This is a genomic window from Bacillus sp. DHT2, assembly GCF_026241455.1.
In the GTDB taxonomy this organism is placed as follows: Bacteria; Bacillota; Bacilli; order Bacillales; family Bacillaceae_G; genus Bacillus_A; species Bacillus_A pseudomycoides.
The window spans coordinates 57,672-115,342 of sequence record NZ_JAPHWH010000012.1 but is presented as its reverse complement, the minus strand read 5'-3'; the positions used below and the strand labels follow the sequence as shown (position 1 = coordinate 115,342).

53 protein-coding genes, 2 pseudogenes and 2 other annotated features (1 of these 57 only partly in view) are annotated in these 57,671 nt (G+C 37.3%); of the genes and pseudogenes, 33 read left to right on the top strand and 22 right to left on the bottom strand.

Going from position 1 to position 57,671, the window contains the following annotated elements:
• Positions 1-72: 72 nt before the first annotated feature.
• From ORL93_RS23610 to ORL93_RS23600, 3 genes are all read right to left on the bottom strand, one after another.
• Positions 73-1,038, bottom strand: a complete 966-nt coding sequence (locus ORL93_RS23610) for a CgeB family protein (protein ID WP_003206191.1) — start codon at positions 1,036-1,038, stop codon at positions 73-75.
• 28 nt (positions 1,039-1,066) lie between these two features.
• Positions 1,067-1,306 (bottom strand): CGEA protein, encoded by a 240-nt coding sequence (locus ORL93_RS23605; RefSeq protein WP_265959603.1) that lies wholly within the window; start codon positions 1,304-1,306, stop codon positions 1,067-1,069.
• A gap of 522 nt (positions 1,307-1,828) precedes the next feature.
• Positions 1,829-1,972 (bottom strand): hypothetical protein, encoded by a 144-nt coding sequence (locus ORL93_RS23600; protein ID WP_265959602.1) that lies wholly within the window; start codon positions 1,970-1,972, stop codon positions 1,829-1,831.
• A gap of 610 nt (positions 1,973-2,582) precedes the next feature.
• Between ORL93_RS23600 and ORL93_RS23595 the strand changes: the two genes are divergently transcribed.
• Complete coding sequence (locus tag ORL93_RS23595; RefSeq protein ID WP_265959601.1) at positions 2,583-2,804, top strand: hypothetical protein; 222 nt, start codon at positions 2,583-2,585, stop codon at positions 2,802-2,804.
• Positions 2,800-3,070 (top strand): annotated as a pseudogene (locus ORL93_RS23590) (SDR family oxidoreductase); the annotation flags it as partial. The gene ORL93_RS23595 and the pseudogene ORL93_RS23590, both read left to right, overlap by 5 nt.
• Before the next feature lie 76 nt (positions 3,071-3,146).
• Here the strand turns inward: ORL93_RS23590 and ORL93_RS23585 are convergent.
• On the bottom strand, positions 3,147-4,352 hold the full coding sequence (locus tag ORL93_RS23585; protein WP_265959622.1) for a glycosyltransferase family 2 protein: 1,206 nt from the start codon (positions 4,350-4,352) through the stop codon (positions 3,147-3,149).
• A 548-nt stretch (positions 4,353-4,900) separates the two neighbouring features.
• Here ORL93_RS23585 and ORL93_RS23580 point away from each other — a divergent pair.
• The 8 genes and pseudogenes from ORL93_RS23580 to rfbD all read left to right on the top strand — a co-directional run bounded on the left by ORL93_RS23580 (position 4,901) and on the right by rfbD (position 11,915).
• The gene (locus ORL93_RS23580) at positions 4,901-5,827 is read left to right on the top strand and encodes an NAD-dependent epimerase/dehydratase family protein (RefSeq protein ID WP_265959600.1); all 927 of its coding nucleotides are present in this window, start codon (positions 4,901-4,903) and stop codon (positions 5,825-5,827) included.
• Between the two features lie 109 nt (positions 5,828-5,936).
• A pseudogene (locus ORL93_RS23575) lies at positions 5,937-6,575 on the top strand (glycosyltransferase family protein); the annotation flags it as partial.
• A 21-nt stretch (positions 6,576-6,596) separates the two neighbouring features.
• Complete coding sequence (locus ORL93_RS23570; RefSeq protein ID WP_050774450.1) at positions 6,597-7,268, top strand: class I SAM-dependent methyltransferase; 672 nt, start codon at positions 6,597-6,599, stop codon at positions 7,266-7,268.
• A gap of 582 nt (positions 7,269-7,850) precedes the next feature.
• Complete coding sequence (locus ORL93_RS23565) at positions 7,851-8,525, top strand: glycosyltransferase family protein (RefSeq protein ID WP_097794810.1); 675 nt, start codon at positions 7,851-7,853, stop codon at positions 8,523-8,525.
• Between the two features lie 260 nt (positions 8,526-8,785).
• Complete coding sequence (locus tag ORL93_RS23560) at positions 8,786-9,535, top strand: sugar phosphate nucleotidyltransferase (RefSeq protein WP_097794809.1); 750 nt, start codon at positions 8,786-8,788, stop codon at positions 9,533-9,535.
• Positions 9,532-10,098 carry a dTDP-4-dehydrorhamnose 3,5-epimerase gene (gene rfbC, locus ORL93_RS23555; protein ID WP_097794808.1) on the top strand — a complete coding sequence of 189 codons (567 nt, stop codon included), beginning with the start codon at positions 9,532-9,534 and terminating at the stop codon, positions 10,096-10,098. The genes ORL93_RS23560 and rfbC overlap by 4 nt, the downstream gene beginning before the upstream one ends.
• Complete coding sequence (rfbB, locus tag ORL93_RS23550) at positions 10,095-11,066, top strand: dTDP-glucose 4,6-dehydratase (RefSeq protein ID WP_265959599.1); 972 nt, start codon at positions 10,095-10,097, stop codon at positions 11,064-11,066. Before rfbC ends, rfbB begins: the two co-directional genes overlap by 4 nt.
• Before the next feature lie 6 nt (positions 11,067-11,072).
• Positions 11,073-11,915 carry a dTDP-4-dehydrorhamnose reductase gene (gene rfbD / locus ORL93_RS23545; RefSeq protein ID WP_265959598.1) on the top strand — a complete coding sequence of 281 codons (843 nt, stop codon included), beginning with the start codon at positions 11,073-11,075 and terminating at the stop codon, positions 11,913-11,915.
• A gap of 104 nt (positions 11,916-12,019) precedes the next feature.
• On the opposite strand, the gene ORL93_RS23540 is transcribed toward rfbD, so the two are convergent.
• From ORL93_RS23540 to ORL93_RS23530, 3 genes are all read right to left on the bottom strand, one after another.
• The gene (locus ORL93_RS23540) at positions 12,020-13,057 is read right to left on the bottom strand and encodes a hypothetical protein (RefSeq protein ID WP_265959597.1); all 1,038 of its coding nucleotides are present in this window, start codon (positions 13,055-13,057) and stop codon (positions 12,020-12,022) included.
• 626 nt (positions 13,058-13,683) lie between these two features.
• Positions 13,684-14,505, bottom strand: coding sequence for a carbohydrate binding domain-containing protein (locus ORL93_RS23535; protein ID WP_265959596.1), 822 nt, complete (start codon positions 14,503-14,505; stop codon positions 13,684-13,686).
• Positions 14,506-14,962: 457 nt separating this feature from the next.
• Positions 14,963-15,832: an exosporium glycoprotein BclB-related protein gene (locus ORL93_RS23530; protein ID WP_265959595.1), complete on the bottom strand. Its 870-nt coding sequence runs from the start codon at positions 15,830-15,832 to the stop codon at positions 14,963-14,965.
• A 246-nt stretch (positions 15,833-16,078) separates the two neighbouring features.
• Here ORL93_RS23530 and ORL93_RS23525 point away from each other — a divergent pair, with 246 nt between their 5' ends.
• On the top strand, positions 16,079-16,747 hold the full coding sequence (locus ORL93_RS23525; protein WP_265959594.1) for a CotO family spore coat protein: 669 nt from the start codon (positions 16,079-16,081) through the stop codon (positions 16,745-16,747).
• A gap of 66 nt (positions 16,748-16,813) precedes the next feature.
• Here ORL93_RS23525 and ORL93_RS23520 read toward each other — a convergent pair whose 3' ends face one another.
• Complete coding sequence (locus ORL93_RS23520) at positions 16,814-17,308, bottom strand: CotY/CotZ family spore coat protein (protein ID WP_003195957.1); 495 nt, start codon at positions 17,306-17,308, stop codon at positions 16,814-16,816.
• Between the two features lie 201 nt (positions 17,309-17,509).
• On the opposite strand from ORL93_RS23520, the gene ORL93_RS23515 reads away from it, so the two are divergent.
• Together ORL93_RS23515 and ORL93_RS23510 are read left to right on the top strand one after the other, a co-directional pair.
• Positions 17,510-17,869: a DUF1360 domain-containing protein gene (locus tag ORL93_RS23515; RefSeq protein WP_033795971.1), complete on the top strand. Its 360-nt coding sequence runs from the start codon at positions 17,510-17,512 to the stop codon at positions 17,867-17,869.
• Between the two features lie 113 nt (positions 17,870-17,982).
• Positions 17,983-18,180 carry a hypothetical protein gene (locus ORL93_RS23510; RefSeq protein ID WP_003195959.1) on the top strand — a complete coding sequence of 66 codons (198 nt, stop codon included), beginning with the start codon at positions 17,983-17,985 and terminating at the stop codon, positions 18,178-18,180.
• Between the two features lie 232 nt (positions 18,181-18,412).
• Here ORL93_RS23510 and ORL93_RS23505 read toward each other — a convergent pair whose 3' ends face one another.
• The 5 genes from ORL93_RS23505 to ORL93_RS23485 all read right to left on the bottom strand — a co-directional run bounded on the left by ORL93_RS23505 (position 18,413) and on the right by ORL93_RS23485 (position 22,974).
• Positions 18,413-18,880: a CotY/CotZ family spore coat protein gene (locus ORL93_RS23505; protein WP_265959593.1), complete on the bottom strand. Its 468-nt coding sequence runs from the start codon at positions 18,878-18,880 to the stop codon at positions 18,413-18,415.
• A 162-nt stretch (positions 18,881-19,042) separates the two neighbouring features.
• A complete protein-coding gene (locus ORL93_RS23500; RefSeq protein ID WP_265959592.1) occupies positions 19,043-21,106 on the bottom strand; it encodes an ATP-dependent helicase in 2,064 nt (687 codons plus the stop codon).
• A gap of 101 nt (positions 21,107-21,207) precedes the next feature.
• A complete protein-coding gene (locus ORL93_RS23495) occupies positions 21,208-21,630 on the bottom strand; it encodes a GNAT family N-acetyltransferase (protein WP_098114590.1) in 423 nt (140 codons plus the stop codon).
• A 1-nt stretch (position 21,631) separates the two neighbouring features.
• Complete coding sequence (locus ORL93_RS23490; protein ID WP_003206263.1) at positions 21,632-22,150, bottom strand: YjcG family protein; 519 nt, start codon at positions 22,148-22,150, stop codon at positions 21,632-21,634.
• A gap of 92 nt (positions 22,151-22,242) precedes the next feature.
• Positions 22,243-22,974: an alpha/beta hydrolase gene (locus ORL93_RS23485; protein ID WP_006093975.1), complete on the bottom strand. Its 732-nt coding sequence runs from the start codon at positions 22,972-22,974 to the stop codon at positions 22,243-22,245.
• 375 nt (positions 22,975-23,349) lie between these two features.
• On the opposite strand from ORL93_RS23485, the gene ORL93_RS23480 reads away from it, so the two are divergent.
• From ORL93_RS23480 to ORL93_RS23465, 4 genes are all read left to right on the top strand, one after another.
• Positions 23,350-24,261, top strand: coding sequence for a DMT family transporter (locus ORL93_RS23480; protein WP_098018272.1), 912 nt, complete (start codon positions 23,350-23,352; stop codon positions 24,259-24,261).
• Between the two features lie 389 nt (positions 24,262-24,650).
• Complete coding sequence (locus ORL93_RS23475) at positions 24,651-25,067, top strand: VOC family protein (RefSeq protein WP_097794799.1); 417 nt, start codon at positions 24,651-24,653, stop codon at positions 25,065-25,067.
• 351 nt (positions 25,068-25,418) lie between these two features.
• A complete protein-coding gene (locus ORL93_RS23470; protein ID WP_265959591.1) occupies positions 25,419-25,835 on the top strand; it encodes a PH domain-containing protein in 417 nt (138 codons plus the stop codon).
• A 288-nt stretch (positions 25,836-26,123) separates the two neighbouring features.
• Positions 26,124-27,242: a CgeB family protein gene (locus ORL93_RS23465; protein ID WP_040119316.1), complete on the top strand. Its 1,119-nt coding sequence runs from the start codon at positions 26,124-26,126 to the stop codon at positions 27,240-27,242.
• Between the two features lie 41 nt (positions 27,243-27,283).
• Here ORL93_RS23465 and ORL93_RS23460 read toward each other — a convergent pair whose 3' ends face one another.
• Positions 27,284-27,673: an Ig-like domain-containing protein gene (locus ORL93_RS23460; RefSeq protein WP_265959621.1), complete on the bottom strand. Its 390-nt coding sequence runs from the start codon at positions 27,671-27,673 to the stop codon at positions 27,284-27,286.
• A gap of 177 nt (positions 27,674-27,850) precedes the next feature.
• On the bottom strand, positions 27,851-29,317 hold the full coding sequence (gene putP, locus ORL93_RS23455) for a sodium/proline symporter PutP (protein ID WP_265959590.1): 1,467 nt from the start codon (positions 29,315-29,317) through the stop codon (positions 27,851-27,853).
• A gap of 305 nt (positions 29,318-29,622) precedes the next feature.
• Positions 29,623-29,861 (top strand) — a binding site (T-box leader).
• 199 nt (positions 29,862-30,060) lie between these two features.
• Positions 30,061-30,304, top strand: a binding site (T-box leader).
• A 52-nt stretch (positions 30,305-30,356) separates the two neighbouring features.
• On the opposite strand from putP, the gene trpE reads away from it, so the two are divergent.
• The 9 genes from trpE (at position 30,357) to scfB (ending at position 38,704) form a co-directional block, all read left to right on the top strand.
• The gene (gene trpE, locus ORL93_RS23450; RefSeq protein WP_265959589.1) at positions 30,357-31,772 is read left to right on the top strand and encodes an anthranilate synthase component I; all 1,416 of its coding nucleotides are present in this window, start codon (positions 30,357-30,359) and stop codon (positions 31,770-31,772) included.
• Complete coding sequence (locus ORL93_RS23445) at positions 31,769-32,356, top strand: aminodeoxychorismate/anthranilate synthase component II (protein WP_265959588.1); 588 nt, start codon at positions 31,769-31,771, stop codon at positions 32,354-32,356. Before trpE ends, ORL93_RS23445 begins: the two co-directional genes overlap by 4 nt.
• Positions 32,353-33,378 carry an anthranilate phosphoribosyltransferase gene (trpD, locus tag ORL93_RS23440; protein WP_018781118.1) on the top strand — a complete coding sequence of 342 codons (1,026 nt, stop codon included), beginning with the start codon at positions 32,353-32,355 and terminating at the stop codon, positions 33,376-33,378. Before ORL93_RS23445 ends, trpD begins: the two co-directional genes overlap by 4 nt.
• On the top strand, positions 33,379-34,140 hold the full coding sequence (trpC, locus tag ORL93_RS23435; protein WP_265959586.1) for an indole-3-glycerol phosphate synthase TrpC: 762 nt from the start codon (positions 33,379-33,381) through the stop codon (positions 34,138-34,140).
• Positions 34,137-34,745 carry a phosphoribosylanthranilate isomerase gene (locus tag ORL93_RS23430; RefSeq protein ID WP_265959585.1) on the top strand — a complete coding sequence of 203 codons (609 nt, stop codon included), beginning with the start codon at positions 34,137-34,139 and terminating at the stop codon, positions 34,743-34,745. Before trpC ends, ORL93_RS23430 begins: the two co-directional genes overlap by 4 nt.
• Positions 34,746-34,747: 2 nt before the next feature.
• Positions 34,748-35,941, top strand: a complete 1,194-nt coding sequence (gene trpB, locus ORL93_RS23425) for a tryptophan synthase subunit beta (protein ID WP_098160774.1) — start codon at positions 34,748-34,750, stop codon at positions 35,939-35,941.
• 3 nt (positions 35,942-35,944) lie between these two features.
• Positions 35,945-36,706 carry a tryptophan synthase subunit alpha gene (trpA, locus tag ORL93_RS23420; RefSeq protein WP_098160773.1) on the top strand — a complete coding sequence of 254 codons (762 nt, stop codon included), beginning with the start codon at positions 35,945-35,947 and terminating at the stop codon, positions 36,704-36,706.
• Positions 36,707-37,017: 311 nt separating this feature from the next.
• On the top strand, positions 37,018-37,167 hold the full coding sequence (gene scfA / locus ORL93_RS23415) for a six-cysteine ranthipeptide SCIFF (RefSeq protein ID WP_098160772.1): 150 nt from the start codon (positions 37,018-37,020) through the stop codon (positions 37,165-37,167).
• A 127-nt stretch (positions 37,168-37,294) separates the two neighbouring features.
• The gene (gene scfB, locus ORL93_RS23410) at positions 37,295-38,704 is read left to right on the top strand and encodes a thioether cross-link-forming SCIFF peptide maturase (protein ID WP_097794789.1); all 1,410 of its coding nucleotides are present in this window, start codon (positions 37,295-37,297) and stop codon (positions 38,702-38,704) included.
• Between the two features lie 172 nt (positions 38,705-38,876).
• Here scfB and ORL93_RS23405 read toward each other — a convergent pair whose 3' ends face one another.
• Complete coding sequence (locus ORL93_RS23405) at positions 38,877-39,440, bottom strand: DUF4240 domain-containing protein (RefSeq protein ID WP_097794788.1); 564 nt, start codon at positions 39,438-39,440, stop codon at positions 38,877-38,879.
• Positions 39,441-39,601: 161 nt separating this feature from the next.
• On the opposite strand from ORL93_RS23405, the gene ORL93_RS23400 reads away from it, so the two are divergent.
• The 3 genes from ORL93_RS23400 to ORL93_RS23390 all read left to right on the top strand — a co-directional run bounded on the left by ORL93_RS23400 (position 39,602) and on the right by ORL93_RS23390 (position 44,257).
• Positions 39,602-41,098, top strand: a complete 1,497-nt coding sequence (locus ORL93_RS23400; protein WP_265959584.1) for an L-lactate permease — start codon at positions 39,602-39,604, stop codon at positions 41,096-41,098.
• A 100-nt stretch (positions 41,099-41,198) separates the two neighbouring features.
• Positions 41,199-41,882: a YukJ family protein gene (locus tag ORL93_RS23395; RefSeq protein WP_265959583.1), complete on the top strand. Its 684-nt coding sequence runs from the start codon at positions 41,199-41,201 to the stop codon at positions 41,880-41,882.
• 506 nt (positions 41,883-42,388) lie between these two features.
• A complete protein-coding gene (locus ORL93_RS23390; RefSeq protein ID WP_176524616.1) occupies positions 42,389-44,257 on the top strand; it encodes a GMC family oxidoreductase in 1,869 nt (622 codons plus the stop codon).
• A 174-nt stretch (positions 44,258-44,431) separates the two neighbouring features.
• Here the strand turns inward: ORL93_RS23390 and ORL93_RS23385 are convergent, their stop codons facing one another.
• On the bottom strand, positions 44,432-45,265 hold the full coding sequence (locus tag ORL93_RS23385; RefSeq protein ID WP_097794783.1) for a hypothetical protein: 834 nt from the start codon (positions 45,263-45,265) through the stop codon (positions 44,432-44,434).
• Positions 45,266-45,447: 182 nt separating this feature from the next.
• Here ORL93_RS23385 and ORL93_RS23380 point away from each other — a divergent pair, with 182 nt between their 5' ends.
• Positions 45,448-46,248, top strand: a complete 801-nt coding sequence (locus ORL93_RS23380) for a zinc ribbon domain-containing protein (protein WP_098160766.1) — start codon at positions 45,448-45,450, stop codon at positions 46,246-46,248.
• 19 nt (positions 46,249-46,267) lie between these two features.
• Positions 46,268-47,527 carry a TcaA 3rd/4th domain-containing protein gene (locus ORL93_RS23375; RefSeq protein ID WP_098160765.1) on the top strand — a complete coding sequence of 420 codons (1,260 nt, stop codon included), beginning with the start codon at positions 46,268-46,270 and terminating at the stop codon, positions 47,525-47,527.
• A 327-nt stretch (positions 47,528-47,854) separates the two neighbouring features.
• Here ORL93_RS23375 and ORL93_RS23370 read toward each other — a convergent pair whose 3' ends face one another.
• A complete protein-coding gene (locus ORL93_RS23370) occupies positions 47,855-48,286 on the bottom strand; it encodes a hypothetical protein (protein WP_097786997.1) in 432 nt (143 codons plus the stop codon).
• A gap of 452 nt (positions 48,287-48,738) precedes the next feature.
• Between ORL93_RS23370 and ORL93_RS23365 the strand changes: the two genes are divergently transcribed.
• Both ORL93_RS23365 and ORL93_RS23360 read left to right on the top strand, forming a co-directional pair.
• Positions 48,739-50,073: an FAD-dependent oxidoreductase gene (locus tag ORL93_RS23365; RefSeq protein ID WP_265959581.1), complete on the top strand. Its 1,335-nt coding sequence runs from the start codon at positions 48,739-48,741 to the stop codon at positions 50,071-50,073.
• A 186-nt stretch (positions 50,074-50,259) separates the two neighbouring features.
• On the top strand, positions 50,260-50,670 hold the full coding sequence (locus ORL93_RS23360; protein WP_003203224.1) for a DUF3908 family protein: 411 nt from the start codon (positions 50,260-50,262) through the stop codon (positions 50,668-50,670).
• Between the two features lie 268 nt (positions 50,671-50,938).
• On the opposite strand, the gene ORL93_RS23355 is transcribed toward ORL93_RS23360, so the two are convergent.
• The 4 genes from ORL93_RS23355 to odhB all read right to left on the bottom strand — a co-directional run.
• Positions 50,939-52,504 carry a SagB family peptide dehydrogenase gene (locus tag ORL93_RS23355; protein ID WP_098160764.1) on the bottom strand — a complete coding sequence of 522 codons (1,566 nt, stop codon included), beginning with the start codon at positions 52,502-52,504 and terminating at the stop codon, positions 50,939-50,941.
• 22 nt (positions 52,505-52,526) lie between these two features.
• Positions 52,527-54,476 (bottom strand): TOMM precursor leader peptide-binding protein, encoded by a 1,950-nt coding sequence (locus tag ORL93_RS23350; protein WP_098160763.1) that lies wholly within the window; start codon positions 54,474-54,476, stop codon positions 52,527-52,529.
• Entirely contained in the window at positions 54,476-56,395 is a 1,920-nt protein-coding gene (locus ORL93_RS23345) for a putative thiazole-containing bacteriocin maturation protein (protein ID WP_097794776.1), read from the bottom strand. Before ORL93_RS23345 ends, ORL93_RS23350 begins: the two co-directional genes overlap by 1 nt.
• A gap of 358 nt (positions 56,396-56,753) precedes the next feature.
• A protein-coding gene (gene odhB / locus ORL93_RS23340; protein ID WP_006094002.1) for a 2-oxoglutarate dehydrogenase complex dihydrolipoyllysine-residue succinyltransferase crosses the window boundary here: on the bottom strand, positions 56,754-57,671 show its 3' portion. The gene runs 327 nt beyond the window's last position; the window shows 918 of its 1,245 coding nt (coding positions 328-1,245); the start codon falls outside the window, past its right edge; its stop codon occupies positions 56,754-56,756.

Here is a 57,671-nt window from a genome sequence, read left to right as displayed (position 1 = left end):
GTTTAGAGTGTAATGAATGGATATTAGATATTATTTTTTTTGATAAGTTATATTTGTTGTAGAACATGATTTTTATGATTGAATAGTCTTCACCATTTCTTTTATTCTTTGGCAAAATGTATGCTGTCCTATAACTATTTTTTGAGCTTTTTGAGCAATAATCTCCTTCTTTTTTTTATCATTCATATAGGTAATCACTTTACATAGGCAATCTTCATAATCCTGATAAGATATCATTTCTTCTTCAGTAAAGAAAGAACGAAGATTAGGCTTTTCCTCTATTAATTGAAAAGCTCCACATGCTGCAATATCAAACGTTCGATTATTAATGCTTTCATTCATAACCTTGGACGTATTCTGATTATATAAGAAATTGTTACTTCGATGAGGGTTTAATACAATGCTAGCTCCGTTATAAAAATAAGAAACCTTTTCTGGATTCATCCATGTATCTTCAATCATAACCCTTGCGTTGTTTCTCCAGACCTTTTGTAGTCTATTACGCCATCCTTTTCCAATTAGTGTTAGGGCATAATTTGTATTCTTTAGAAGGAAATGAATAAGGTTTACTCTTGTCTGATATGGATATCCTACAAGAAGCAAGTCACTTTTATATACATGCTCTACTGAGCGCGGTTTAAAAATGGAATGATTCGTACCTAACGGTAAATAGTGGGCATTCTGATGAACGAGTTGGTACTGTTTTAAAGCTCCAGTATCGATGGTAAAGATATAGTCGAACCTATCAATGATTTGATAAGTCTTATCAAAATAATAAGGGTCTTCAGTCATCCAACAAGCCAATTGAATACCATTCTCTTTAAAATACTGGATAGCTTGTATAGAGAGATTGTCTCCTAATATTGTTAGGACTACTTGTGGCTGAAACGTGGTAACAATTGACCTTATATTTTCTATTGGCTCTGATGGATGAAAGCAGGTCCATTTATATCCGTTATCACTAAGCGCAGTTTTCATACTTTGATCTAAATAATCATAAATACCAAGATAACCAGAAGAAATATACAATAACTTCATTACATATCACCAATTGTATTCATCATTTTTAATCTTTTGCTGTTATGATGCTTTCAACACACTTACACTTAATTTGTATAACATTTGTAACGTTTGGAGATGGTAGAGCCTCTTCTTCTAATGTAACGATACCAGTTTTTTTATTAAAGTTTGTTAATTTGGCTGGTCCATAAACAAAACCTGATTTACCTACAACTGTTATAATCGTTCCAAGTGGTATGTTGGAGAATTGACGGCAGATGCTACTTTTACATATCCATAGAAACATAAATAAATCTTCCTCCTTTGTTAATATTTGATAACATATATACTATTATATGCAAATAGATAGAGTTTCGTGAAAATAGTACTTTCATAAATTAAAACGTTTATTTTTAAGGATATATTCACTAGCATAGCGCATGAAAAGGTATGACTGGGAGCAGTATAATGTTCATTTGAGTATTATAGGAAATTCAGCGGTTATCAATAAAAGAGGGAACGGGATTTTAAAATAAAGTGAAGAAAATGCAAGAACTTGTCATAAAGTAACATGAAAAAGTAGGTAACACAGTGTTATTTCTATAAAATCCATATAAAGATTTATATAAAAAAATCCATTTTGATCAATTTTTTCAAAATGGATTCTTTTTATGCAATGTGAATAGGGGAAGGTATTTTTGGTTACATTTTATTGAAAAGCTATATTGGTGTAAGATTTATGAGTTCCGCAATCGGGCACGATTCTTAAATAAGAAGGCGTTTTATATGAAGGGCGTTATTTATATAAACAGCAAAAAGTGTTAAAAAGCTACTTGAACCTAACACGGTCTCCTAATATTGTAAGGGCTAGCTGTGGTTGAAACGTGGCAACAATAGATTGTAGCTTTTCTATCGGCTCCGATGGATGAAAGTAAGTCCATTCATAGCCATTATTGCTTAGCTCAGCTTTCATACTCTGATCTAAATAATTGTAAATACCGAGTTAATCGGAAGAGATATACAATAGCTTCACTATACATCAACAATTGTAGTGGTCATTTTCTAATCACCTGTTGTTATGATGCTCTCAATATCGTCACAGCTAATTAGAATAGTAGTCGTAAAACCTGGAGATGGTAAACCTTGCTCTTCCAATGTAACTATGCAATTTCCTATATTAAGGCTTATAAACTTGGCTGGTCCATAAACAAAACCGGACTTACCTACAACTGTTATAATAGTTCCTGGCAATATGCCGGAGAACAACAGCAGGTGGCAGATACTACTGTTACATGCCATGGGAAAATGTTCCCTCCTTCTTATTCATTAAGTTAATATTTAATAACACTTATACTATATGTTTATAGGTATATTTTTGTGCAGAGAACATCCTAGTGAATACACCCTCTTATACCAATTCAAATTTATGCCTGTAGTTTATATTACCTAATGCAGATAATTAAAAAGCGAGGGAGTATGTCTTTAACATGCCCTGCTAGTGGCTATATGTTTTCGGGAAAGCTTCATACACTACTAAAGAGTAAAAGTCCAATTGAGAGATTATATATATTGATGAATTCTATATGAATCAACTTACTATATACAGGATTGGTTTTGAATTCAAAGGTTGTAATCATTTTTACTTGTTAAACAAGTCTGTATTAGTAGGTAAAGCAATGGAAAGTGTACGTATTCAATCTTTAAATGAATGGGAACTTTGTATGATGGATGACAAGTCTAATAAAGAAACATTACATGTCATTAAACAATATTTGGGTGATTCAAGACTCGATAGACACAAGTAAAAGGTATTTAGCGAACGACTTAGGATAGCATACATAATATTCGTGTGTCCCCTGTGGCAGTAGGAGAAATTCGTACGTTATCAGTAAAAAGGATTGGTGATTTCAACAGCATCTTAAAACAAATCGAAGAGCGCGCACCATTTCGCCGTAACGTAACACAAGAGGAAGTTGGTAATCCAGCTTTATTCTTATTTAGTAACTTAGCAAGTCGTGTTACTGGTGAGAACATTCATGGGGATTTTGGATATCATATTTTAGGTAATTAAATATAAAATGATGAAAAAACACCTTCTACCCCCAATGAAATGGGGTATAAAAGGTGTTTTTTATTTCTTATATGAACTAATAAAATTTCGAGTTATTTTCAACAACCTCCGCTATATGCGGTGGTAATTGTTTGATTTTAGATTGAAGACGTTTCTGAGCAGTACGACCTAAGTGACGTTTGTTTTCGATATAGTACGCACATATAGAAATTTCATAGTCAAAAAGATAGTCGTAGACGTGGTAATCTACAAAAAGAATATCTTCTTTAGGGAAAGGAATTTCTTTTCCTTGTAATGCATACATCAAGCTTAAATTATTTTTAGCTTTCAGTCGATACATTCTTGCAAGGTGGGACAAAGGTTCCGCTCTACAGGGTCTGTACTCCCAAGCATTTTGAAGATAAGTAGTAGCAAGAGCAAAAAATTGTTCTTCCTGATGGATGAAGGTATCTATTGTAGATTGATCAATTTTTGATTTATTTTTTTCTGACTCTGTAATTAATTGTTCACGTTGGAAAGAAGCCGTATTTGCCAAACGTTCATAACAGAGACCAATTCGTAAGAGGGCATAAAATACTTCTTCCGCCCATCCGCCCGCTGCTACTCTTTTTTTATACCATTTGATTGCTTCATCTAGTTCATTAAGAACGGATAATGTTTGTGCTAAGTAAAACATGTATCTGATTTTTAAATCGGGTGGGGTGGCTTCATCGTGAATTCCTTCTAATAGCAACCGTTTATCTCGTTCAAATTTATCACTCTTACTCCCACCGTCTCCTTGGTCATTGATAATTAGACTATCGAGTTTTTCAACTGTATCAAAGTAAGTAACTTGTTCAGCCTTTAATTTAGAACGATCTAAATCCCAATACTCATGTGTAACTCCAACGGATCGCCATGGTAAAGATGTTTTAAGAAGACGAGAAAGCCAATATTTAATGTGACTATCATATTGCATAGTTAAATAATGGTCCTTATCTAAGCTACACTTATCAAAATGCGGTTTAACTTCTAAAACCATATCAGCATCGAGCAACAACAAATAATCTGCCTCTGGATAAGTTTTTTGCGCCAAAGATACAGCTAAGCTTCGATTATATCCAAAATTTTTAAAAGGTTCATGGTGCACAGTACCAGGTATGTTATTTTCTCTGCACCAGTTTTCAATAATTTCAGGTGTTCCATCAGTCGAACCCGTATCACAAATAGAAACAAAATCAATGATAGATTTAGTTGGATTTAAACATCTTTCTATAATTTTCGATTCATTTTTTACAATCATACAAAGACATATTTTCTTTTGTGATTTTATGTGTTTTGTTGTTTTTGATTTATTTTTAGCCACTATTTTCCCCCCTATTTTTGTTCAAAAGGTTTTATTCGTTCAACAACATCTGATTTTATATACTTTGAACAAATGCTAATAAAGAGTTATAAGTTCTCTAAAGTATTGCTAGTAACTCTCAGTTTTACAAATTCTCCTCATTTTAATCATTCGCCTTGCAATCTAATGGGGCGCTATTGGGTATGTGCAACTTCATATACGTAATTAATTACAATAGTAAAGCATGTAAGTATTTTGTTTTACTTTATGTGTGAAACCATATTAGGCATGCGCTAGATTTATCATATGCAGTCGGATTTAATTTTGTGAGTCTCTTTAATTCGGCATTGAATAGTTATAAGGCTTACTGTATCAAAAAATATATAGTCAACATAAATTGTAACAACATTGATTTTATAGAAATAATCATTCAATTAATTGAATGAAATGAATATTTTTAGTTGTCTTATATGTAAGGGAATATAACTTTTTGGGAGGGGAAATATTTGAAAGTTTTAGTCACAGGTGGAGCTGGCTTTATTGGTTCACATATTGTTGAATTCTTATTAGAAAACAATATAGATACAGTGGTTGTTGATAATTTAGTTACTGGGCATAAGTATAATATTCCATCAAAAGTTGCTTTCTATCATTTTGATATAAGGGATCCAAATATCGATAAAATTTTCATGGTTGAAAAACCTGATTTTGTAATACATCAAGCAGCACAAGTATCTGTACAGGAATCTGTAAAACAGCCATTTTACGATTGCAGTGAAAATGTCATGGCTACTGTTAATATTCTTCAAGCTTGTATAAAGTACAATGTAAAAAAAATTATTTATGCATCAACTGCTGCTGTATACGGTAATCCCCAATACTTACCTATTGATGAGAAGCATGATCTTAATCCTGTATCATTTTACGGTTTATCAAAATTGACCAGTGAAGCATATATTCAATTATTTGCAAAGCTTTATGGTTTAAAATATACAATTCTCAGATACTCCAATGTTTATGGTGCAAGGCAGAATCCAGATGGAGAAGCTGGTGTCATTTCCATTTTTATGGATCGCTTATTTAAGAATGATAGTCCAATTATATATGGTGACGGAAATCAGACACGAGATTTTATCTTTGTTAAAGATGTAGCACATGCTAACTTCTTGGCATTTAGAAATGCTGACAATCAAATATGTAATATTAGTTCGAATCAACAAATTTCAGTTAATGAACTGCTAGATACAATTTGCAATTTAATGAAAATAGAAGATAAAAAAATATACAAAGAGGAAAGACCAGGGGATGTTATTCATAGTTATTTATCAAATGATAAAGCTAGAAAATATTTGAATTGGCACCCGAAATTTTCATTGCTTCAAGGATTGGAAGAGGTAATTTCCTTATTTTGTAAAAATAAAAGGATTGTATAAAATAAGTTAAAGTTCATTTTATATAGTATTAACTAATATGTTAATACAGGGGATTTTCATATCATGTATAAGGAATAAAATAAATTTTAACATACTAAGGGGTGATTAAATGAATGATAAGAAAATATGTTTCATATCTTGTGTTAACGATTCCATTGAATACAGTATAGCTTTAAAACATATCAAACAATTAGAAATACCTGAGGGTTATGAAATAGAAATTGTGACCATCGAAGGAGCTCAAAGTATGACGTCCGGCTATAATCAAGGAATGAAAAAAAGTGATGCTAAATATAAAGTATATTTACATCAAGACGTTTCAATTATTAATAAAAAATTTATATTTGATATAATTGAACTATTTAGGAAAAGTGCTAAATTAGGAATGATAGGAGTAATTGGTTCAAAAACAGTACCAAAAGGAGTATGGTGGGAAAGTAATCAACCTTATGGAGTGGTCTATCATACTCCAGCAGGAAAAGGACAATTGTCTTTAACCGGAAGGTATAATGTAGAAAATGAATATGAAAAGGTAAAAGCGATTGATGGATTAATTATGGCTACGCAATATGACCTTTCTTGGAGAGAAGATTTATTTCAAGGATGGCATTTCTATGACATATCTCAATGTTTTGAATTTATTAATCATGGTTATGATATAGGAGTCCCTAAGCAAGATGCACCGTGGTGCATACATGATTGCGGTATTATCAGTTATGAGGGATTTGAAAAAGAAAGACAAATATTTCTTGAAAATTATCCGGACTTAATACATCATGAATGGAAAAAAAATAATAATGTTTTAAGTGAAATAAATAATTATAATCCTACTGTGATAAGCATGTCAGCATGGGCCGGACATCTGAATTTTGGATATGATTTAGTAAGATTTATGAAGCCTAAAAAAATTGTTGAATTGGGTACACACTATGGAGCCTCGTTTTATAGTTTCTGTCAGGCTGTGAAAGACGGAGATTTATCAACTAAATGTTTTGCAGTTGATACTTGGAAAGGTGATCAACATTGTGGTTCTTATGGAGAAGATGTTTATCAAACAGTTAAAGGAGTAGTCAATAAATTCTATCCTAATATAGCGACCTTAGTTCAGAATACATTTGATGAGGCTTTAGAAATGTTTCAAGATGAAACAGTTGATATTCTTCATATTGATGGGTGTCATTCTTATGAAGCAGTTTCACATGATTTTCAAACATGGTTACCTAAAGTAGCGGATAAGGGTATTGTTTTATTTCATGATATTGCTGTGATGGATAGGGAATTTGGGGTTTATAAATTGTGGAATACTTTAAAAACCCAATATCCTTCTATTGAATTTAGACATTCATTTGGATTAGGAGTTCTATTTCCAAAGGGACATAGTGAAATTTTTAAAACTGTCTTAGAGAACAAAGAAATATTACAGCGAAATTATGAAATGTAAAGTAGAATATATTTAATTACTGGGGCTTTCTTATATCTGATGAGAAAGCCCTTTTCCTATGATAGGTATTCTAAAACTTAGTAAATAGTTATTTTTTACATAACATGATGATGAAAAAACTTTCTTTATTTTCCGCTTTCAACTAGATTGCTTGTACGAAAGACATATATATGTAGGTAGTAAATATAATGTGTAAGGAAAATAAAAGATAGGAGTTGTTTAAAGGCATTTGGAGATCCATATGGTTATTCTGACGTAGGATAAGTTAGAGCGTAAAAAGCAGTGTGTAGCAAGTATTTTTCTTTATATAAAAGATGAAATTAAATAATTGTTTATCAAATGAAGCTAAATGATGGCTAGAACAATAGTCAGATCTAATTTCACAGTAATCAAGGTGTTGAAGTGGTTGAGGAGAATAAAAAATACTGTTTCTAAATAATAATGTAGCTGTTACACTCTGTTTACTTTCAAAATTACATGCAACTTTAAACAGTGATGAAAAGTACTGAAGCTGTTGCTTCGGTGCAAATTATATTTTCGACTGGCTCTTAAACGGTAAATTTAAGGAGAGTGAATTGGATAATGAGTGAAAATACATTTTTATTTGTTACTTGTGTAAATGATGATCAACTATATGGAAAATGTAAGAGACATATACAATGTTTGTACGTTCCAGAAGCGTATACGATAGAATTCTTAGCGGTTCGTAATTCTAAGAGTATGACACAAGGATATAATCAAGCAATGCTACATGATGCCAAGTATAAAATTTATCTACATCAAGATACATTCATTATTTCCCCCTATTTTTTATTTAACGTATTATCTTTATTTCAAAATGACTCTTCATTAGGTATGTTTGGAATGATTGGATGTAAAAATATTCCTGATAGTGGGGTATGGTGGGAGGGAAAAGAGATGGTTGGGAAAGTTATTGAGGAGAGAAGAGGAGCTTTTCGCACTCTTACGTTTGATCAGTACGAGCATCGTATACCTTATGTGCCCGTGCAAGCGGTAGATGGTCTGTTAATGGTTACACAATATGATTTACCTTGGCGGGAAGACTTGTTTACGGGCTACCACTTTTATGATATTTCGCAGTGTTTAGAGTTTATTAAGAAAGGATATAAAGTAGGGGTAGCAAGTCAATTAGAACCATGGTGTATACATTATTGCGGGGATGACTTTGATGCGCTTTCATATGAAGCGTATAGAAAGGTATTTATACAAGAGTATGCCTTTTTTATAAAACCATAGATAGCAAGAGCTTAAGTGTAAGTGTGCCAATATTTCAGACGGTAAGCAGGAGAGTGTATAAGCTCTTGTTGTTTAGTAGTCCCTTAACAGAAAGTAATCAACTTTAAAGCAGGGAATTAGATAAAGAGGAATATAGAAAAGCATTATGCACATATATAGGGTATGCAGAGAGTTTACAAGGTTAAATTGATAATGTATGAAAATTGAAGGGTGTAGTGTATGAACCAAAAATACAAATGGTTTGAAGGGGGAGGGATAAAATGAAAGGGATTATCCTTGCCGGTGGAACTGGATCTCGATTGTACCCGATTACAAAGGTCACAAATAAGCATTTGCTTCCCGTCGGTCGCTATCCAATGATTTATCACTCTGTATATAAGCTTCGGGAATGCGGGATTACAGATATTATTGTCATTACCGGGAAAGAACATATGGGTGATGTAGTCAGTTTTCTTGGCAGTGGAGCTGATTTTGGGGTGTCCTTCACATATCGTGTACAAGAGAAAGCTGGAGGAATTGCTGAGGCGCTTGGATTATGCGAAACGTTTGTGGGAAATGGGAAGATGATTGTCGTTTTAGGTGATAATGTTTTTTCTGACAGCTTGAAACCGTATGTAGAAAATTACAGAAAGCAAGGGGCAGGAGCCAGAATTTTATTAAAAGAAGTAGATGACCCGCGTCGTTTTGGGGTTCCTCATATTCAAGATGGTAAGATTGTATGCATTGAAGAAAAACCGGCTTCTCCAAAGAGCAACTATGCTGTAATCGGAATTTATATGTACGATAACAGTGTGTTTTCGATGATCGGTCAGTTAAAACCCTCTGATCGAGGGGAATTGGAAGTAACAGATATTAATAATGAGTATTTGACAAGAGGAGTACTTACCTACGATACGCTGCAGGGATGGTGGACAGATGCTGGAACGCATCCTTCACTGTATAAAGCCAATACATTAGCGCAGCATGTAGATTTTGGTGATGAGTTTAATGGAGGGGGAGGGAAGAGTTGAAGACGATTCCTGCATCACTTTCTGATGTTAAGTTCATTGAGCCAAGTGTATTTCATGATACACGCGGGTATTTTAAGGAAAGTTATAATGAAAAGGTGCTGAGGTATCTCGGTATTCACCACAAATTTGTACAGGACAATACATCGTATTCAAAGGAAGCGGGTGTGATAAGAGGGCTGCATTTTCAGCTAGAACCAAGAGCTCAAACAAAGCTCGTACAGGTTATACAAGGTGCGATTTTCGATGTCATTGTAGATTTGAGGAAGGGATCTCCAACCTATAAGAAATGGCAATCATTTTTGTTGACAGGTGATAATCATCGACTGTTACTCGTACCGAAGGGATTTGCACATGGCTTTTGTACACTCGTTCCTCACACAATTGTACATTATAAAGTAGATGAATTTTACGACGCGTCATGTGATAGTGGAATCGCATGGGATGATGAAGAATTTGCTATTTCATGGCCCGTAAGTAACCCGATTTTATCAGAAAAAGATGGCATGTTGCCTAAATTCACAGAAACAACTCATTACTTTCAATTTAAGGAGATATTGACATGAATGTACTAGTCACAGGAGGAGCGGGATTTATCGGTAGTAACTTTGTCCGTTATTTTCTCAAGAAGTATCCTGATTCCCATGTTATTAATTATGATCTGTTAACATACGCTGGCAATTTATCTAGTATCAAGGATATAGAGCCTCATAGCAAGTATACCTTTATACAAGGGGATATAAGAGATGCTAAGAAAATTCAAGCTGTAATGCAAGATTACAAAATTGATAGTATTGTGCACTTTGCAGCGGAATCGCACGTAGACAGAAGTATACAGGGTCCTATGCAATTTTATACGACAAACATAGTAGGAACAGCTGTATTATTGGAAGCTGCTAAAACTTTCGGTATTCAGCGATTCCTTCACATTTCAACAGATGAAGTGTACGGATCTCTAGGAGAAAATGGTCATTTTACAGAAGAGACTCCTGTCTCACCGAATAGCCCTTATTCTGCTAGTAAAGCCGGTTCAGATTTAATCGCTCTTTCTTATTTTGAAACGTACAAACTTCCTGTAATTGTTACACGCTGCTCTAACAATTACGGTCCATATCAATATCCAGAGAAACTCATTCCGCTTATGATTACAAATGCAATGGAAGATAAGGAACTTCCTGTATATGGGACGGGACAAAACGTGCGGGATTGGCTTCATGTATTCGATCATTGCACGGCAATTGATTTAGTTCTGCATAATGGAAGGGACGGAGAGATATACAATGTTGGAGGTAATAATGAAAAGAGAAACATAGAGATTGTGGAAACGATTTTAGAAAAGCTAGGAAAATCAAAGAATATGATATCATTCGTTCCAGACCGTCTTGGTCATGATTGGCGGTACGCGATTGATTCGTCTAAGTTACAGAGAGAACTCGGATGGAAGCCAATATACTCATTTACAAAAGGCTTAGAGGATACAATGGAATGGTATAGGAACAATGAACAATGGTGGAAACCATTGAAGAGTAGGTGAGATAAGGTGAAAGTACTTGTTACAGGAGCAGGAGGTCAGCTTGGTAAAGAATTTGTTGCGTATTTTGCAGAAAAGGAATGCACAGTATATCGTTTCACAAGGAAAAAATTAGATATTACAGATGCAACATCGGTTCTCTCTACTATAAAAAATCTAAATCCCGATCTCGTACTTCACTGCGCTGCGTATACAAAAGTAGATGCTGCTGAAGAAAATTGGAAAGAAGCATATGCTGTAAATGCATTGGGGACAAGAAACATAGCGGTAGCTTCGGAAGCAATAGGAGCGAAACTTGTTTATTTTAGTACGGATTATGTATTTGATGGAATACAAACGCGTGATTATCACGAATTTGATCAAACAAATCCTCTTAATGTATATGGTGCTTCTAAGCTAGCGGGGGAAGAAGCAGTAAAAAACTTTCACAGTCGGTACTTTATTATTAGGACTTCTTGGTTGTATGGCAAATACGGCCCAAACTTTGTACGGACAATGCAGACGTTGGCTCAGACAAAAAAGGAGCTAAGTATTGTTTGTGATCAAATTGGGTGTCCTACTTATACAAAAGATCTAGTCTGTCAAACCGGCGAAGTGATACAAACGAATCAGTATGGAACCTACCATGTGTCAAATCAAGGGCGGTGTTCTTGGGCGGAGTTTGCTGCTCGTATTTTTCAGGAAATCGGAGCAGATGTTAAAGTGATCCCTGTGAAAACAAAAGAATATGGAGCGAAAGCAGAAAGGCCACGTTATTCGGTTTTACAGCACCTGTGCCTAGAACTGAATGGTTTTACTCCTATGAGGCAATGGAAGGAAGCGCTGAGGGAATATTTAATAGAAAGTTCATAATGACAGATGAAAAAGCATTCAAACACAAAACAGGCTGTGGAGAAGACTTTCTCCACAGCCTGTAAATCGTAGCTCCATTAAGGAGCTGCAATTTCGTCAATTAATTAGATAAAATTCTGCACACAACCATCACAACCGCCGCCGGTAGGTTGGAATACGACGTTGTCGATGGATGCGTCATTTACAGATGCTGGTGCTTCGAGGTTTTGGAAAGTAATGCACGCTGTTGTCGCGCCGGAAGGCACACATACAACGAGAGTGTAATGTTGGAAGAGAGATTGAGGTTGATTACCAGCTGGTACAATGTGTGGAATAGGACTATTACCAGGACTCAGTGAATTAGCAATTTCCTCAGGGGTAGACGGACATGACCCCAGTATTCCTGGAAACGTAACGGACGCTACAAGTATCGTATTAGCTCTTACACTAGCAGCAAAGGAAAGCGTATAGCAACAACCTTCATCGACAGGGACAGACTGGCTGATCTTTCCACCTGGTTGAAGATTCGCGGCTTGGAGACTACGTGTTGTAGCACTAGTCAAAATGCCACTGTGGGCGAAGTTGTCTGCATTTGGACCTGTTCCTCCTATTAATGTAGCTCCCGTCGGATTCCAACCTGTAGCAAATGCTCCAGTCGTACCATCAAATCCAGGATCGTCGAGCAGGTTGGTACATGGGCAACAACCTGGTCCCGTAGGTCCAGTTGGTCCAGTCGGTCCAGTCGGTCCAGTCGGTCCAGTCGGTCCAGTCGGTCCAGTAGGCCCAGTAGGCCCAGTCGGCCCGGTCGGTCCGGTAGGTCCAGTCGGCCCGGTAGGTCCGGTAGGTCCAGTCGGCCCAGTCGGTCCAGTTGGTCCGGTCGGTCCAGTCGGTCCAGTCGGTCCAGTCGGTCCAGTAGGCCCAGTCGGTCCAGTAGGCCCAGTAGGCCCAGTCGGTCCAGTAGGCCCAGTCGGCCCAGTCGGCCCAGTAGGCCCAGTCGGTCCAGTAGGCCCGGTGTTACCAGCGTTACCGGTCGGCCCAGTAGGCCCGGTGTTACCAGTGTTACCGGTAGGCCCAGTCGGTCCAGCAGGTCCAGTCGGTCCGGGTTGAGGTAAAGGAAATAAACAATTAAGCGGTATGCAGTTATGTTTATTAAACCTATCCAAGTTAGTTCCTCCTCATCTTTTGTATAAAATTTATTAATAAATGGTGACAACAATACAGTGTATGAATGGTAAAAAATAATGGCACCAGGTATTTACTCTAAAAGGTGTAAATGAGTACATTATTTTAAAGTGAGATTTCTAAATTATTTGAGAGTCTGTTCTATATTGTGTAATTGGAGTTAGTTTTGGGATTTTATTGTTATGCACAATATTTTCTGATAACGTGAAATAGTTTATGTAAATGAGCTTTCTCTTGTAAACAGAAAAAAGGTAAGGAATTCTCAGATTTGTAAACAAACTAAAAAGGAAGTATTCCACCTTTATGAATGATAGTATTCTGATATTTTTCAAGAAATAGGAACTAGTGTTACGATTCTTCCTGTGAAAACAGATAAATATGGAGCGAAAGCAGAGAAGTCATACTATTCGGTGTTACAGCTATTATGTTTGGAACTGAATGGTTTTGCTCCTATGAGGTAGTAGGAGGAAACGTTGAGAGAATATGTAATAGAAACTTCGTAATGACAGATGAAAAAGCACTCAGATACAAAATAGGCTGTGTAGAAGATTTTCTCCACAGCCTGGAAACCATAGCTCCACTAAGGAGCTACCATTTCGTCAATCAATTAGAAATTCTGCTCGCATGAATCTGGGTCACAACCTCCACCGGTAGGTTGGAATACGACGTTGTCAATAAAGGCCGCTCCCCCAACTCCTTGGCTAGGTAAAATGTTCTGGAAAGAAATGCACGCTTGTATCGCACCGGAAGGCACACATACAACGAGAGTGAAATGTTGGAAGCTAGATTGAGGTTGATTATTATTTGGTACAATATGTGGAATAATTCCTGAAGTAAGTTCCGAAATGGTTGGAGTACAAGACTGACCAAGCCCTGGAAAAGAAACTGCAGCTACGGGTATCGCATTAGCTCTTACATCAGCGGCAAAGGAAAGCGTATAGCAACAACCTGGATCAACACTAACAGGCTGATTAATACTATCCCCTGGATCAAGCCTCACAGCTTGGATTTTGGTTACTGCTTGGCCTGGGGCTGGACCTGTAACCAAAATGCCGCTGTGGGAGTTGTTGTCTGGGCCACTTATATCTACTACGGTAGCTCCTGAAGAGTTCCAACCTGTAACACCACCTGTAGTTCCATCATCAAATCCAGGATTGTTGAGCAAGTTGGTACATGGACAGCACCCTGGCCCCGTCGGCCCGGTAGGTCCGGTAGGTCCAGTCGGTCCAGTCGGCCCCGTCGGTCCAGTATTACCTGTTCCAGCTTGCCCAGTCGGCCCCGTAGGTCCAGTCGGCCCCGTAGGTCCAGTATTACCTGTTCCAGCAGGCCCGGTCGGTCCAGTCGGTCCAGCAGGCCCAGTCGGCCCAGGTTGAGGTAAAGGGAATAAACAATTTAGTGGTATGCAATTATGTTCATGAAACCTATCCAAATTAATTCCTCCTAATCTTTTGTATGAAATTTAATAAAAATATAAACATCCATACATTGTATGAATGATAGAAGATAATGGTACTGGGTACTTTCTACGAAATAGGGGCGCTTTAAAAAAAATCATGTCTTAATCCGAAATAGTTCTAAATTACTTTGTTTTCTTGTGAGATGACTAAATTTGATTGTTTCACAAGAATTACACATGTACTTTAGGGATATTGGGATCTTCGTAGCCTCTTGATTGTTTTAATCATAGCCACAGACAGCGATAAGAGAAAAGATAAAGAAAAAAGCAAGAATCCGATTGAATATCGAATTCTTGCTATCTAAAAAGACATCTCTTTTTTCATACCTACCCGCTAAGTCAATAGTTCAATCTTTACTGGATTAGCATCTCTCTCTTTTGTCGAAAAGGTGTAACGATGTCTTTTGATTTTGTTGGTGAGATGATTAAATTAAAGAATTGAAATGCCAGCACTTGCGTTGCCTGAAAGAAAAGAAGCAACAGAACCAGTACCGCCTAATAAAGAAAAGACCATTAGCAAACGATCTCCTGGATTCACCTGTAAGTTTATTCCAGTTGCGTTGCCATCAGCATTTAAGAAACCTACAATTCCTACGATGGCTGGGGTTAATGTCACCAAAGGTCCGAATGGAGTAAATACGTTGGTGTTATTGTTAACAGCGAGATTGATATATAATTGTGCTCGAACGGTTGCAGTATTAGGCCCAGTAGGCCCAGTAGGCACAGTAAATCCTGTCGCGGTGTAGTTGGCAAATATTGAGTCAAGAATTCCAACACGAGGTACGGTAAATGCTTCATTTAATAAGCGCGCCAAGTTTATATTAGCACCTGCACCTAATGCGACATCGCCAGGAGTAGCAGTTCCAAATCCAATGAAACTCGGAATACCAATTAACCCAGGGCCATCAACAGTCATGTTAGCTGGCGTCAGTCCAGATGAAAATGCAACTATAGCACCACCACCACCAGTCGGTCCAGTCGGCCCAGTCGGTCCAGTCGGCCCCGTCGGTCCAGTGTTACCTGTTCCAGTCAGCCCAGTAGGCCCAGTAGGCCCAGTAGGCCCAGTAGGCCCAGTAGGCCCAGTAGGCCCAGTAGGCCCAGTAGGCCCAGTAGGCCCAGTAGGCCCAGTAGGCCCAGTAGGCCCAGTAGGCCCAGTAGGCCCAGTCGGTCCAGCCGGCCCCGTCGGCCCCGTCGGCCCAGCGCCAGTCCCAGCCGGCCCCGTCGGCCCCGTCGGTCCGGGTTGAGGTAAAGGAAATAAACAATTAAGCGGTATGCAGTTATGTTTATTAAACCTATCCAAGTTAGTTCCTCCTCATCTTTTGTATGAAATTTAATAAAAATATAAACATCCATACATTGTATGAGTGATAGAAAATAAGGGTACTGCGTATTCTTGAAAATAGGATGCCTCTTTTTGTCACATTGTAGCTTAAAATATTTCTATAAAAAATGATGTCTATTCCTTATTATTGATAAATTTAAAAGCAAGTTCTTCACTTTTGAGAATATACTTTGAAGAGAAGTGTTGTTGACAGGAGGGAGAACCTTGACTAAAAAGCAAACTGAGGAGATAAAAAACCAGCCGCTTCTTTATACGGCGGAACCTAATTTGGAGAAAGGTAAGTTAAGTATACAACAAACGTTTATTATTAAATTGAATCACAGCGTTTCTGAACAAAAGGAGAACGTGCAAAATGTTGTGAAAGAAGACGAAGTAGAACAGTTGATTCAAGAAGAAACTGTTACATCGGATGAAGAGGTAGATCAACAAGTAAGCTCAGATATTGCAGAAAGTATTGAGTTAGCGGAAGTAGCAGAAGTGGAAGAAGTAGCAGAAGTGGAAGAAGTAGCAGAAGTGGAAGAAGTAACAGAAGTAACAAATGTGGCAGAGGGACTAGAAGAAGCTGAAAAATCAACAGAAGTGATAGATGAGGAAGCGGAAGAAAAAAAGGATGGGAAATCTCAAGTTTTTTTTAAGGATTTGACGAGAAAATCGTTTAAAGATATGAACAATGAAGAGAAAATATATTTTTTTATGCATAGACCGCATTACATTCCAAATGTAAAATGCCGTGTCATAGCAGAGAAGGATATATACGTAGGATTTATTACCAATTACGAAGATGGTTATGTATCTATTAATTCACCACAAACATTTGAAACATTTCATGTGAAGTTTGAAGAGATTGTATCGATTCAAATTATGGGGATATAGAAAAGGTGGTAGTAATACCTACCACCTCATAGTTTTTTAGTTTTACAAATTGTTCTAATCAAGCGATTATACGCCTGGAACATTTACATCACGTAAACATTGAATAGCACAGAAACAATTTAAATCAACTGTGATGGATAAATTTGTAGAGATTAATTGTGGTATTGTTTGTTTTAAAAACGCACAAACAATATCCTCAGGTGTTTGGGACGTTTCTCGTGTAAGTGTAGGTGGAACTAATATCCGTAATACGGCACAGCAATCATCTACACTCTCTACGCGGAAAATAGGAGAACGTGCACAGATATCATCATTTGGTGTTGTAGGATCATTTTCTAGGAAGAATACTGAAGAAAAAAGTTCGCCTTCTGTAGTATATAACAAAAAAGGGCGAGTGTTTGCGAATTTAGCACCTTGATTTGCTCCTAAAAATGGAGCGTCACAGCCTGTCGGGCAAGCGGAAGAAGCACAATCTTGTAATTCATCGATAAATTTTACCACGTCACATACGCAGTTTGAGCGGTGATGGTGATGATCATGTCTTTCATCTTTACAACTCATGAATTTCACTCCTTATATTTAGTTTTCATTTACACTATTAGAGTATTGAAATAGGAGCAAATCGGTTACGGTTCATAGGATGTTTTTTTTTCAAGGATAAGCCTTTATTTGTCCTCATTTAAAGGAGAGTAAAATCTTCCGTTTGTTGGATACTGCGATATGCTTTATGTTTCGGTAAATGGAAATAAGGAGATGAGAAGAATGTTCTTCAATAGTTGGCTTTTATTCTTTATTTTTTCGTTAGCTGTGTTTCGGTTTACGCGTCTCATTGTATATGATAAAATTACCAGCTTTATACGCTCTCCTTTTATTGAAGAAGTACAAATTCAAGAACACGATGGAACTATGTCTACATATATGAAAGTGAAGGGGACTGGACTCCAAAAATGGATTGGTGAATTGTTAAGTTGTTATTGGTGTACAGGTGTATGGATTAGTGCATTTTTACTTCTCTTTTATCATTGGATTCCTAAAGTTGCAGAACCTGTATTAGCGTTGTTGGCACTCGCAGGGGCAGCAGCTATTATTGAAACGATAATTGGGAGATTTGTTGAAGAATAGGGATTTTTAACTGATGATTAGTTGGAAAATCGGACTTTAATAACATAAAAATAGGTGAACAGAAAGGAAAGGCTGTTCATATAGTGAATAGATAGAATTGCACAGCAGAGGAGATGTTTGTTATGGAAGATAACCTGCAACCAAATCCATATGATATGCAACAGTGGCAGCAAATGCAACAACAGTTACAGGAAGAACAAGCGCAGCAACAACAGCAAGCACAGCAATTACAGCAACAAGGCTTCGTAAAGAAAAAGGGTTGTAATTGTGGTAAGAAAAAGAACATTTCTAATCAACAAAATCAAGGTTGAAAAAACACTCATGTTATCGTGAGTGTTTTTGTTTTGTATAAAAATATATGAAAAGGAATTTTTGTAATAAGACAATGAAGCTATATTGCATCGGAGAGTTATATACCTTTAAAGCAGGGCATATAGCGAAGGGTTAATTTTGCGGACATATTGAGATACTATGGTGAAGAATCGGGAAGTTAATGGACAAGAAAAATTATATGTTAAAAGGTTATACTATGCTGTTATATATTCAGCAGTTTGTAACAAATGCATCACGTAAACATTGAATACCACAAAAGTAATGCAAATCAACCGTGACACAAGAAGAGGTTGCACGTAATTTAGCATGCGGGATCGTTAAGTAAGTACAGACGGGATTTGGGCTCTTGTCAGGTTCTTTACCTATAATAACGATTAATGCCCGAAGTACAGCGCAGCAATTTTCATCTACACTTTCTACACGGAAAATAGGAGAGTGGCAATTTTTATTTGCAGAAGGAACATATGCTTCAAATGGGTCTCCTGATTTTGTGAATAAAATAAATGGACGTGTGTTTGCTGCTTTTGCTGTATATTGCGGACGGAGGAATGGAGCATCATATTGTGATAAATAAGCAGTGGATGCACATTCTTGTAATTTATATATGAATTTGACGATATTACATACACAACTTTCATCAAAGTATGTATCATGCTCGTCGCTAGAATTACAGGTCATATTGTTCACTTCCCTATCCTCAAGTTTTTACTATTAGAATATGAGTCGAGAAGAGTTGATATTACGGGAGACAAAGGTGAGGTCTAGGAGATTTTTATAAATTGTGTTGGACAATAAGCAGATATTACTTGAGAAAGATATGAAAAAATCCAGCACCACATGTTAAGGTGTTGGATTTTTTGGTAAGTCTTTCCGGGCAATATATAAAAATCTCGATACATCTAATTTTTTTCCTCTAAAAAATTGCGGGGAGGAAATATAAAGTTCTTCTTTTGCGCGCGTGATGGCGACGTACATGAGCCGTCTCTCTTCTTCTAACGCTTCAGATGTGTCAGTTACGCGGTCATTTGCATCTTTTAAAGAAGACGAATGAGGCAGTATGCCATCGCTTGCACCGAGTAAAAAGACACACGGGAATTCCAGTCCTTTTGCATTGTGAATGGACATAAGAGATACGGCATCTTTTTGTTGCATTGTTTTTAATGCTTCCATTTCTTTTTGGCTTTGAATAGCTGCACTAATAAATTCTAAGTAAGCAGGAATATCAGTAAAACGAGTTGCTGATTCCATAAGTTCTTCAAGCATTTCTTCTTGGATGTCTTTATGCATCGTAAAGGAAGAACGGTCATTACTTTGTAAGTACTCTAAGTATTTACCTTTACCTTTAATAATTTCTTTTAGTGCTTTCTTTGGTTCTAATTCTTTAATGAATTTAATGAAGTCAATTCGTTCGTTTATTTTTTTGACTTGGAATGGTTTTAAACTCGGGTTCAGCAATAGAAAATGCAGGAGGGAAGGGAATCTTCCTTCGCCGTATTTCCATTGTTCACGTTCAATAAATGAGATGCATTCATCACGGCCGATATACATCGTTGGCAATATGCTTGAGAGCGATTCGATTTGAAACGGTTCATATGCGAGACGTAGCTGATCGAGTACGGGCTTAATTAAAGAATGCTCATAGAACGATTGGCTTGCACCGTGTTTAATAAACGGAACTTTATGAATTGTAAGCTGGTCAAGTAAAGAACGGCTGACAGAATGTGTACGATACAGCAAACAGAAGTCTTTGTATTCTCGTTCGCCACTCGCTACTTTATCTTGAATGAGTTGCAGGATTTGATTTGCTTCATCAAGAGTAGTTGCAGGACGCGCATAAAATGGCTGTATACCTTCTTCATGAACGGAATATAATTCTTTTTTAAAGCGTTCTTGATTGAGTTTAATCACTTCGTTTCCAAGCCCCACGATAAAAGGATTAGAACGATAATTTGTATTTAACGCAATAATGGTTGTATCATCAAATTCTTTTGGAAAGGATAAGATAATTTGATGGCTTGCACCACGCCAGCCATATATCGCTTGATCGTCATCTCCCGCGATAAATAAATTATTTCGCGGCGAAGCTAATAGTTTTACAATCTCATATTGCGCATACGACGTATCTTGAAATTCATCGACTTCAATGTAATGGAATCTATTTTGTAATTGTGTTAATAAAGGTGCGTTATTTTCAAGCATATAGAATGTTTCTAGTAAGATATCGTCAAAGTCTATATATCCATATCTTTGTTTTACATCTTCATAACGTTCATACACTTCACGAAATTCTTGTTCAACGGGTGTTTTTGCTTGGACATCTTTTGGACGATTTAATTTGTTTTTTTCGAGTGAAATCATTGCGAGCATCGTTTCAGCGTCATAATCGTCTTTTAAGCGCAATTCTTTTAAGATTTTCTTTATCATAATTTGTTTATGCTTTTCATTTGCTAAGATCTGCTGGTTGTATCCTTGACTGCGAAGTAATTTTAAAAAGACGGAATGGAATGTACCTGCGACAACATAGCGGCTTGCAGCATGGTTCATACCAGGTAAGTTTGCTACACGGATTCGAATTTCTTCAGCAGCTTTTTGTGTAAACGTAAGCAGTAAAATGTTGCGTGGATGAACATTTTTTACATTAATTAAATAGCCAACGCGAGTTGTTAAAACAGATGTTTTCCCGCTCCCAGCTCCAGCTAATGTAAGAACGGGACCTTCTGTCGTTCTGACTGCTTCTAATTGTTTTTCATTTAAATACACGCCCTGCTGTTCCAAAGCACGGAAATAAGCAGCATCCGTATCCTTTTCCATAATTAAATGGGAAGAGGTTTTTGGAATATGATATGTTGCTTGCGGAACGTCAGCGTGTGTTAATGATTTTTGTGAAAACTTTTCTTGAGTCATATATTCACCTTCAAAACTATAGCATCAACTTTTAACTTTAGCGGAAGAAAAAGAAAATAGCAATGTAAAAAACAGGAGGGGGTTACCTCCTGTTTAGAAAATCATAATTCTTTTATCATAACAACATGTGGTATATCAGCTTCTATAAACACATCAGAGGCAGTTTGATATCCGAGTTTCTTATAAAAGGATTCAGCCTGTGTTTGGGCATGGAGTTTCAATTTTGGTAGCGACTCTTCCTTCGCATATGCTTCGAGCGCGTCCATAATGATTTTTCCGATTCCTTTTTTGCGATGAGAAGAGAGGACGCATATCCGTTCTATTTTCCCGATGCGATCAACGATGCGAAAGCGACCTGCCCCAACTGGAATATCCTCATCATATATAACGATGTGTTTAGAAGTTTCTTCAAATTCATCGTATTCTTCTTCGGCAGACACATGTTGTTCTTCAACAAAGACTTGTTTACGTACAGAGAATGCATCTCTTAGCTGTTCGTCTGTTTGTACGATTTGTGCTTGCAAATTAGTTGTTCCCCTTTCCAATATGGAATGTTTCATATACTGTCCATGTTTCATTTTCTAATTGATATAGAAGGTGGAAACGGTCGATTGGTTGCTCGTAATAAAAGTCTTTCATACGTAAGCGGCCTAGTACATCAGCATGCTCTGCATCTGATAAGTGTTGTCCAATTGTTAAGTGTGGTACAAAAGCGTACTCGCGTTCTTGCGTGAAGAATCCTTTATGCATTTCTTCGTTTAAGAATGTGAGTTCAGGTGTTTTATCTACTTTGAAATAAATAACATTATTAACAGGTGCAAATGAGCTTACCTTTCCAACATGAAGGGTAAACGGATTTGTTTTGTTTGCAATTGCATGTAGTTCTTGTACAATCGCTTCTAATTGTTCATCTGGTGCCTCAAAGGGTGTTTTTAATGTGATATGTGGTGGAACCAATGCATAATGCGGATCGTAACGCTTACGCAATCCGTTTGCTTTATCTTGAATCATTTTTGATGGAAAAATTACAATGCCTAGTTTCATCTTTATATTCCTCCCTTTGTAAGTCTAGTTAGATTTCGAGAAAATAAATCTCTTTTTCTATTATATCAAATAATTCTGAACACTGCTTCCTATTATTTCATTGATAGAATATAAGAAAATGCTTTCGGTAAATCATTTTGCCAATATTTCCACGTATGATTGCCTTCAAATTCTTCGTAATGTGTGATGAAGTTTCTTTCTGTAAGTAATGCATGCAGCTCGCGATTTGGCTCTACAAAATCAGAAACTTGTCCATCCGTTCTTTTTACAGCGGTTTCTTCCGTCCCAATTACATGATAAATTTCCAATGCGTGTGGTTCTGTAAAATCTTTTGCAAGACTAAGTACTGTTTCATCGACAAATGGGGATTGCATAACGACTTTACCGAATGTATGCGGATACATAAGTGCTGTCATAAAGGACACTGTACCACCAAGGGAATCACCGATTAATACACGACCTTTTCCCATTTGATAGGTTGGATAATTTTCATCAATATATGGAACGAGTTCATGCGCAAGGAAACGAATGTATGCGCTATTTTTTACATCGTTTGGAAAGTATTTTTCTTTACGATCGTGAACATTTTTATATGGAATACCGACAATAATTGTTCGGTCAATTTCTTCATTTTCACGAAGACGTTCAATTACGCGGTGCGCTTTACCAAGCTGAAAATAATCTCTCCCGTCCTGTGCAATTACAACGGTGTGTTTGTGCAGCGGCGTGTAATTAGCTGGTAAATAGACGAGAAGTGTAATCTCTTCTTGAAGTGATGTACTGTAAAATGAAAGTTCTTCTATTCTCCCTGTTGCTTGATTCATATATGATCCCCCTAAATAAAAATATGCTGTAGTTGCCCTGTGAGGGTAGCGCAGGTAGTGAAGATGTAAGGATGCATCTACTACTGTGCTTCTCATTTTCTATTTTACCATAATGGTAAGAAGAATCTAAAAAATTAGTATTTATATAATAAAAGAAAAATCGATATAAAACCTAATCTTTAGGTGGAAGAGAGAATCCGCCATGGATAGAAGCGGTCAAATCCTTTTCCTGCCCCATGCGAAGGGAAAATAAAGAGAGGAAGTGAGTGCAGGTCACCTTCTGTTTTTCGTAGCAATGATTTATATGTTGAAAGATTAAATTGGGTTTATATATAATGAAGTGGGGATTTTTAAAGAGAGAGGGGTAAAGCAACTTTGAAACAAGAAAAATCAATTGCACTACCATTAGCAGTTTCCATTATAGCTATTTCATTTGCAGCTGTTTTCGTTAAGATGTCCTCAGCACCATTTTCAATTTTAAGCATGTATCGGTTATGGATTATTGTAATCTTTATGCTTCCGATTGTTTGGAAAAAACGCGAAGAATTTCGCAGAATTCAAACGCGAGATTGGTGTTTTTTAATAGGATCAGGATTCTTTTTAGCACTGCATTTCCTTTTATGGTTTGCATCTTTAAAGTTTACAACTGTTGCTAGTTCGACTATCATTTTAGCGCTTCAGCCAATCGTATCATTAGTTGGAGGTTTTTTTCTGTTTAAAGAAAGAACGACGTATTCAGCCATTGCCACAATGGGGATTGCTATCCTTGGTGTAATGTGCATTGGATGGGGAGATTTAGGGTTAAGCAGAGCAGCGATATTCGGGGATATTTTATCCTTTTTAAGTGTAATTGCAGTTGTTGGTTATTTATTCATTGGGCAAACAACGGTAAAAAAAGTTTCGCACTGGATTTATAGCTTTACCGTGTTTGCATTTGCGGGAATATTTATCGCTATTTATAACGTAATCATGAGTGTGCCGTTTACAGGATATTCTACGTGGGACTGGTGGATTTTCAGTTTGCTTGCGATTGTACCAACCGCTTCACATATGATTAATAACTGGCTATTAAATTATGTGAATGCCACAACGATTTCAATGAGTATTTTAGGAGAGCCTGTTGGAGCATCGGTACTTGCGTTTTTCTTGCTTGGTGAGAAGTTAAATATGATGCAAATTATCGGAAGTATTCTCGTATTGTTCGGTGTATTTATTTTCTTGTTGCAGCAGCAAAAGCGCGTGCAGAAAGAACCAGCACACAGCGCAGCAGTTACGCAAGAGCTGTAGTGTATTTATAGATAGTTAGTAAGCTGCTAGGAGAAATCCTAGTAGCTTTTTTAATATAAATGCAATTTGAAAAACCGAAATAAACCCCTTTCTTTTTAGTTGGGAGAGAGGATCCACCGACGGATAGAAGTGGTCAGAGCCTCTTTTAGCCCCATGCCAAGTGGAATCAAAGAGAGAAAACGAGTGGGAATCACCTTTTTGTTGAGTACAAATAAAATCGTTACATTTACAATAAAGATGTTTAAAAGCGTCATTCATGTTATTTCGTTCAAGTGCGATCTTCTTGAATAAGAGAAAGGATTATTCTTAAGTAAATCGAAGTTAATTCAGGAGATGGCATTTAGTTTCGCATCGAAACAGATTACTCAACACTAAGGAGGAAATCAATTATGAGCGACGCACAGACATTACGAGGACTTACCACAGTCAGTTTTTGGACGGATGATCTGGCAGCAGCAAAGAAGTGGTACGCCGAGCTATTGGGCATCGAACCATACTTCGAACGTCCAGGATATGCCGAGTTTCGCCTTGGTGACTACCAGCACGAGCTGGGCCTGATCGATAGCCGCTACGCGCCCGATGGTTCAGTGAACGGCCCAGCCGGTGCTCTAGTGTACTGGCACGTCGACGATGTAACAGCAACCTTCAAAAGGCTGCTATCTATGGGAGCAAAAGAGTACGAGGCACCCACAGAGCGTGGTGAGGGATTCATCACTGCTTCCGTAGTCGATCCTTTTGGAAACATCCTAGGCATTATGTACAATCAGCACTATTTAGAGGTTCTGGATTCGACCAGAAAAGTATAACCCTTTCACAGTTCATCGAGGCTGGGTAAGTTGCACTGTGGTATATAGCAATTATCTATGCAGTCGCAGCTGTCTCGTTTTATGTTATGCTTACTCCAACTGTTCGGTATTTAACAGCTATTCTAGAATAGGACGCGATTGTGCAATAACACTTAGATTTAAACGACCTTATTGTTGTATTTTTAAGTGCGGTGAAGTATTTCATATCAAAAATTAAACAACTTTATGGTCATTGTACACTTTTGTTTTCATAGCATCGATTTATGAGTTGAAAAATAAAAATGGATGTATATAGTCTCGAAAGTTTTTCAATATAAATTGGTATATAATGGGGATAGGGGGTGGCTTTATATGTACTTTCCATCCCAAAAAGATGCATGGTTATATCCGATTTATTTAGCGGTAGTTGCTGCTTGTTTTGCGCCTTTTCTGGCAGGCAGGGATTATTTTCTTCTATTTTTCACCATTCCTTTTGCAATTCTTCTTATTTGGAGCTGGTTTACAACAGGTTACAGAGTAGAAGACGCACAAATCATCATTCGGTATGGACCGATGAAAAAAAGAATTTCAATTAAAGATATAGGAAAAATTTCAAAAATAAAAAATCCACTAGCAGCTCCGGCACTGTCTTTTGACAGACTTGAAATACTTCATGGTTCTCAATTTGAAGTAGCTCTTGTTTCTCCTCAAGATAAACAACAATTTGTTTCTTTGTTAAAAAGCATCCATCCGCAAATTGAAATAGAAAATCATATAATGAACGATTGATAAGAGTGGTCTCAAGGGCCACTCTTATTTTTATTCATTCAAGATACAGGGGAAAACGAGGAAGAGAGGCGGGGGATGAAGACTCCCCACTGATTAAAGTTTCACTTTATATTTTGATATTAAAACTTAATATTTGCTGGCTATATGGGATGTGAAGTGGATACTTATATTAATTGCATGAAAAGCCGAATAACCAAAACGAAATTTTCATAAATAGTAAAAGGAATCATATTTGTCTTTTATGTAAAATTTATGTAATTTGTTCTCAGAAGGGAGAGCGGAAAGAAAATGGAATTAATTAGATGGGCTGTTGAACTAGGAGCTTCAGTACATGGTAATACACCCAATGAACTATTACCTGCATTAGAATATTATTATGATCGAGATCATTTGAAAGCCTTTTTGATTGCAGGTATTCTTCTTGAAATGGAGTTGTCACCGAGTCAAAGAGAGGCTGTTGAGCTGAAAAAATGTATATCAGCGTACTATGCGGGATTGTATAAGATTGGAAAAAATTATGCTGATAAGCTTCTAGCTGAGCATCCTGAAGTAGTTCTTTACCAAAATAATGTGGAAGCATTTGAAGCGTATTTCAACAGTTATTATGACTATTGTCTTTACATATGGCCATATACATATGGAAGTTTTATAGATGTTGCTAGAGCTTTAAAGTGGAAGTTAGAACAGCAGGGGAAAACGGCAATTATATCAGAAACATTATTAACAAACGCGAATAATACAATAGTTTTTGGTGCACATTCATATGTCCATACTCCTGTTAAGATTCCAGAAGATGTGATTATTTATAATTTAGAGCAGCTATATGATGGGTGTCCGTATGATAATATTATTTATCGTAATATATTAAAAAACAGGATAGTGTGGGATTACAGTCCTCAAAATATTGCTTGGTTGAAAAAGAAAGAATTAGGAAAAGAAGTGAAACGTGTCAAAATGAAGTATGCTCCTACTTTAAAAATTAAAACAGATACTTTTATAAAGCCTATCTCTGAAGATATTGATGTATTGTTTATCGGTGCTATGAATGGACGCCGTCAAGCAGTTTTTGATCAGTTAAAAAAGCTTGCACCAGATTTAAATATTATTTTTAAAAGCAATGTATGGGGAATTCTCAGAAATGAACTTATAGTAAGATCCAAAATTATTTTAAACATACACTACTACTTAACTGGTATTCTTGAAACACCGAGAGTTTCTCACGCTGTCGCGAATCATAAATTTATTATTTCTGAATCTAGTAGCCCTGAAGATGAAGTAGAGTGGCCGGGAATTGTTTTTGTTTCTCATGAGAATATCGCTGAGACCGTTCTTGATTATCTCCACAAGCCAGAGGAACGCAAGATGTTAGCAGAAAAGGCACATGATTATTTTAAATCACAAGACTAAATAAAATTGAACGCCCCCACTTTAATAAAGTGGGGGCGAGTTCAATTCGGATTTGTCATATAAGGCTGAACATGAACAACACATAAATCTCGAAATTGCCCTTCAGCAGTTGTTACAATTATGACAGCTCGTCCAGGGTTTCTTCCAGTTATGATTGCTTTGTCATCATCTGCATGGACTGTTATGACGTCAGGATTCATATTTGTCCATATAAGCCCTTGATTTGTTGCTTGAACTGGGAGAACAGAAGCAGATAATTCAGCGCTTTGTCCTACTTTTATTTTTAATTTATTTTTTTGTATATGCACACCAATTACAGATACAACAGAAGGAGCGAGTGAAATTTGAGGTTTTGACTGTATGTTTGGACAAGAAGAATTTGTAATAAGTGATAGTTTTTTTGAATTTTGGTGTTGTAGTGATGCCATTATTCTAAAGTCTCCTTTCTGTATAAGTGTTGATACTCATACTATAACGAAGTAGTGTTATGGTAGATTTAACGAAATATAAAGAAATTGTTAATTTCAAGGAGAGAATTGTCGAACAATGAATAAAAAAAGGAACCTCCGCTTTTATGATGAAAGCGGAGGTTCCTTTTTTAAAAAATATTATGCAGTTTTCTCAAATTCCTCGAACTGCTTTTCAACTTCTTTTGAAGGTTTTGTTAATAAACTAACGATAACAATTGCTAGTAAGCTTGCTGTGAAACCTGGAATCATTTCATATAGGAAATCTTTTAAAAACTTAAATTGTGTCCACGTGATAACAGTTGCAGCACCAGCGATCATTCCAGCTAACGCGCCCCATTTTGTCATACGTTTCCAGTATAAGCTTAGTAAAACGACAGGACCAAATGAAGAACCAAATCCAGCCCAAGCATAGCCAACAAGCGCTAGGATTGTGTCGTTTTGTTTAAATGCTAATCCACAACCAATAAGTGCAATAACAAGAACGGCCATACGACCAACAAATACAAGCTCACGATCAGATGCAGAACGTTTAAAGAATGTTCTATATATGTCTTCCGTTACTGCACTTGATGTAACAAGAAGCTGAGAAGAGATTGTACTCATAATAGCCGCTAAAATAGCTGCTAATAAAAATCCAGTAATTAATGGATGGAATAAAATGTTACCTAGTTCAACGAAAATTGTTTCTGGGTCAGAGAGCTTTAATCCCGCTTTTGAATAGTAAGCGATACCGATAAGGCCAGTAAACATAGCTCCTACTACAGAGAAAATCATCCAGCTCATACCAATTCGACGTGCGCTTTTAATTTCTTTTACAGATGAGATAGCCATAAAGCGTACGATAATATGAGGTTGTCCAGCATAACCAAGACCCCAGGCAAATAATGAAATAATACCTAATACGGATGTTCCTTTAAAAATATCTAATAGCGCTGGGTCAATAGATTTAATTGTATCAAATGCTGGTCCAAGGCCGTTTACATTCATAATTGTTACGACCGGAACAAGTACAAGAGCAACCACCATGATGATTCCTTGAACGAAGTCTGTCCAACTTACAGCTAAGAAGCCACCAAATAATGTGTAAGCTACAACAACGCTTCCAACAATAAGTAGTCCAACATGATAATTTAAGCCAAATGAATTTTCGAATAATACAGCACCTGAGACGAATCCTGAAGCTACATAAAATGTGAAAAAGATCATAATAACAAGTCCAGAAACAAGACGTAGCATATGAGATGCATCATGGAAACGATGCTCTAAAAATTCTGGAATAGTAATAGAGTTGTTTGCAATTTCTGAGTAGGTACGTAAGCGAGGAGCGACATAGATCCAGTTTGCGTATGCGCCAAGTGTTAGGCCAATCGCGATCCAGCTACTACTTAATCCAACGCTAAACATTGCACCGGGTAATCCCATTAACAGCCAGCCACTCATATCAGCTGCTCCCGCACTTAATGCTGTTACTGCGGGGCCTAGTGTACGCCCGCCAAGCATATAATCTGTTAAGTTGGATGTTTGTTTATAGGCAAAATAGCCAATGACTAGCATCCCGAGCATGTAGATAGAGATAGAAATTAAAATTAACATCTGCGTACTCATGTAGTTCCCCTTCCTTTTGTAATGTCTTTTGATGAACTTTGCATAATTATAATCTATCATGATTATTTCAGAAAATCCATATACAAATACGAATTTTCTGAAATGTAAGCGTTTTTTGACATTGGTTCATTTTTCGAATATATAATTTTCTGACAAAAAACCTTAATTTTAATAGGGTATTTATTATATTTACATAGAAATAGGTTGTTTTGTCAATATAATATTGAGCTGAGAAATAAATAAAAATTTTTAAAAAGTATTGACTTATGAAAAAGGAACGGCATATAATGATTTCAACTTAAAAAATGCAAGCGTTGATGAAGAAGAGTACGTATTATGAACATGTCAGAGAGCTGATGGTTGGTGCGAATCAGTATGGAATTAATATGGAATGGCCTTCGGAGCTTCCAAACCGAACCGAAAGAAGTAGGCTTTGGCGACATGATCTCATCGATACAAGAGACACGTATTCATTTTGGATACGGCAAAGTGCGTTACATTTGTAACGAATTAAGGTGGCACCACGGGAGTACCCGTCCTTTCTATAGGATGAGTACTCCCTTTTTGTGTATAAATGCTCGTTCAAAAAGGAGGATAAAGAGAGCCGAGTAGTTCGAGGCGCGGAAGCCAGGAGGATACCGAGTGTAGATAGAACTACATGAGTACCGGACTGGCGACGTAACGAAGAAATGCGAAAGCTATCTTCACCGAACTTTTTGAACATCCTGTATAAAAATGAATAAGTGAAATCGTTTAAGTAAGAAGAGTACGTATATTGGAGACGTTCCAGAGAGCCGGGGATAGGTGGGAGCCCGGTGCGGTGCCATATGCGGAATGGGCTTACGAGAGGTATGCTGAACAGACTTGAATAAGTAGGCAACCCGGGTTCCGCCGTTACAAGGATAAGGTATATATTTGTACCTGAATAAAGTGGGATGCTTCTGCATCCAAACGAGGTGGTACCACGGTAAATTTATCGTCCTCTACATATTTCCATATGTAGGGGACTTTTTTTATTTTAAATAGTGAGGTGGCAGTCATGATAACGAAAGAACAATTTAGAATGCAAAAGAGACAAGGAAAGACATTTTTAGTAATCGATGAAGAAGAAGGAGACAGTGTGACGCCGATTGCTTTATATCGACAAATGAAAGGTGAGAAAAAATTTTTACTCGAAAGCTCGCAGCTTCATCAAGATAAAGGACGTTATTCTTATTTAGGATGTGATCCATACGGAGAAATCAAAAGTGTTGGCGCGGCGGTAGAGATTACGATAAATGGTAGAACGAAGCAGATAGAAGAAAATGTATTACAAGCATTGGAAAAAGCCCTTGCGCCATCAGAGGTAGAAAGCCCATTTCCATTTTGCGGAGGAGCAGTTGGATATATTGGTTATGATGTCATTCGGCAATATGAAGACATTGGGGAAGAACTGTTTGATCCGGTCGATATTCCGGAAGTTCATGTATTACTGTACCGAGAGTTTATTGTATACGACCATTTACGCCAGAAACTATCGTTTGTATATGTATGCAGGGGAGAAGATACGGACTCTTTTGAAGAAGTTCACGAGAGATTGCAGGCATATAAACAAGATGTCTTACATGGAGAAGAACAAGTGCAAGAAATGCAGCCTTCCTTATCCTTTACTTCTTCTATAACAGAAGAAAAGTTTTGCGAAATGGTGGAGAAGGCAAAAGAATACATTCGAGCTGGTGATATTTTTCAAGTTGTATTATCTCAGCGATTGCAAAGTGAATTTATAGGAGATTCATTTGAACTATATCGCAAACTTCGGATTGCAAATCCATCACCGTATATGTTTTATATTGATTTCCAAGATTATGTTGTACTTGGTTCCTCGCCAGAAAGCTTACTTTCTGTACGAAATGAAAAAGTGATGACAAATCCAATCGCAGGAACAAGGCCACGCGGAAAAACAAAGCAGGAAGATGAAGAGATAGCAAAAGAGCTCTTAGCAAATGAGAAAGAGTGTGCAGAACATATGATGCTTGTAGATTTAGGAAGAAATGATATCGGGCGGGTGAGCGAAGTCGGTTCTGTTGGGCTAGATAAGTATATGAAAGTAGAAAAGTACTCACATGTCATGCATATTGTATCTGAAGTTTCCGGAACATTGCGAAAACGAATGGATTGTTTTGATGCACTAGCCTACTGTTTGCCGGCTGGCACTGTATCCGGGGCACCGAAAATTAGGGCGATGGAAATTATAAACGGATTAGAAACGGAAAAAAGAAATGTATACGCCGGAGCAGTAGGATATATAGCTTTTTCTGGAAACCTTGATATGGCGCTTGCGATTCGCACAATGGTTGTAAAAGACCAGACAGCATATGTGCAGGCGGGAGCAGGTATTGTCTATGATTCAGATCCAATTGCTGAATATGAAGAGACATTAAATAAAGCAAAGGTGCTTTTGGAGGTAATGAAATGATTGTACTCATCGATAACTATGATTCATTCACTTATAACTTGTATCAATTGTTAGGGGCATATGAGGAAGAGATTGTTGTACTGCGAAATGATAAAGTGACGATTCAAGAACTCGAAGAAATAAAGCCAAAAGCAATTATTCTTTCACCAGGACCAGGAAAACCAGAGGATGCAGGGATTTGCACCCAGGTGATTCAACATTTTTATAAACAAATTCCGATCCTTGGCATTTGCCTTGGACACCAAGCGATTGTTTCAGCATTTGGCGGGGAAATTGTAAGAGCAGAGCATATAAAACATGGGAAAACATCACGTGTAAAGCATAATGGCACATCGATATTTTCATATGTCACGCAACCGTTAACTGCGATGCGCTACCATTCACTCGTAGCGGCGAAGCATACGATTCCAAAATGTTTTGATGTATTAGCAACAGCGATGGATGATGGGGAAATCATGGCAGTTCGCCATAACTATTATCCACTCTTCGGATTGCAGTTTCATCCAGAGTCAATTGCGACTGAAGAGGGCGGAAAATTAATCCGTGCATTTTTATCCAATGTGAAAGAGGAGGAGCGAGTATGAATAGTTATCTTCGGAAATTAGTAGATGGACAGAACTTAACGGAACAGGAAATGTATGAAGCAGGCCTTGTGCTCTTAAGTGAAGATATATTAGAAAGTGAAATTGCAGCTTTTTTAGCATTGTTAAAGGCAAAGGGTGAAACTTCTGATGAAATATATGGCCTCGTTCGTGCTCTTCGGGAAAAGGCATTACCATTTGCAAGTCATATAAAAGGAGCAATGGATAATTGCGGGACGGGCGGAGACGGTGCACAAACATTCAACATTAGTACAACATCTGCTTTCGTACTTGCCGGGGCTGGTGTGAAGGTGGCGAAACATGGGAATCGCGCGGTTTCTAGTAAAACAGGGAGTGCGGATTTATTAGAAGAACTTGGTGTCAATATTGCATGTACGCCAAGAGAAATTGACTACTTATTAGAAAAGGTTGGTATCGCATTTCTGTTTGCACCAGCTATGCATCCAGCACTTAAACGCATTATGAAAATAAGAAAAGAGCTAAATGTACCGACCATTTTTAATCTAATTGGTCCTCTTACAAATCCGATTGATTTAGAAACGCAGTTTGTTGGCATATACAAACGAGATATGCTAATGCCTGTAGCAGAGGTATTGCAAAAGCTTGGTAGAAAACAAGCGCTTGTTGTAAATGGGAGCGGATTTTTAGATGAAGCATCTCTGCAAGGGGAAAATCATGTAGTGATTTTAAAGGATAACAAAATTATAGAAGAGAGTATTATTCCAGAAGAATATGGATTTTCTCGTGTGAGCAATGAAGAAATCCGAGGTGGAAATGCAAAAGAAAATGCGAATATTACACTGCAAGTACTAGAGGGGAAAAAGAGTGTATACCGTGATACGGTTCTACTCAATGCAGGTCTTGCACTTTTTGCAAATGGAAAAGCAGGGACAATTGAAGAAGGCATTCATATTGCAGCTCAAAGTATTGATTCTGGAAAAGCGTTATCGAAATTGAATCTATTAATTAGTGCAAGTAATAAAAGATTAGAGAGGGTGAATTAAATGGAAACCATTTTAGAAAAGATTGTTCAGCAGAAGAAAAAAGAGGTAGAAGCGTTGTATAAAACATATACGCCGGTGAAGAAACAAAGGAAGTCACACTCTCTTGTAGAAGCACTGCAAAACTTCACAGTCATTGCTGAAGTAAAGCGAGCTTCTCCATCTAAAGGTGATATTCATTTACATGTAGATGTACCAAAGCAAGTAAAAATGTATGAAGAGTGTGGTGCCGGAGCAGTTTCTGTTTTAACGGATGAACAGTTTTTTAAAGGATCTTTTCAAGATTTAGAAACAGCACGAGCAAATAGTAATATCCCACTTCTATGTAAAGATTTTATCATCGATACGATTCAAATTGACCGAGCGTACGAAGCGGGAGCGGATCTCATTTTACTTATCGTTGCTGCACTATCAGAAGAAAAACTACGAGAGTTATATGCATACGTGCAAAAAGTAGGATTAGAGGCAATTGTAGAAGTTCACAATGAGACAGAATTAGAGGTAGCACTAGCATTAAATCCTCATGTGATTGGAATAAACAATCGGAATTTGAAAACATTTGAAGTGGATTTGAGTACGACAGAAAATCTAGGGAAACGATTGAATGAAGAAAATATGCTTTGGATTAGTGAGAGTGGTATTCATACGGAAGAAGATATCGTACGTGTGAAGCAGGCAGGTGCAAAAGGAATTCTTGTTGGGGAAGCGCTGATGACTGCACCTTCTGTAGGAGACTTCTTTCAATCACTGAAGGTGACAACGTGAAAGTAAAGATTTGCGGCATTACCGATGTAGAAACAGCAAAGAAAGCGTGTGAATACGGCGCAGATGCTATTGGATTTGTATTTGCAAAAAGCAAAAGGGAAATTACACCTAAAAGAGCAAAACAGATTATTGATGAGCTTCCAGTTGATGTAATGAAAGTTGGTGTTTTTGTAAATGAATCGGTAGAGGTCATTCAGAAAATTGTAAATGATTGTGGTTTAACACATGTACAACTGCATGGGGATGAAGGAAATCATTATATCAGAAGATTGAATATTCTGTCTATAAAAGCGGTTGGTGTACATTCGAGCGAAGATATAGAGCAATCACCAGGCTATGAAGCTGATTTTCTCTTATTTGATAGCCCGAAAGAAAAGTTTCATGGTGGAAATGGCAAAATATTTTCATGGAAGTTGCTAGATGATATGCCAAATGAAATTCGTAAAAAGTGTATTTTAGCTGGTGGATTACACATTGAAAACATTAAAGAAGCAATTGAAACTGTTAAGCCATATATGGTAGATGTCAGCAGCGGAGTAGAAACGGATGGAAAGAAAGATAGCGAAAAAATAAAAAAATTTATTAGAAAAGCGAAGGAGTGTTAAACATGCAATATGCATATCCAGATGAAAAAGGTCACTACGGTATATACGGAGGACGTTACGTTCCAGAAACACTTATGCAATCTGTTTTAGAATTAGAAGAAGCGTATAAAGAAGCGATGCAAGATGAAGCATTTCAACAAGAATTAGAGCATTATTTACAAACGTACGTCGGAAGAGAAACACCGCTTTATTTTGCGGAGAATCTGACAAAGTATTGCGGAGGGGCGAAGATTTATTTAAAGCGTGAAGATTTAAATCATACCGGAGCTCACAAAATTAATAATACAATTGGGCAAGCACTTCTTGCAGTGAGAATGGGTAAGAAAAAGGTTGTAGCTGAAACAGGAGCTGGACAGCACGGGGTTGCAACGGCGACGGTATGCGCCTTACTCGGTTTAGAGTGCGTCATTTTTATGGGAGAAGAGGATGTAAAACGTCAAAAGTTAAACGTCTTCAGAATGGAACTATTAGGAGCGAAAGTGGAAAGTGTCGCAGCAGGTAGTGGAACATTAAAAGATGCAGTAAACGAGGCGCTTCGTTACTGGGTTGCACATGTGCACGATACGCACTATATTATGGGATCTGTTCTTGGACCGCATCCATTCCCGCAAATTGTACGTGATTTCCAAAGTGTAATCGGGAAAGAAACGAAGAAACAATATGCAGCGTTAGAAGGGAAATTACCAGAAGCAGTTGTTGCTTGCATTGGCGGTGGGAGTAATGCAATGGGAATGTTCTATCCCTTTGTACACGATGAAGAAGTTGCTCTTTACGGCGTAGAAGCAGCAGGTAAAGGCGTTCATACAGAAAAGCATGCAGCAACATTAACAAAAGGAAGCGTTGGCGTTCTTCATGGTTCGATGATGTATCTCCTTCAAAATGAAGAAGGGCAAATTCAGGAAGCGCATTCTATTTCAGCGGGGCTAGATTATCCAGGAGTTGGGCCAGAGCATAGTCTGCTAAAAGATATTGGCCGTGTCTCTTACAACTCAATTACAGATGACGAAGCGCTGGCTGCATTTCAGTTACTAACGAAAAAAGAAGGAATTATTCCGGCATTAGAAAGTTCACACGCAGTGGCGTATGCATTAAAACTTGCGCCTACAATGAAGCAAGATGAAGGACTTGTCATTTGTTTATCGGGCCGCGGTGATAAAGATGTTGAAAGTATAAAACGTTATATGGAAGAGGTGTAAACGATGGGAGTAGAAAGAATTACAGAAGCGTTTCAAAATGGAAAAAAAGCATTTATTCCTTATGTAATGGGAGGAGATGGAGGTCTAGAGAAGTTAAAAGAGCAAATTCGTTTTCTAGATGAAGCAGGGGCGAGCATCGTTGAAATTGGGATCCCATTTTCTGATCCAGTTGCAGATGGACCAACAATTCAAAGGGCAGGAAAACGAGCATTAGATAGTGGAACAACGCTCGGAGGAATCTTTCAGGCACTAGCGGAAGTCAGACAAGAAGTAAATATTCCATTCGTACTTATGACATACTTGAATCCTATTTTAGCATTTGGTAAAGAACGTTTTATCGGAAGTTGTCTTGAAGCTGGTGTAGATGGAATTATTGTTCCAGACTTGCCATATGAAGAACAAGATATTATCGCACCGCACCTTCGTGATGCGCATATCGCACTTATTCCGCTTGTAACAGTAACGAGTCCAATCGAACGAATTGAAAAGATTACGAGGGAGTCACAAGGGTTTGTTTATGCGGTAACGGTAGCGGGGGTCACTGGGGTTAGACATGACTTTAAGCAAGAAATTCATAGCTACTTAGAAAAAGTAAAAGCACATGTACATCTTCCAGTAGTTGCTGGATTTGGAATCTCAACGACTGAGCAAATTGAGGAAATGATTACGTTATGTGATGGAGTGGTTGTGGGAAGTAAGGTAATTGAGCTTTTAGAAACAGAAAAAGAAGAGGAAATTTGTGAACTGATTGCTGCAGTGAAATAAGAAGAAGAGGCTACCTGTTAAGGGGTCTCTATATTATATGAGCAAGTTTCAAGTCATTAAGACCTTGCACATTAGTGGGGGATTCTTCATCTCCCACTAATTATTAGTTGAGCGAATTGGATTTTACGGGCAGTTGATTCCCAAACTGACATGAAAATATCAAGAATGATTGACGTAAACCAAAGGTGTTGTTAAAATTATTACTGGAATTAATGTGAAGTATTTCACAAGTTGTAGTTTTTAATGTGAAAACATTCACAAATAGGGAGAGTTTGTTTCTTGAAAATATTTTTAAAAAGGAGTTATACGTCATGAAAAGAATCGTAACACTAAGTACTCGTAAACTGACAGATACAGTAAAACATGGTGGGTGTGGTGCATGTCAAACATCTTGCCAATCAGCTTGCAAGACATCTTGCGGAGTTGCAAATCAAAAATGTGAAAACATGATGAACAGATAGAAAATGAGAAACGTACCGCCCAACTGCTTCCCAGATGGGCGGCCATTTTTATCCCGCATGAACAAGAAGTAAAAGCCCCATTAACGGAAGTTTTACTTTATAGATAAAAGGAGTTTGATTATTAAATATGATTCATCAATATAAATTAAACGGATACAACATCGTACTCGATACCTACAGTGGATCAGTACATGTTGTTGACGACCTCGCTTATGAAATCATCGCGCTTTATGAGACTACTGCTGCAGAAGAAATCATAACAATGATGCTAGAAAAATACGTACATGATTCCGATATCTCTGAGAAGGACATTCGAGAAACCATTGCAGATATCGAAGAGCTAAAAAATGATGGGGAACTCTTTACTGAGGATGAATATAAGAGTCTCTCAATTGATTTAAGAAACCGCCAAACTTATGTAAAGGCCCTCTGCCTCAATGTTGCACATACATGTAACTTATCATGCGAATACTGCTTCGCCAGCCAAGGAAAATACAATGGAAGCAGAGCGATTATGAGTTATGAGGTTGGCAAAAGAGCTATCGATTACCTATTGGAAAACTCCGGTCATCACCGAAACCTCGACATCGATTTCTTCGGGGGAGAGCCGCTCATGGCCTGGAAAGTTGTAAAACAGATTGTCGCTTACGCAAGAAGTAAAGAAAAAGAGTACAAAAAAACGTTTCGCTTCACCTTTACTACAAATGGCATGTTACTAAACGATGAAATCACTGATTTTTTGAATAAAGAAATGTACAATGTCGTATTGAGTCTTGATGGAAGAAAAGAAGTCCACGATCACCTTCGTAAAACGGTAACTGGAAAGGGGAGCTATGATTATATCGTTCCGAAGTTCCAAGAATTCGTCAAAAGCCGTGGAGATAAAGAATACTATGTGCGTGGAACCTATACTCATAACAACGTTGACTTCACCAATGACATTTTTCATATCGCAGATCTTGGTTTTGACAAGCTCTCAATGGAACCGGTCATCTGTAATCCACGGGAACCATATGCACTCACCGAAAAGGACCTTCCAGATATTTATAACCAGTACGAAATTCTCGCCAAGGAAATGCTAAAGCGTGAGGAAGAAGGTAATGGCTTCACTTTCTACCATTACATGCTTGACCTCTCAGAAGGCCCATGCATCCAAAAGAGAATTTCTGGCTGCGGCTCAGGAACCGAATATTTCGCTGTCACACCATGGGGCGAATTCTTCCCTTGCCACCAGTTCATCGGGGATAACGAATACAGTATGGGAAACATCTGGGATGGGATTACAAAACAAGAGATGCAATGTCAATTTAAAGAGAGCAACTGCTACTCGAAGCCAGAATGTCAGGACTGTTGGGCGAAACTTTACTGCAGTGGTGGTTGCCCTGCCAACGCATTGCATGCAACCGGCTCCATCAAGGGAATCTACGATTTTAGCTGTGACATCTTCCGTAAGAGAGTAGAATGTTCCATGATGGTTAAAGTAGCCGAATCCATGAGAACTATGAAAAAAAGCAAACAAGCCGTGGCACAAGCATAAAGATATTATAAGGCTGAGAGATAAGTCAAAATTTGATTTATGCTCAGCCTCTTTGAAAATCTTCTTTTTCGTTTAGACAAAAAACCCCCACTGATTAAAGTTTCACTTTATAAAATGGAATTCATTATGTAAATTATACCATTTCATATACGAGTATTTTGAATTTATTCAGTTAATATAATAAAGGATTTTCACCAAAACGTTCCCAAAGTTTTGGAAAACGTTTTGCTAATCCTTCTTCATCGTCTTCTTCCCAATCGAACTCAATTTCAGGCATAGATGAATCATGTCCCTTTTCATCTAATAAGGAATCAAATGTATCCCAAATATCGTCGTCCCATTCTGTATCTCCCGTTTCTTGTAAAGAAAAAGCTTCAAGGGCAACAGATAGTATTTCTTCACATTCAGGAATAATTTCTTCCTCTTCATAATAAGCAGGAATTAAGTTTGCTAGATTTTCAGGATTTTGCAGGGCGGATTCAAATGTTTCTTGTCCACATGCGATGAGCCAACCTCTAAAATAATCAAATAAATCATCAGAACATCCGCCAAAAATAATATAAGCAGCTGCCCATAGAGAAGATGTATAAGATTCTTTAAGAGCAGTTTGGAAATGGATTTCATAATCTGCAATTTCGCCCGTGGGCTGAGAAGTTAAGTGTTCCACCAGCCATTCACTCGTTTCGTCTTTTGTATTCATTTCTGAAATAAGCTGCCAAAATTGTTCTTTGTTCATCGTTATCGCTCCTTTTAAAACGTAATTTTCTTGTAGTGTAGCATTTTTTCAATAATTCACTTGATAAAGAATAGTAAAAAACTGTTACAAAATGAATTGAATATTCTGTTAACTGTTATATAATAGTTACAATTGTATCTTATAAGAAACGAGATGATGGTATGGCTGTATTGTTAGCCCTTATTCCAATTATGATGATTTTCATTTGTTTATTTATTTTTAAACAAACATCGCTGAAAGCCTCGCTGATTTCTTATGTTGTATGTACTGGAATCGTTTTACTAACGCCAATGTTTCGACTGCAAATGGGAGAGGTCATGCATGCAACAATTAAGGGCGGGTTAATATGTTTTATTGTAGGGTATGTTCTGTTTTTTGGTATTCTTTTATTTCACCTCATGAACAAAATGGGGTATATCGATCAAGTTGCACGTTTTATCGAACAAGTTACACATGATCGATTATTACAAATGCTCTTAATGTGCTTTGGAATTTGTCCACTTATCGAATCAGTGAGCGGATTTGGAATTGGTTTTATGGTGGCAGCTCCTATTTTTCTTTCGCTTGGTTATAAACCGTTCCAAGCAGTCTTGTTATCGTTTATCGGTTTATTGGCGAGTTCCTGGGGAGCGATGGCAACAGGGACAATTATTGGATCGCAGCTTATCAATATGCCATTAGTAAACTTAGGATCTAGTACAGCATTACTCAGTATTCCTTTTTTTGCGTACTTTGTTTACCTTTCTTTGTATGTAGTTGGTGGTTGGCAAGCGGTGAAGGAAAAATGGAAGGAAGGATTCGGTTTTTTTCTCTTATTTTCTATATCAATCTATCTTTCTAATGCATATGTAAGTGTGGAATTAGCCGGGATTTTAAGTTCCATTGTAACAATTACATTTGGTTTTCTTATCATTAAAATGACAGCGAGGCAAGGGAAAGCGTTTTTATCGGAGCATGCTGCCACGACGCAGCGAGAAGTTTCTATCGTGAAAATTATAAGCCCTTATTTATTTTTAACAGTTTGTATTTTACTTTCTCGTCTCATTCCGTCGTTACATAATATGCTACAATCTTACGCGATTCTTGATTTACCATCGTATTCTTACAAACTAGCGTTATTATATTCACCTGGATTTTGGCTTGGAGTTACATGCTTATTTAGCATCGTTTTTTTTCGCATTCCTTCTACTATTATAAACCAATCTCTATTACAAACGATCAAACAATGGATACCGTTTGCGATTACAACGACAATGTTTATTGCGATTTCAGAATTAATGGGTGCAGCGGGTATGCACACATTATTAGCGGACGCAGCAGGGCAAACATTTGGAACATTATTTGTCTTTGTTGCCCCGTTCATCGGTGCAATTGGTGGTTTTTTAACGGGAAGTAACGCAGGATCAAATGCGATGTTTATTAAACTACAAATGCGAACAGCACAGAATGTAGGGCTTCCGTGGCAATATGTTACGACTTTGCAAAATACAGCATCATCCGTAGCGACAATTGCTTGTCCGTCACGGATTACGCTTGGGGCCTATTTATGTAATATTCCATTTCGTGAGAATGAACTACTAAAGAAGACAACGCTTATGATTTTTGGAGCGGTGTTAATTGTGGTGGTGGAAGTTGCAGGTTGGTATGTATTGCGATGAAATATTTGATGAAATCCTCTACTTTAGGAGGATTTTTGTTTGTTAGTGGATAATTTATAAAAGAACAAGTGTTTCCATTACGTGAAGAGGAGATGATCCCATGCCCTTAAAAAACTATGGCGTTTTAAAAGGTACCACACTACAATCTATGATTGGAAAAGGGAAAACACCTCATTATCAAGTTCATTTGCAAGATGAATCGGGAGTAGATTACCGGATTGCAATTAATGTGAAATCGCAGAGTTATCCATCAGAAGTACTATATTTTGCAAGTGAAAATATTAAATCAGAAGCTATTACGATTTTACCGACATTACCTTTTGGTTTTACAGAAGTGAAAAATAATGAACCAAAGGTGGCTTTAGATTATGTGCGGGGAAATTTATTTGAATCAAAACAGATGATTCCTTTGCCGCCAGAAAAATCGGGAGCTGACAACGATTTAAATGAAAAAATAGAACATTATATGAAACGAGCGATAGAGGAAAAGGCAATTATTTATGCATTTGGAGAACGATGGGGTCCAGAAAATGATACACCTGATCGATATTTTCATTTTAAACCTGGTAATGGGATACATGATATTCATATGAATCAAGGAAATGTGGTGAAGTGGCAAGAGGATGATGGCACATGGCAAGATGGTGGCCTATTCATCCATTTTGAGAAAATGAAGCAATGGGTTGGCATTTTCCTCGCATTTCAGTCGCAGTCTTGGTGTACAGACGAAGAGGGACATGCGCGGATTCCGCTGGAGCATTGCAACTATAAGAGCAAAAATTAATTAAAACAGCTAGTTCATCTCGAACTAGCTGTTTTAATTTTGTGGCAAATAAAGCTTATGATGTTTCAGTTATAAAGTGTATTAGACTGAACTTTATTGATACAATCATATTTTGCCGTCTATTTTCACCATATCTCATAAAATAAAAATTTAGATTCACTATTATATGTTACGAATAGATAATAGGTTGTATTAAAATATTAGACTAAATAGCGGATATGCTGTTTTTATATGGGAATTAAGGACAATTCTGAGAAAGCATACTTAATAAAATAAGTATGTATACATGCTTGCATAAAGCTTTCAAAAGAGAAAAAGGGTTACTCCTTGATGAATAAAGGAGTAACCCTCTTTGTTTATTACGTATAATGATGTGTTATGTTAATTGCACATGAATAGGGCACACATTTATGCTTTTTTGGGGAAGAAGTCAAGACAATGACACAAGAAAACTGGCTCTTTTTACATTTAATATACTAAATGCAAAAAAAGGAGCTTGATTATTCATGTCATCAAAAAATAGAAACTTCTTCAATCCTTGCGCATTTCCTGTTTCGATGTCACAACCGATCATATCTATGCCATCAAAAAATAGTAGTTTCTTCAATCCTTGTGTATTTCCTGTTCCGATTTCAGAACCTATAAAACCAACAAATCCTAACATATCTGATTATATCGTGATTGGTGCTGGAACTGCTGGAGGGGTAATCGCCAAAGAATTAACGGATGACAATAGTACTTCTGTACTAGTGCTTGAAGCAGGAACGAATATGACGAATGAGCTAAGCAGTGGTTCCATTGAAAAAGCAATTAATTTAGCCAGTGATAATAAATTTACATTTAATATTACTTCTAATATAGAGCAAAGCATTAGACGTCCACTTCTTTCACAAAATGGTCGGGTAATTGGGGGAAGCTCAGAAATTAATGACATGTATGCAGTGCGCGGGAGTAAAGAACTTTATGACAAGTGGGCAGAGATCGTTGGTGACCAATGGAGTTACAACAAGATTCGTTCTTTATTTATACAAAATGAAACCTATACAGGAGCGACACAAAGCTCTAACGAGAGGGGATCTGAAGGTCCTATTTTTGTTAGACAACAACTTATTCCTCCTCATGGGCTGATTGAAACGTTGACTAACGCAACTGCACAGGTTTTGGGTATCGATATTGTTGAGGACTATAATACAGGTGTAAGAGATTGTACATTTTACAAATCGCAATATACCCAACAGGAAAAAGATGGTCAATTTGTCCGTTCATCAACAGCAACAGGATATTTAAATGACCATATAGTCAGTCAAGGAGACCAGTTCCATCCAGATGAGTTTGGGGTTGGTGGAAGAAAGTTGGTTATTTTAGCTAAAACAACCGTTAACAAAATCTTATTTAAGAAAAAAGATGGACTGAACATTGCGGTTGGTGTTGAATTTGTCAAGGACGGTGTTTCACATAGAAGGTTTGCAAGAAAAGGCATTATCGTCTCTGCAGGATTTTTTTCCTCAGTCATTCTACAACGTTCAGGAATCGGTAAATCGGACGATTTGGCTAAAGCAGGTATACCAACATTGATAGAGAGTCAAAATGTAGGTTACAATCTTCAAACTCAAGCTTATGTTGGATTGGGAGTTAGGGTAGACACATCCCAACTAGCACCGATATTATTGGCTGATCCTGATCAGCCAATTGCCCTAGGTGCTTTTAAAGCAGAAAATCCAGAGAGCCTTGAAGGTCGTCGTCTCCAAATGTTTGGAGCACCCGTAGCTTTATTTCTCCCTATTCAAGATGTGCTCAGAAATGGTTGGAATTTTGATATCTCCAGTGGTACCAATATCATGAGTTTCGGTATTTTAGATCTTAACCCGCAAAGCAGGGGTACGATTATGGCAGCACATAGCGATCCTGAAGCTCCTCCATCAGTTATCTTCAATCCGTTGCAAAATCGTGATGATATAGAATATCTGGTGGATCAATATATAAATACTTACAATATTGTTAAGCAGGCTCAAGTAACACCAAATAGTGGCATACATGAGGTTGTCTATCCTCCGGAATATATTTTTAATTTACCTGAATCAGACAAACGAAAGCAACTTGAGAATTATGTCCATGCGTCTTATTCGAACTTCTTTCATTTTGGAGGGCAATGTAAAATGGGGCGGACGATTCAAGAAGGGGTAGTGGATGGATTCCTCAATGTTTTTGGCACCCAAAATCTTAAAGTTGCCGATCTTTCTATTTCACCAATTTTACCAGATGGTAACACTTCCATCCCTGCTCAGATGATTGGTTTAAATGCGGTACGATTTATTCGGGAGGACCCTCATCCTTACGTAATAGATGATAAAGAATTTGAGGATTATAAAGGATAGCACTCATATTTTAACGTTTTTATACGCTAAGAGACTATCAAACCTCAATGAGAAAATAGGTTAGAAATATTTGTTGTCGTACATGAGGTCATTTAGAGGTCTTATCAAATAAAAAGTACATCACAAAATATAGGAGTGATGTACTTTTTTCTATAATGTGCAACATGTCATAAATCAAAATGAGCTAGCTGTTTTAATTTTGTAGAAAATAAAGCTGATACATACAGCGATACATGAAAATAGTATGGCAATACTAGAGAAAGCAAGTACATACATATTATATTTCACTACATTCCCTATTAGTTGATTACTATCATAATGAAATAGCCCTGCTATTGCATTGAAGAGGAAAAGAAAGATAAATATAGTAATTACACCGTCTAATGAACCTTCTATATCCGGCTTGCTTAAGGCAATATGTGCAGAGATACAAATCGCGATAAAAAGAAAAAGCCAAAACAAAGGATTAAATAAGTTGCTAACTGTAAAGAGACTTTTTAATAAGAGAATGGCTGATAATAAAATATTTTGTAACATATCGATATTGATAGAAGCGGTTTGAGTATTTGTTTCAAGAGCATGTATAAAGACCGAATAAGATTGTGGTGCGAAATAATACATAAGAAGGATTAAGGCGGCCATTCCCGAGAAAATAGGAGCAATTCCGATGAAAAAATTTCCTATTCGTTGATATATACTTCTTTGATTATATTGATGCCTGACATAACCTAAATAACCGTTATTTGTATTGATTGGAAAGAGCTGCATTGCCACAATTTGATGCCTAAATACGACACACATAATCGCATGTCCTAATTCATGAATAGGAACACCAATCCAAGCTGATAAAAGGAAGCCTTTTCTACCAAAAGCCCTCGTCCAATACGTTCGTGTAAGAGATTCTAAATATCCTAATAGAAAACCAACTAAAATGATAACACCAAGTAATGAAAATAATTGTATTAAGCTTGTAAGGAATATATGAAAAATTGAGTATGCTAGTTCCATATTCTTCATCCAATCTATGTATTTTACTACTGCTTATCATACCACTTTGTGAATAGATTACTAGAATAGATAGGGTGGAAATGTATAGCATATATAGCTTTTTCTTATAGGCATGTTTTCTGTCCTTATACATATATTGAATTTGTAGCAGCTTAGAAGATACATGCAAGGGAGATGGTAGGATGATGTGTCCAGAGTGTAAAACTGAGCATGCAAGTGAAGCGAAATTCTGTGGTAATTGTGGACATTCACTTATGGAGCAAGCTGTAGAGCATCATGCAGAACAGGGAGAACAGCAGTTGTCCCAACCAGCACCTGTACAGGAAAACCGTTCGAATGAAACGGTAGAGCAAGCAAAGCGATTTGCAAGTGATTACTTTCAGTTTTTTAAGAATGCATTAAAAGCTCCAACAGCAATTATGAAAAGTGGACATATTGAGGTAAGGAATGGGATTACAAGTCTTGTTCTTATTTGTTTCTTTTTTGCTTGTATGTTTTACCGGCTGATGAGTGCAACGGCATCAATTGCAACTGGAATTATAAGTAGGGCTGGATTTGTACCTGAAGAACAGCCTTCTTTTTTGGGGGAATCAGCTAAGGTCTTTTTATTTTTATTAATTTTATTTCTATTTGTTGGGGGTATAATTTTTGTAAGTGGAAGGCTCATGAAATCATCTTTTTCTTTTTTAGAAGCATTAGGGGTATGGGGAACAATTTCAACACCGGTTGTCGCTATACTTATTCTTGCATTGTTATTTAGCTTTTTGTTAGGCTTCCTATCTCCACTATTTTTAGGATTCGCTGTAACAGGGATGACGATTTGCACAATTGTTTCAATATTAAAGTTAGACAGAGGTGGATTAGATCCAGTGTATACACTTATTATCGCAAATATTTTGATTTCAATTGCGAGCTGGATTGTGCTTTGGTCCTATATAAAAACAATACTTGATACCTTAACTGGAGGTTTAACAAACTTCTAATGAAAAGGTGGATGAATGGATGAACGTTTGTGCAAAATGCGGTTCACAGGTAATGGATGACGTGCAATTTTGTCAAAAGTGTGGGGCTAGAAGAGATGAGCACCAGCGAGTAGGGAACGAAAAGGAACCACAGATACGAAAGAAAATGAGCAAGGGGAAGAAGATATGGATTGGGCTTGTGATTCTTTTTATTGTCGGTTTTGGCGGAGCATACCTGTATGGAACAAAGTATTATTCTGCAGAAGCACAAATTGATAGAATGGTTACGATTTTACAAGACAGAGATACGGAAAAATTCATTGATATTGTTACAACAGATGACCCACAATTTGTAGTAGATAAAGAGAGTGTAAGACCGTTGTTTTCGTATATAAAAGAATATCCGTCCTATGTTAATGATTTAAAAGCTTCTATACAACAGCAAAAGAAGAAGCAAAATGATGTAGAAAAAGTAGATTTTGTATTAACGAAGGATGGAAAATACCTCTTTCTATTTGATCGATATAAATTGAAAGCAAAAACCTATTATGCAACGCTCCTTACGAATGAAAAAGATGCGCTGTTAAAAATAAATGAAAAAGAGTTAGATAAGACAACTGATAAAATGTTTGAAAAGCAATATGGACCATTTTTCCCAGGTATTCAAACGTTTCAATCAGAGTTTAAAAATGATTATGTGAAGCTAGCGCGTGAAGAAAAGGTTGTACTTATGAAACAAAATCAAAATAATGTAACAGTTGACTTATCGTTAAAAGGTCACTACATTACCATTCAAACAAATGTAGCGGGAGCAACATTATATGCGAACCAGAAACCGATTACGACATTGGTGGGGGAAGAATTTAAGTGGGGACCAGTAGCTACAGATGGAAGCGTCTCTATTTATTTAGAAAAAGAAGGTGCAAATGGAAAAGAACAAACAAAGGTGGAAAATATATCGACAAGTCAATATTATACACTTTCGTTTCAGAAGAAGCCTGAAATACAAGAAACATCTTCTTCTCCATCAACTGTGACAACAAAATATGTATATAACGGATTTTTCTTTCCTGATAGTCATATTCGTAAGTTAACAAGTGTAGAGCTGCAGTCCCTAACAAAAGAACAATTACGGATCGCGAGAAATGAAATATATGCTCGGCATGGGCATGTTTTTCAAACGAAAGATATGCAATCATACTTTTTAAAGCAGTCGTGGTATCGTGAAAATCCGTATTATACAGGAGAGTTGAATGATGTGGAGACGTATAATATTGAGCTTATGAAGACAAAGGAGTAGGCATTATCACTTTTTATGTTGTAGAAATGAAAGGTACATCAGCGATAATGGTGATGTACCTTTTTTATTTATCCCGCATTAACGGGCAGTAAGACCACCACCTCAAGATTTAGAGAGAAACGAGGAAGATAGGTGGGGGACCAACTGCCCGTAAAAGTCCGATTGATGAGGGCTAATAATCAGTGGGGGGAAGAAAACCCCCACTGATTAAAGTTTCACTTTATGTGTTTGTATTTCATGTAACAAATCCTTTTATGTGTCATGGTAATGATTACATTATTCCGGTTGAAAAATATAGAAGAATTTAAAGGCAAGATTACCTCTTTGTTATTTCTGTAATGGCATGAGGGAAGTTCTAGCTGGTTCGCGAGAAAAAAAGATATGAAAGAGAAAGTTGACTCTGCTTGCTCTGCCACTTGTACTAGCCTGGACATCAGCTAAAGAACTGGAAGAAAGTATGGCTTCCGAATTCGGTGGAACTGTAATCTTCAGTCTACTGTTTAATTTTTTTGATGTTACAACTGTTATTGTGTCGTAAGAGAGGTTGATAATCTTTAGAATACCAAGTGGATAGACAGCATCGTCAGGCTGAGAGGTGGATGCAAACAGGGTGGATTTCCAAATTTCTTGAAAAAAGGTATCGCTATCAGCTGACCAAGCCTGTGCACCGTAGAGTGTTGCATTAATACTGAATTCCTGTTCCAGTGGTTGAGCAACTTTTGGCTCAGCAGAAGTAGAGATAAGAAAATTACTACACATTGATTCTGTTCACCTACTTTCCATTGCGATTGTTATAGCATATTAATAATTAGGTTTATGGGACACGACGCTTTACCTATAGTGTTCAAAGGATGTTTAAAAATACATGAATATAAATTGAAAAACTGACAGAAAACCATTCTTTTTTAGGTGTGAGAGAGGATCCGGCCAAGCAAAGAAGCGGTCAGAGCCTTTTTGAGCTCCATGCCAAGTGAAAACAAAGGGAGAAAATGAGTGCAAGGCTCTTTTTGTATGTATAGCCGCGACTTATATGTTGGAAAATCAAAATGTATATACAAAGGTATGCGTTATTATGTTTGGACGAAGTGGTTTCATTTATAAACAAAAGGGAGAAAACATATACTTTGTATAAGCTACTTATAGAAAAAAGGATTTATTTGCAGTGAATCTGGAGAATGTAAACGATAGAGACTGTACAAAGGAGTGGTTTAGTGAACTATGTAATCATTGGCGGAGATGCAGCTGGCATGAGTGCGGCTATGCAAATTGTTAGAAATGATAAAGAAGCAAAAGTTGTAACGTTAGAAAAAGGTGAAATATATTCATATGCGCAGTGTGGACTTCCGTACGTTATTAGCGGTGTGATTGCTTCTACTGAAAAATTAATTGCACGAGACATTAGCACATTTCGTGATAAGTATGGAATTGATGCGAAAACACACCATGAAGTAACGAAAATTGATACTGAAAACAAAATTGTGCATGGTATACATACAAGTGAAAACGAGGCATTTCAATATAAATATGATCGCTTGCTAATTGCGACAGGAGTTAGACCTGTTATGCCGGACTGGGAAGGAAACAACCTGCAAGGTGTTCATCTTTTAAAAACAATTCCGGATGCCCATAGAATATTGGAGACGTTACAGGAACAGAATGTTGAGCAAGTAACCATTATTGGCGGCGGGGCAATTGGTCTTGAAATGGCTGAAACATTTGGAGAGCTTGGGAAAAAGGTGCGAATGATTGAGCGAAATGAACATATTGGCACAATTTATGATGCCGATATGGCAGCATATATACATGAAGAAGCAGCAAAATATAATATTGAAATTTTAACAAATGAAAATGTAAAAGCATTTAAGGGGAAAGAGAAAGTTGAATTTGTTGAAACAGATAAAGGAACGTATAAAACGGATCTCGTTCTAGTATCAGTTGGCGTGCAGCCAAACACAGAGTTTGTTAACGGAACAGCGATTCGCACGAACAAAAAAGGGGCTATAGAAGTAAGTGCTTATATGCAAACGAATGTGGAAGATATCTATGCAGCAGGAGATTGTGCAACGCATTATCACATCATAAAAGAAACGCATGATCATATTCCAATCGGTACAACTGCAAATAAGCAAGGGCGTCTTGCAGGATTGAATATGGTTGATAAACGAAGAGCGTTTAAAGGCACTCTCGGTACGAGCATTATTAAATTTATGGGACTCACTTTAGCGAGAACGGGTTTAAGTGAAAAAGAAGCAAGCGGATTGAAAATACCATATAAAACGGTGAAAGTAGATGCAACCAGTATGGCTGGCTATTATCCAAATGCAACGCCGCTTTATGTGAAATTAGTGTATCGTTCTGATACAAAACAACTATTAGGCGGACAAGTGATCGGAGAAGAAGGCGTGGATAAACGAATCGATGTTATTGCAATGGCGCTCTTTCATAAAATGAGCATTCATGATTTAGAAGATGTCGATTTAAGTTATGCACCGCCATATAACAGTGTTTGGGATCCAGTTCAACAAGCAGCGCGGCGAGCGGAATAGTACTTCTTATAGAAGTGCTATTTTTTTATTTTGAAAACACCGAATTATAAAAAAGATATATAATATCATATTTGTCCTTGAAAAATGTAGTACGTATCTATTATATTTTCATATAGTATTTATTTTTTACATACATAAAAATACGATAGAAACAAGCTAGTAATGAATGATGATGGAGGATAAGAAATGGCAATAAATATGAGAACAGTAGAAGAGTGGATTGCAGAGTCAAACGCAAGACATGAGGAGGACTTTGGAGAAATTGTCCAAGAAATAAAGGAACTATGCATTGCGATTGATAACGCTACATTAATTTACCCGAAAAATGTATTTTGCTTTGGAAAAAAAGCGGAAGTGTTCTTCTTTTTCCAAGATCATGTTGTCATTGGTCAGGTGCAAGAAGAGTATATTAAAGTTGAAAAATTAAAGTATGAGAATATTACAGATATAAGCCTAAAAACAAATGATAAAAATACAACATTAGAGTTGAAGTTCTCTAATGGGAATTCTATTATGCTAGATAGTTTAAATGATAACTGCGGAACGAAGAATTGGTTGTTTGCAAGACAGATTAAGAGTATCTTTAAAGTAATTTAGTAGTGAAAGCAGGTCTTATATAAATCTAAATTAAAAACGACAAAACCCCTTCTTTTTAGGTAGGAGAGAGCATCCAGCCATGCATAGAAGCGGTCAAATCCTTTTCCTGCCCCATGCCAAGTGAAAACAGAGGGAGAAAGCGAGTGTAAGGTACCTTTTGTCCTTCGTAGCAGCAATTTACATGTTGAAAAATCAAAATGGATGTATATAAAATCCCTTCAAAAACACGCCCTTTGCTAGCACAGTGTACTGAGCGCAGGGCGTGTTTTTAGCTATGCAAATATCCTTTTAACCAAGTGCGATGGCGATAGGGACCAACTGGAATTTGAATAAGGGTCGTTTTTCTTTTTGTATCAGTTTCATACAGTTTGTCACATAAGTTTGCATCAAATCCTAAGAGCGGGTGACCTCCCATATCCATAGCTGAGGCTGCTAAGACGAGTTTTTGGACGAGCATTCCAGCTTCCATTTGTTGAATTCGATATCCTCTATAACCTAAATCGTTTTTTAAATAATCTTTATTTCCTATTACATGTAAACAGAGTGGTACTTGAAAGAGATTTACATTGTCCATTGTCATACCGGATTGTAAAGGATAGCGGAGATCTCCTAATTGAATTTTTTCTAATGTATGAGCATTACTGTCGTAGGAATAGGCACCATTTGGCAAACCGTCTACGTTATAAAAGCATCCGTATAGTGAGACACGTGATTTTTTCTTTATATGTGTTCCGTCTAAATCATTTTGATAAGGAAAGGAAAGAGTTGCTTCTTGAAGTAAAGTAGCTAGTTGCGTATCGCTTATTTTCCTTAAGACAAAATCTAAATCAGGTGAATAACGTTTTTGACAAGCTGTTGCGAAATCGTATGATAATCGCTCTACTCTGGGGAGTGTCAAAGTTTGTGTGTGATGTGGAACAGTTGCCTCTTCTGTCACAGTTCGAAATTGTTCAGTTGAATCTAGCATAGATGCTGCATTCATTGTTGTTATTAGAGGGTGATCAGTAAAGTTCTTTGAGCGAACAAAATGTTCATGCTCTAAAATAGGAAGCTGCTGTGAGAGTTCATAAGAAGTAACGTTTGCGCCTGTATTATTTGGATGAAACCATTCTTCTGCAGGGTGGTTAGATAATGGGATAACTGCATACACACTTTCTTCTTGCTCCGATAGTCCGAGTAAATGATTAATGGCTCTATCAAGAAATTGAAAATATACACCAGATGTATAGCCGAATTGTTTAGAGACTTCTAGTAATTGGCCGATGAGGACACCAGTATCTAGACCTTGGAGACGATAGGAAAAGTTATTATATTTAAAGAAATTTTTCCAAAACATTGTTGATACAAAGGCGGTGCCGAAGCAAGCAGATAGATTGCAGCGATTTCCAAGTGCCTCCGTGAGATAAGAGTCAAAATTTCCTTCACGCAGTAATACGAGACGATGATGTGCTGCGTCATAATGATAGATTCCCTGTGGACAATGATTCATTTTTAAATACAAATATAATTCATTTGGATATAGAGCTCCTCCAGAAGGAATAAATCTTCGGTATATATTTGTTGTATTTTGTTCTTCTAAGCCGAGGGAAGGCTGGCACAATTGAGTTAGGCCAAATGTATACCAGAGACAATGTCCGATTTGCTCGAGAGTGGGTTCTTTAGACAGATTTTGATCTCGCAATGTTAGCGGTACCTCTAGAGAAAGAGGAATGACAGGTAGATTACGGTATAGTTTATAGGGAAGGGGGGCATCAGCCCAGTTAATTTCCTTGTCTTGGGGCATGATTTCATCAATGGAAAAATGCAAATGGTGTAGAAATGTTTCTAGTTGCATCAATCTACCTCCTTATTGTGACTTATGGAAACGGATGAGGATGTGGATTAAGTTGTTCAAATGTAAGTGGCTCATTGGTATATCCAAGTTCCAGTGGTACGGTAAGTACTCTTTGTAGTCCTGTTGTGCGAGTAAGTTGATGTCCAAATGTCATTGGCAACATACCAGGAATTAGTACTTTCACACAATATAATCCGTTCTTTCGTATGAGAGGAACAGTTTGGTCAATGACGATGACTTCAAGGCCTGAGTGATGTAGTCGATCTAAAAGATGGCGAAGGTCCGAAGTTAGATCCCTATCGATAGATCTTAACTGATTCATTTGTAGAAATGTTTGTACAGACCGATTGTTATTCAATAAAAATTGAAGGCGTTCTTCGGCTTCTGGTAAACCATATACCATACTATGATCATCCATTTGGGTGACAAGATAGGGATCACGTAAACATTGTTCGTATTTTTGTTTACTTGCTTCAAATTTTTCATCCATTGTAAGTAACATACCCGCTAATTCATGGATAGCATTTTTAACAGCTCGCATTGGTTCCATGTGGGCACCACCTGCACAGACGAGATTCATTCCATCTTGTTTTGTATTTTTTGCAATTGCCCATATACTTGGAATACCATGCTCCATCGTTGCATCAAAAACATGTAAATCATAGCCTGTAATCGTGCGCATTCGTTCAATCATCAATTGTAGTTCCACGTCGTCCGCAGAAGCTAGATCAAGGCGGGGAAGTGGTAATTGTGCATACCAAGTTAGCAAGAAAGCATCGCGTTCGACTATTTCTAAAATGCCATGGAAAATCGCTTCTTCTAAACTACCTCCAATTGCACAGCCGTTTGAAGTTTCATAAACAAAAGCGTCCCTGTGTCCTAGGCTATAATATGCAATCGATTCCGGAACTAAGATGGGACGATTTTGTGATAAAGAATAACCCCATACCCAGTCTTGAGGATAATCAGGATCAAACGGTTTAAATGGGAAATCTGTTTTTTTATAATGTTCATCTGTATGTACACCGATTGTGAGAGGATTGATGGCTGTATCTTCTAACTCTCGGTAGCTACCATGAACATTTGTCCGTTTCCCGCGAGGGGTCATTCCACAATATCTCTCTAACCCTTCTAAAATAGCAGTTGCTTCGCTCGCCCTGAATGAATGTGTTCGGCCTGCAACTCCTTCATTTCCTAAAAGTAACGGCATATTTACAATAACATCAGCAAATGGTAATAAGGAATGCTGCATTTTCCCATTTAAAAGTCCAGTCCGATAATCTAAATAATCTTTAGTCAAAAATGTATTTAAATCTTCAATAGAACGACAACGATAACTGTCATTGCCAGTTTTAAAACTTGACTGGAGTGAAATGTAGGCATCCGTTGCAGTGTCATCAGGCAATGTGCTACACATTGGGCATAGAGGATCAGGAAGAAATGAATGACGTGAACATTGAAAGGTTTGCATGTTAAGTAAAATTAGTTCTTCAGCTAAAGAGGTATGCCCTTTTGTTACTATCTTCTCCGTTTCAGCATGAATAAGCTGACACATTTGTAGTAACCCAGTTTGCGTTGCACATACATCTCGCTGTATGGCATCATCTGTTTTTAAGGAATATTTCCGCTGTAGCTCCCACATTTCTTTTTGGTCAAAGCCAGCTATGAAACGCCGTGCATCAGCACAATGGGAGCACCCTGCCTTATCGGGTCTAACATAAGGACCAATGATACCCTCACCAAATGAAGTAAAGCCCCGAAGCCATGGAATGTTAGCGGAGCGAAATATTTCTTCAGCTTCATGATGTATAGAGGGAGGAGAACCATCGTGTAATACGAGAGCAAGATAGATATTTTCTGGGAGTTTTTCTTCAAGTGTATGTTGATGAATAATTGGATAGTGAGCGGATAATTGTTGATTTACATAGTCTGCTAGTATGCCATCTCCTATGATTAATATTTTTCGATTCATCATTCTACCTCCTCTTTGATTACCACACCAACTACACTGCCTAATCCTTCTTTTAAAAAGGGTTCAATTGCTAGGTCGAGGACGAAGGGATGAAGTTTATGCTCTTTTAAATTTTGTAAGGCTAATTGCAAGGATTCTAATTGTGGCATTTCTTCTTCTTTTTGTATTTCAACCCTAAACGATTCTGCACTGTGTAAAAGGATAGAGGAGTCCAATAATATATTGGATTTATAGGGAACTTCTTGATTTTGGACATGAAGTAGTACTTGTTGTAATGCATTTCTTAGTGCTAATGTTATATTTAAGTCAGTACTACCGTACCACTGGTTGTGTACACCGATCCAAACCACAGGAAAACCTAGCACATCTTCACCAATTCCTACCATTGGTTCCCCATGTATCGCGGAGAGTGCACGTAAATAAAATTGGCAGTGTTTGTCGTGAATCTCTGTTAATTGTAGTTGTGTAATTTCTTCTGTTTTGGTCAACTGCCTCATTTGTAATGTGTGTGTTAAATGATTTTGTAGTGCACGGTACACGCCCTCTAACATTGTTTCCCCAGCCCCAATTCCAATGAATTCATCTTGTTCAGGAATAAGGAAATGAACCATTTGAGTTACGTATGTTTCAATTCCGGTTAGACCTGCTTCGCGGCGTGCTTCATCATGAGTCAATCCGCCGCAAATTATGGTAGGCAGGAGCGTAGTAGGTCCTTCTGATAATGGATTCGGAACTTGAGCATAGCACTGAGATAACGGTAATTGTTTTAGGTCCTGTTCATCCCATATGTGAAAAATTCCAGATTTGTTTGAGGTTAATTGGTCAAAAAAGCGAAAAAGTTCATTCGAAGGGCTTTGGTTTGAATGTCTTTTGAGAGTTTCATCAATGTCTTGTATCGTTTCTATTGTAAAGTTTTTGGTTGTTATAAGTGGGTGTTTGATGAAAGTGTGCCAGCTGCCTTCTAGCGTTTCAAAATTTAGTAAAAAGAATTGTTTATTTTGCTCTCGACTTGAAGCGCCTGTAATATTTTTGAATAACTCAAAAACGATAATGTTTGCTAACATAGCCCCAGCGATTGGAGAGAAAGGCTCTAATAGTTGATCTTTTTGAAGGGCAGTCTCATGTACGCGTCGCCATGCAGATTCCCAGCATTCTTCAGATTCTGTAGTAATGACAGGACCAGCTAAGCCTACTTGCTCCAAGCATAAAGCAGGAAGAAAGTTTTTCTTTTCTTCTCTACAAATCGCGTGGATCGCTCTTAATTTTTCAATATTTCCATTTTGAGATACATATAGAATCCAATCAAAATGTTGAAAGATTTCCTGCAAGGAACGATCTATCGTTGTATCTATTTCTTGAACAAGTACATTTTGATCAGCATCATGGGCTTTTTGTACAATCTCAATTAATCGAGAGCGATTTGTTGCGGTAGAGTCGGTAATAAGACAGTGAAACTCAGGTAAACCAGATTCAAGTAAAGAATAAACTAATGAAGTGAAAATAGAGCCAGATCCAATTGCTAAGACCTTCGCTTGTCGATACATTTGAAATTTCAAGGCACCTGAATGAGAGGAAGTCTCTAAAAAATCGATTTGCGATGCGTATCTCTCAAGTAAGGCATCCTCTAACTGGTGAGGGGAATCTTGACTTACATCACGTACAAAACCATTTTCGTGCAAAAGTTCTCCAAGTTCAAAAACTCTATTTTGATAAGGGAGGGGGAGTCCGCTTGTTAGTTCTTCCAAAGTATGTTCTCCATTAAACATAGGCATTAATTTTTCAATCCATTCATAGATACCATTACCTTGCATTCGGAATGAACTGGAGTTGTTTCGAAAATAGACACCCCCGTTTGAGTCGGGGAGGAAAAAGGTATCCTTGTTCATTTTTAGCTTTGTGGAAGCTGTGAGAGTACTCATTGTGTTCCTCCTTATCAGTAAATTTGTTCTAGACATACGTTATCAGTGTATGTATTGTGAGTTGTCCTTTATGAGTTCTAAAAGATTATTAGTATTTTAGCGTATCCGTGTAATATATAAACTCATTTTGATTTTTCGATATATAAGTCGCTGCTACGAAGAAGAAAAGGGGACCGCTACTTGTTTTCATTTGTTGACATGGGGCAGGAAGGGGGATCTGATCGCTTCTATGCATGGCCGGATGCTCTCTTCCCCCTAAAAAGAAAGGGTTTATGTCCGGTTTTTAATTTATATAAAAAAAGCTACATGAAAGAATCAATCGATTCTTTCATGTAGCCAGTATGATTTAGAAAGTCTATCAACCTTCTAATAATAATGATTTTGGATCTTCAAGCATTTCTTTAACAGCAACAAGGAAGCTAACTGCTTCTTTACCATCGACGATGCGGTGGTCGTAAGATAGAGCAATGTACATCATCGGACGGTTTTCCATACGTTCTGCATCGATTGCAACTGGTCTTACTTGAATTTTATGCATTCCAAGAATACCTACTTGTGGGCTGTTTAAGATTGGTGTTGACATAAGGGAGCCGAACACACCACCGTTTGTAATTGTAAATGTACCACCTTGTAGTTCTTTTAATGTAAGTTTGTTATCGCGTGCTTTTTTACCTAGTTCACGAATTTCGCTTTCGATTTCAGCAAAGTTCAATTGGTTTGCATCGCGTACAACTGGAACAACTAATCCATCTGGAGCTGCTACAGCGATTCCGATATCATAGAATTTTTTAATGATAAGCTCGTCACCTTGGATTTCAGCATTTAACAATGGGAATTGTTTTAACGCTGCAACAACTGCTTTTGTGAAGAATGACATAAAGCCAAGACGAACATCATGTTTTTTCTCGAAAGAGTCTTTACGTTCTTTACGTAATTCCATGATTGCAGTCATATCAACTTCGTTAAATGTTGTTAACATTGCAGATGTTTGCTGAACTTCTACAAGACGTTTTGCAATTGTTTGACGGCGGCGGGACATTTTTACGCGCTCAACTGGTTTTTCAAATTCAGTTTTTGCAGCTGGTTTTGGACTTGTTTTTTCTTGTTTTGGCTCTGCTTTTGGTGCAGCAGCATGTGCTTGTACATCGTGTGGTCTTACACGGCCAAGTGGATCAGTGCTGCGTACTTCATTTAAGTCGATTCCTAATTCACGTGCCATTTTTCTAGCAGCAGGTGATGCGATAGGGCGATCTGTATTTGGAAGACCTTGTAAAGC

What these genes read in the sequence shown, in the direction of transcription:
- ORL93_RS23375 (WP_098160765.1), top strand. Translation starts at nt 46,268, where the DNA reads ATGAACGTTTGTGCAAAATGCGGTTCACAGGTAATGGATGACGTGCAA.
- ORL93_RS23465 (WP_040119316.1), top strand. Translation starts at nt 26,124, where the DNA reads ATGGAATTAATTAGATGGGCTGTTGAACTAGGAGCTTCAGTACATGGT.
- ORL93_RS23505 (WP_265959593.1), bottom strand. Translation starts at nt 18,880, where the DNA reads ATGACCTGTAATTCTAGCGACGAGCATGATACATACTTTGATGAAAGT.
- ORL93_RS23470 (WP_265959591.1), top strand. Translation starts at nt 25,419, where the DNA reads ATGTACTTTCCATCCCAAAAAGATGCATGGTTATATCCGATTTATTTA.
- ORL93_RS23610 (WP_003206191.1), bottom strand. Translation starts at nt 1,038, where the DNA reads ATGAAGTTATTGTATATTTCTTCTGGTTATCTTGGTATTTATGATTAT.
- putP (WP_265959590.1), bottom strand. Translation starts at nt 29,317, where the DNA reads ATGAGTACGCAGATGTTAATTTTAATTTCTATCTCTATCTACATGCTC.
- scfA (WP_098160772.1), top strand. Translation starts at nt 37,018, where the DNA reads ATGAAAAGAATCGTAACACTAAGTACTCGTAAACTGACAGATACAGTA.
- ORL93_RS23360 (WP_003203224.1), top strand. Translation starts at nt 50,260, where the DNA reads ATGGCAATAAATATGAGAACAGTAGAAGAGTGGATTGCAGAGTCAAAC.
- ORL93_RS23515 (WP_033795971.1), top strand. Translation starts at nt 17,510, where the DNA reads ATGTTCTTCAATAGTTGGCTTTTATTCTTTATTTTTTCGTTAGCTGTG.
- ORL93_RS23565 (WP_097794810.1), top strand. Translation starts at nt 7,851, where the DNA reads ATGAGTGAAAATACATTTTTATTTGTTACTTGTGTAAATGATGATCAA.
- ORL93_RS23355 (WP_098160764.1), bottom strand. Translation starts at nt 52,504, where the DNA reads ATGCAACTAGAAACATTTCTACACCATTTGCATTTTTCCATTGATGAA.
- trpD (WP_018781118.1), top strand. Translation starts at nt 32,353, where the DNA reads ATGAATAGTTATCTTCGGAAATTAGTAGATGGACAGAACTTAACGGAA.
- trpA (WP_098160773.1), top strand. Translation starts at nt 35,945, where the DNA reads ATGGGAGTAGAAAGAATTACAGAAGCGTTTCAAAATGGAAAAAAAGCA.
- ORL93_RS23510 (WP_003195959.1), top strand. Translation starts at nt 17,983, where the DNA reads ATGTTTGTTATGGAAGATAACCTGCAACCAAATCCATATGATATGCAA.
- ORL93_RS23485 (WP_006093975.1), bottom strand. Translation starts at nt 22,974, where the DNA reads ATGAATCAAGCAACAGGGAGAATAGAAGAACTTTCATTTTACAGTACA.
- ORL93_RS23520 (WP_003195957.1), bottom strand. Translation starts at nt 17,308, where the DNA reads ATGAGTTGTAAAGATGAAAGACATGATCATCACCATCACCGCTCAAAC.
- ORL93_RS23560 (WP_097794809.1), top strand. Translation starts at nt 8,786, where the DNA reads ATGAAAGGGATTATCCTTGCCGGTGGAACTGGATCTCGATTGTACCCG.
- scfB (WP_097794789.1), top strand. Translation starts at nt 37,295, where the DNA reads ATGATTCATCAATATAAATTAAACGGATACAACATCGTACTCGATACC.
- ORL93_RS23585 (WP_265959622.1), bottom strand. Translation starts at nt 4,352, where the DNA reads ATGATTGTAAAAAATGAATCGAAAATTATAGAAAGATGTTTAAATCCA.
- ORL93_RS23605 (WP_265959603.1), bottom strand. Translation starts at nt 1,306, where the DNA reads ATGTTTCTATGGATATGTAAAAGTAGCATCTGCCGTCAATTCTCCAAC.
- ORL93_RS23500 (WP_265959592.1), bottom strand. Translation starts at nt 21,106, where the DNA reads ATGACTCAAGAAAAGTTTTCACAAAAATCATTAACACACGCTGACGTT.
- ORL93_RS23445 (WP_265959588.1), top strand. Translation starts at nt 31,769, where the DNA reads ATGATTGTACTCATCGATAACTATGATTCATTCACTTATAACTTGTAT.
- trpE (WP_265959589.1), top strand. Translation starts at nt 30,357, where the DNA reads ATGATAACGAAAGAACAATTTAGAATGCAAAAGAGACAAGGAAAGACA.
- ORL93_RS23595 (WP_265959601.1), top strand. Translation starts at nt 2,583, where the DNA reads ATGAATCAACTTACTATATACAGGATTGGTTTTGAATTCAAAGGTTGT.
- ORL93_RS23390 (WP_176524616.1), top strand. Translation starts at nt 42,389, where the DNA reads ATGTCATCAAAAAATAGAAACTTCTTCAATCCTTGCGCATTTCCTGTT.
- trpB (WP_098160774.1), top strand. Translation starts at nt 34,748, where the DNA reads ATGCAATATGCATATCCAGATGAAAAAGGTCACTACGGTATATACGGA.
- trpC (WP_265959586.1), top strand. Translation starts at nt 33,379, where the DNA reads ATGGAAACCATTTTAGAAAAGATTGTTCAGCAGAAGAAAAAAGAGGTA.
- ORL93_RS23400 (WP_265959584.1), top strand. Translation starts at nt 39,602, where the DNA reads ATGGCTGTATTGTTAGCCCTTATTCCAATTATGATGATTTTCATTTGT.
- ORL93_RS23475 (WP_097794799.1), top strand. Translation starts at nt 24,651, where the DNA reads ATGAGCGACGCACAGACATTACGAGGACTTACCACAGTCAGTTTTTGG.
- ORL93_RS23395 (WP_265959583.1), top strand. Translation starts at nt 41,199, where the DNA reads ATGCCCTTAAAAAACTATGGCGTTTTAAAAGGTACCACACTACAATCT.
- ORL93_RS23490 (WP_003206263.1), bottom strand. Translation starts at nt 22,150, where the DNA reads ATGAAACTAGGCATTGTAATTTTTCCATCAAAAATGATTCAAGATAAA.
- ORL93_RS23345 (WP_097794776.1), bottom strand. Translation starts at nt 56,395, where the DNA reads ATGAGTACTCTCACAGCTTCCACAAAGCTAAAAATGAACAAGGATACC.
- ORL93_RS23370 (WP_097786997.1), bottom strand. Translation starts at nt 48,286, where the DNA reads ATGTGTAGTAATTTTCTTATCTCTACTTCTGCTGAGCCAAAAGTTGCT.
- ORL93_RS23380 (WP_098160766.1), top strand. Translation starts at nt 45,448, where the DNA reads ATGATGTGTCCAGAGTGTAAAACTGAGCATGCAAGTGAAGCGAAATTC.
- rfbB (WP_265959599.1), top strand. Translation starts at nt 10,095, where the DNA reads ATGAATGTACTAGTCACAGGAGGAGCGGGATTTATCGGTAGTAACTTT.
- ORL93_RS23350 (WP_098160763.1), bottom strand. Translation starts at nt 54,476, where the DNA reads ATGAATCGAAAAATATTAATCATAGGAGATGGCATACTAGCAGACTAT.
- ORL93_RS23405 (WP_097794788.1), bottom strand. Translation starts at nt 39,440, where the DNA reads ATGAACAAAGAACAATTTTGGCAGCTTATTTCAGAAATGAATACAAAA.
- ORL93_RS23600 (WP_265959602.1), bottom strand. Translation starts at nt 1,972, where the DNA reads ATGAAAGCTGAGCTAAGCAATAATGGCTATGAATGGACTTACTTTCAT.
- ORL93_RS23385 (WP_097794783.1), bottom strand. Translation starts at nt 45,265, where the DNA reads ATGGAACTAGCATACTCAATTTTTCATATATTCCTTACAAGCTTAATA.